The sequence below is a fragment of the Pedobacter sp. HMWF019 genome (genome assembly GCF_003061025.1).
Classification (GTDB): domain Bacteria; phylum Bacteroidota; class Bacteroidia; order Sphingobacteriales; family Sphingobacteriaceae; genus Pedobacter.
Window position 1 is genome coordinate 1 of sequence record NZ_QAIL01000258.1, and the last position, 45119, is coordinate 45119.

Annotated in this window: 36 protein-coding genes; 19 read left to right on the forward strand and 17 right to left on the reverse strand. The window is 41.0% G+C overall.

Going from position 1 to position 45119, the window contains the following annotated elements; all coding sequences use genetic code 11:
- Nucleotides 1–69: 69 nt before the first annotated feature.
- Nucleotides 70–1185, reverse strand: coding sequence for a PLP-dependent aspartate aminotransferase family protein (locus tag DBR11_RS14970; RefSeq protein ID WP_108553467.1), 1116 nt, complete (start codon nt 1183–1185; stop codon nt 70–72).
- A gap of 111 nt (nt 1186–1296) precedes the next feature.
- Between DBR11_RS14970 and DBR11_RS14975 the strand changes: the two genes are divergently transcribed.
- On the forward strand, nt 1297–1791 hold the full coding sequence (locus tag DBR11_RS14975) for a lipocalin family protein (RefSeq protein WP_108553468.1): 495 nt from the start codon (nt 1297–1299) through the stop codon (nt 1789–1791).
- 87 nt (nt 1792–1878) lie between these two features.
- Entirely contained in the window at nt 1879–2145 is a 267-nt protein-coding gene (locus DBR11_RS14980) for a hypothetical protein (protein ID WP_108553469.1), read from the forward strand.
- Nucleotides 2146–2209: 64 nt separating this feature from the next.
- Here DBR11_RS14980 and purL read toward each other — a convergent pair whose 3' ends face one another.
- The 4 genes from purL to DBR11_RS15000 form a co-directional block, all read right to left on the reverse strand.
- Entirely contained in the window at nt 2210–5875 is a 3666-nt protein-coding gene (purL, locus tag DBR11_RS14985; protein WP_108553470.1) for a phosphoribosylformylglycinamidine synthase, read from the reverse strand.
- Nucleotides 5876–5941: 66 nt separating this feature from the next.
- A complete protein-coding gene (locus DBR11_RS14990) occupies nt 5942–6820 on the reverse strand; it encodes a glycine betaine ABC transporter substrate-binding protein (protein ID WP_108553471.1) in 879 nt (292 codons plus the stop codon).
- 28 nt (nt 6821–6848) lie between these two features.
- Nucleotides 6849–7682 carry a proline/glycine betaine ABC transporter permease gene (locus DBR11_RS14995; protein WP_108553472.1) on the reverse strand — a complete coding sequence of 278 codons (834 nt, stop codon included), beginning with the start codon at nt 7680–7682 and terminating at the stop codon, nt 6849–6851.
- Nucleotides 7679–8917: a glycine betaine/L-proline ABC transporter ATP-binding protein gene (locus DBR11_RS15000; protein ID WP_108553473.1), complete on the reverse strand. Its 1239-nt coding sequence runs from the start codon at nt 8915–8917 to the stop codon at nt 7679–7681. The genes DBR11_RS14995 and DBR11_RS15000 overlap by 4 nt, the downstream gene beginning before the upstream one ends.
- Nucleotides 8918–9292: 375 nt before the next feature.
- Between DBR11_RS15000 and mqnE the strand changes: the two genes are divergently transcribed.
- The 5 genes from mqnE (at nt 9293) to DBR11_RS15025 (ending at nt 15032) form a co-directional block, all read left to right on the forward strand.
- The gene (gene mqnE / locus DBR11_RS15005) at nt 9293–10486 is read left to right on the forward strand and encodes an aminofutalosine synthase MqnE (protein ID WP_108553474.1); all 1194 of its coding nucleotides are present in this window, start codon (nt 9293–9295) and stop codon (nt 10484–10486) included.
- Nucleotides 10486–11121, forward strand: coding sequence for a histidine phosphatase family protein (locus DBR11_RS15010; protein WP_108553475.1), 636 nt, complete (start codon nt 10486–10488; stop codon nt 11119–11121). Before mqnE ends, DBR11_RS15010 begins: the two co-directional genes overlap by 1 nt.
- A complete protein-coding gene (locus tag DBR11_RS15015; RefSeq protein WP_108553476.1) occupies nt 11108–11836 on the forward strand; it encodes a menaquinone biosynthetic enzyme MqnA/MqnD family protein in 729 nt (242 codons plus the stop codon). Before DBR11_RS15010 ends, DBR11_RS15015 begins: the two co-directional genes overlap by 14 nt.
- Nucleotides 11837–11927: 91 nt before the next feature.
- Entirely contained in the window at nt 11928–14537 is a 2610-nt protein-coding gene (gene mutS, locus DBR11_RS15020) for a DNA mismatch repair protein MutS (RefSeq protein WP_108553477.1), read from the forward strand.
- The gene (locus DBR11_RS15025; RefSeq protein WP_108553478.1) at nt 14538–15032 is read left to right on the forward strand and encodes a C40 family peptidase; all 495 of its coding nucleotides are present in this window, start codon (nt 14538–14540) and stop codon (nt 15030–15032) included.
- Nucleotides 15033–15166: 134 nt separating this feature from the next.
- Here DBR11_RS15025 and DBR11_RS15030 read toward each other — a convergent pair whose 3' ends face one another.
- Both DBR11_RS15030 and DBR11_RS15035 read right to left on the reverse strand, forming a co-directional pair.
- Entirely contained in the window at nt 15167–17068 is a 1902-nt protein-coding gene (locus tag DBR11_RS15030) for a DUF3857 domain-containing transglutaminase family protein (protein WP_108553479.1), read from the reverse strand.
- 1 nt (nt 17069) lies between these two features.
- Nucleotides 17070–19052: a DUF3857 domain-containing protein gene (locus DBR11_RS15035; RefSeq protein ID WP_108553480.1), complete on the reverse strand. Its 1983-nt coding sequence runs from the start codon at nt 19050–19052 to the stop codon at nt 17070–17072.
- Nucleotides 19053–19203: 151 nt separating this feature from the next.
- Between DBR11_RS15035 and DBR11_RS15040 the strand changes: the two genes are divergently transcribed.
- Both DBR11_RS15040 and DBR11_RS15045 read left to right on the forward strand, forming a co-directional pair.
- The gene (locus DBR11_RS15040) at nt 19204–20175 is read left to right on the forward strand and encodes a 3'-5' exonuclease (protein WP_108553481.1); all 972 of its coding nucleotides are present in this window, start codon (nt 19204–19206) and stop codon (nt 20173–20175) included.
- A 6-nt stretch (nt 20176–20181) separates the two neighbouring features.
- Nucleotides 20182–22056, forward strand: a complete 1875-nt coding sequence (locus tag DBR11_RS15045; protein WP_108553482.1) for a M1 family metallopeptidase — start codon at nt 20182–20184, stop codon at nt 22054–22056.
- Nucleotides 22057–22069: 13 nt separating this feature from the next.
- Here DBR11_RS15045 and queG read toward each other — a convergent pair whose 3' ends face one another.
- Entirely contained in the window at nt 22070–23008 is a 939-nt protein-coding gene (queG, locus tag DBR11_RS15050; protein ID WP_108553483.1) for a tRNA epoxyqueuosine(34) reductase QueG, read from the reverse strand.
- Between the two features lie 80 nt (nt 23009–23088).
- Between queG and DBR11_RS15055 the strand changes: the two genes are divergently transcribed.
- Complete coding sequence (locus DBR11_RS15055; RefSeq protein WP_108553484.1) at nt 23089–23295, forward strand: hypothetical protein; 207 nt, start codon at nt 23089–23091, stop codon at nt 23293–23295.
- Between the two features lie 4 nt (nt 23296–23299).
- On the opposite strand, the gene DBR11_RS15060 is transcribed toward DBR11_RS15055, so the two are convergent.
- The 4 genes from DBR11_RS15060 to pdxH are packed head-to-tail and all read right to left on the reverse strand — an operon-like array spanning nt 23300 to nt 27440.
- Nucleotides 23300–24808 carry a carbon-nitrogen hydrolase family protein gene (locus tag DBR11_RS15060; RefSeq protein WP_108553485.1) on the reverse strand — a complete coding sequence of 503 codons (1509 nt, stop codon included), beginning with the start codon at nt 24806–24808 and terminating at the stop codon, nt 23300–23302.
- A 12-nt stretch (nt 24809–24820) separates the two neighbouring features.
- The gene (gene ruvB, locus DBR11_RS15065) at nt 24821–25843 is read right to left on the reverse strand and encodes a Holliday junction branch migration DNA helicase RuvB (RefSeq protein WP_108553486.1); all 1023 of its coding nucleotides are present in this window, start codon (nt 25841–25843) and stop codon (nt 24821–24823) included.
- A 30-nt stretch (nt 25844–25873) separates the two neighbouring features.
- Nucleotides 25874–26764: a 3-hydroxybutyryl-CoA dehydrogenase gene (locus tag DBR11_RS15070; RefSeq protein WP_108553487.1), complete on the reverse strand. Its 891-nt coding sequence runs from the start codon at nt 26762–26764 to the stop codon at nt 25874–25876.
- Between the two features lie 25 nt (nt 26765–26789).
- Complete coding sequence (pdxH, locus tag DBR11_RS15075; RefSeq protein WP_108553488.1) at nt 26790–27440, reverse strand: pyridoxamine 5'-phosphate oxidase; 651 nt, start codon at nt 27438–27440, stop codon at nt 26790–26792.
- Nucleotides 27441–27490: 50 nt separating this feature from the next.
- On the opposite strand from pdxH, the gene DBR11_RS15080 reads away from it, so the two are divergent.
- Nucleotides 27491–28054 (forward strand): YqgE/AlgH family protein, encoded by a 564-nt coding sequence (locus DBR11_RS15080; RefSeq protein ID WP_108553489.1) that lies wholly within the window; start codon nt 27491–27493, stop codon nt 28052–28054.
- 9 nt (nt 28055–28063) lie between these two features.
- Here the strand turns inward: DBR11_RS15080 and purE are convergent, their stop codons facing one another.
- Nucleotides 28064–28552: a 5-(carboxyamino)imidazole ribonucleotide mutase gene (purE, locus tag DBR11_RS15085; RefSeq protein ID WP_108553490.1), complete on the reverse strand. Its 489-nt coding sequence runs from the start codon at nt 28550–28552 to the stop codon at nt 28064–28066.
- The gene (locus tag DBR11_RS15090; RefSeq protein ID WP_108553491.1) at nt 28552–29691 is read right to left on the reverse strand and encodes a 5-(carboxyamino)imidazole ribonucleotide synthase; all 1140 of its coding nucleotides are present in this window, start codon (nt 29689–29691) and stop codon (nt 28552–28554) included. Before DBR11_RS15090 ends, purE begins: the two co-directional genes overlap by 1 nt.
- Before the next feature lie 17 nt (nt 29692–29708).
- Here DBR11_RS15090 and DBR11_RS15095 point away from each other — a divergent pair, with 17 nt between their 5' ends.
- The 6 genes from DBR11_RS15095 to DBR11_RS15120 all read left to right on the forward strand — a co-directional run bounded on the left by DBR11_RS15095 (nt 29709) and on the right by DBR11_RS15120 (nt 39014).
- Nucleotides 29709–30938 (forward strand): NAD(P)/FAD-dependent oxidoreductase, encoded by a 1230-nt coding sequence (locus DBR11_RS15095; protein ID WP_233260768.1) that lies wholly within the window; start codon nt 29709–29711, stop codon nt 30936–30938.
- A 57-nt stretch (nt 30939–30995) separates the two neighbouring features.
- Nucleotides 30996–31550 (forward strand): RNA polymerase sigma factor, encoded by a 555-nt coding sequence (locus DBR11_RS15100; RefSeq protein ID WP_108553492.1) that lies wholly within the window; start codon nt 30996–30998, stop codon nt 31548–31550.
- A gap of 93 nt (nt 31551–31643) precedes the next feature.
- Nucleotides 31644–32663, forward strand: coding sequence for a FecR family protein (locus tag DBR11_RS15105; RefSeq protein ID WP_108553493.1), 1020 nt, complete (start codon nt 31644–31646; stop codon nt 32661–32663).
- 132 nt (nt 32664–32795) lie between these two features.
- The gene (locus tag DBR11_RS15110; RefSeq protein WP_199233849.1) at nt 32796–36248 is read left to right on the forward strand and encodes a SusC/RagA family TonB-linked outer membrane protein; all 3453 of its coding nucleotides are present in this window, start codon (nt 32796–32798) and stop codon (nt 36246–36248) included.
- 12 nt (nt 36249–36260) lie between these two features.
- Nucleotides 36261–37733, forward strand: coding sequence for a SusD/RagB family nutrient-binding outer membrane lipoprotein (locus tag DBR11_RS15115; protein ID WP_108553495.1), 1473 nt, complete (start codon nt 36261–36263; stop codon nt 37731–37733).
- A 6-nt stretch (nt 37734–37739) separates the two neighbouring features.
- Nucleotides 37740–39014, forward strand: coding sequence for a metallophosphoesterase family protein (locus DBR11_RS15120; protein WP_108553496.1), 1275 nt, complete (start codon nt 37740–37742; stop codon nt 39012–39014).
- A 167-nt stretch (nt 39015–39181) separates the two neighbouring features.
- On the opposite strand, the gene DBR11_RS15125 is transcribed toward DBR11_RS15120, so the two are convergent.
- A complete protein-coding gene (locus DBR11_RS15125) occupies nt 39182–40300 on the reverse strand; it encodes an AI-2E family transporter (RefSeq protein WP_108553497.1) in 1119 nt (372 codons plus the stop codon).
- 87 nt (nt 40301–40387) lie between these two features.
- Here DBR11_RS15125 and mnmE point away from each other — a divergent pair, with 87 nt between their 5' ends.
- A complete protein-coding gene (gene mnmE, locus DBR11_RS15130; RefSeq protein WP_108553498.1) occupies nt 40388–41758 on the forward strand; it encodes a tRNA uridine-5-carboxymethylaminomethyl(34) synthesis GTPase MnmE in 1371 nt (456 codons plus the stop codon).
- Nucleotides 41759–41787: 29 nt separating this feature from the next.
- On the opposite strand, the gene DBR11_RS15135 is transcribed toward mnmE, so the two are convergent.
- On the reverse strand, nt 41788–42705 hold the full coding sequence (locus DBR11_RS15135) for an AraC family transcriptional regulator (RefSeq protein WP_108553499.1): 918 nt from the start codon (nt 42703–42705) through the stop codon (nt 41788–41790).
- A gap of 96 nt (nt 42706–42801) precedes the next feature.
- Here DBR11_RS15135 and DBR11_RS15140 point away from each other — a divergent pair, with 96 nt between their 5' ends.
- Nucleotides 42802–43167 carry a nuclear transport factor 2 family protein gene (locus DBR11_RS15140; RefSeq protein ID WP_108553500.1) on the forward strand — a complete coding sequence of 122 codons (366 nt, stop codon included), beginning with the start codon at nt 42802–42804 and terminating at the stop codon, nt 43165–43167.
- Between the two features lie 109 nt (nt 43168–43276).
- Here DBR11_RS15140 and DBR11_RS15145 read toward each other — a convergent pair whose 3' ends face one another.
- The gene (locus DBR11_RS15145) at nt 43277–44485 is read right to left on the reverse strand and encodes a hypothetical protein (RefSeq protein WP_199233850.1); all 1209 of its coding nucleotides are present in this window, start codon (nt 44483–44485) and stop codon (nt 43277–43279) included.
- Between the last annotated feature and the right edge of the window lie 634 nt (nt 44486–45119).

The following is a 45119-nucleotide window of genomic DNA, read 5'->3' on the forward strand; positions in this document are numbered from 1 at the left end:
TTTTATAAATAATGCTGGTCTGAGCAATTAAATTAGGTTAATATTAATTAGGCAACTTAATATTATTTCTTAAGCCAGTGCCTGTTCTAAATCTGCGATTAGATCATCAATGTGTTCAAGCCCCGCAGAGATGCGTACAAGGTTCTGCGGCGTTTTGGTATCCGGACCTTCTACAGACGCGCGGTGTTCAATTAAGCTCTCTACGCCACCTAAACTTGTGGCCTGAGCAAATAACCGGACTTTGTTGACCAGGGCTTTTGCTTGTTCTGCCCCTCCTTTTACAAGGATAGATAGCATTCCTCCAAAAGCACTCATTTGTTTGCTTGCAATCTTGTGATCCGGATGCGAAGAAAGACCAGGATAATAAACTGCTTCAACATTTTGATGTTTCTCCAGAAATCTGGCCAATGCCAGGCCGTTGGATGAATGACCCTGCATCCGATATGCCAGAGTTTTAAGACTTCTGAGTAGGAGGAAGCAATCAAATGGCGAGGGAACCGCACCACCTATTTGCTGAATATTTCTGATCTTTTCCCAAAATGCATCTTTTTTTGCAGTGATTAGGGCCCCGCCCAAAACATCACTGTGTCCGCCAATATATTTTGTAGTGGAATGCATCACCAGATCAGCGCCAAGCAACAGTGGATTTTGCAGGGAAGGAGATGCAAAGGTACTGTCGCAGGCAAAAATTAGCCCATGCTTTGTTGAAATCTCAGCAAGGACCGCAATATCTGTAATTTTTAGCAGGGGATTAGAAGGTGTTTCTGCCCAGATCAGCACAGTATTTGATCTTATATAAGTTTCAATTTGCGCTGTGTCTGTCAGATCGATAAAATCAAAGGTCAGAGTGTCTGCAAAAATGGACTGTAATTGTTTCTTAAAACCCCAATACATGTCATCAGGTGCAATAATGTGGCTTCCAGGCTTTAATGCCTGAAAAACGGCCATCCCAGCGGTATTTCCTGAAGAAAATGTACATGCATCCTGACCTTTTTCCAATTCAGTAAGCACTTTTTCCAGGGCATTTCTGTTAGGATTACTGACACGACTGTACATATGGCCACCAGGATAATTGCCATGTTCATCCCGAAGAAAGGTTGTAGATAAGCTGATTGGAGAAGTAACATCGCCAGTTGCGCTTTTTATGAGGTTTCCACTATGTATAGCCAGGGTTTCAGGTTTCATTGTATGCAGAATTTAGGTTGATTCATATAGATACCACAAATTTATAGGATAAAATGAGAACTGCAGTTTTTTTGGCAAGATTTATGCATTGTTTCAATCAAAATAAAGAACATGAAAAGAATATTAGTTATAGCAGCCATTTTATGCAGTTCATTAATGGTTTTGCAAAGTTGCTCAACCACTAAAAACAGTTCCGCTTCAGCTAATCTGAAAAGAGGAAACGTAACTGGTAACTGGGTATTAAATGATATAACTTTCGAAGGTATTCCATCTATTGCGGTAAGGTCTCTGTTTGATGAGCCTTCTTATAAATGCTTTATAGGAAGTACGTGGCGTTTAACAAACAGCGGTAATGGGAGTTATTCTTTGCCTGGAGGAAATGAATGTGCAGCTAAGACACAAACTATATTCTGGTCAGTAAGTACCGGTGATCAGACTTTTCAATTCAAAAAATTATATGAAGGCGATAAAGCAAAAAATGTGACTTCAGGTTACAGACTGGTACTGGCTTCGACATCAGATAATAATTTAGTAATAAAATCACCTATAGAGTATGGAAATACCACAGCTTACGTGGTCATGAATTTCTCTAAGGCAGCAAAATAATTTGGTTAGTATATTTGGTTTAGGTTGAAAAGGGGCTCTGGTTAAGCCCCTTTTTTTGTACCCGTAAATTTGTCTTACTTTTACCGTATGGAAAACGAGGATAAAAACCCTTACGTGCTTTTTACGGCTCAAATACTAAAAGACTGGAAGGATAATGACGTGAATTATGTAAAAATAGTAGAACTGGATGCAGGAATGGCAGTTAAATTTTTTGAACTTATTCCCAATTCAGAAATACCAGATGCAGCAGAAACAATTTATAGCATTCATTCAGAAGATGTTAATGAGCTTCTTGAACCGAGCAATAAGGTTAAGTTCCTTGTGCATGAAATTTATCTGGAGGAAGAAGATTAAAAATCAAAAAAGGGGTTTATGAAAATTATTCATAAACCCCTTTGGTCTAAATTTAATAGGTTTCTTAAGCCTGATTCTCTTCCACCCACTTCCGGGCATTAACAAAGGCCTCCATCCATGGAGATACTTCGTCTTTACGACCTGCAGGATAGTTTGCCCAGTGCCACTGGAATAATGAACGTTCAATATGTGGCATCATCACCAGGTGTCTTCCTGTATTGTCGCACATCATTGCCGTATTGTAATCAGATCCATTCGGGTTTGCCGGATAAGTTTGATAAGCATATTTCGCCACAATTGTATACTGATCTTCAGCATAAGGTAAATGGAATTTACCTTCACCATGTGAAACCCATACACCTAAGGTGCTGCCTGCCAGACTAGAAAGCATTACCGAGTGGTTTTCCTGTATAGTAAGCGACGTAAAAATGCTCTCATGTTTATGACTTTCGTTGTGAAGCATTTTAGGTTTGTCAGTATGATCCGGATTGATCAGGCCAAGTTCTACAAACAACTGGCAACCGTTACAGATTCCAACAGATAAAGTATCCGGGCGTTTGAAGAAATTCTCAAGAGCTATTTTCGCTTTTTCATTGTACATAAATGCACCAGCCCAGCCTTTAGCAGATCCAAGAACATCTGAATTGGAGAAACCACCTACAGCACCAATGAACTGAATATCTTCTAAAGTTTCTCTTCCTGAAATTAGGTCAGTCATGTGTACATCCTTTACATCAAAACCAGCAAGATACATTGCATTGGCTAATTCACGCTCCGAGTTACTCCCTTTTTCGCGGATCACTGCAGCTTTAGGCCTTGGTTTAGAAGCATCAATTGTTGGCTTTTTTCCATCAAACTGTAATGGAAAAGTATAGTTTAAGACGTGGTTTTTATAATTGTCAAAGCGTTCTTGTGCTTTAACCGGACCACTTTGTTTCTTATCCAGTAAATATGAAGTTTTAAACCATACGTCCCGAAGATGATCAATGTCAAGACTCAGTTTTTCACCATGGTTGGTCACCTCAAGCGTTGCCGAAGAGGTTACTGTACCTATTTTATGGAAAGCAATATTGTTCGCTGCAAGAATGGCTTCCACATCACTGTTTGCCTGGAATACTACGCCAATATTTTCTGCAAAAAGAACTTTAATGCTGTCTTTCTCTTTCAAAGGGGAAAGATCTATTGATGCACCAAGGTTACGGTCTGCAAAACAAAGTTCTAATAAAGTAGTAATTAAGCCACCACTGCCAATATCATGTCCAGCCTGGATTTTTTCTGTTTTGATGAGTTCCTGTAAAGTATCGAAAGCGATTTTAAATTGTGCAGCCTCTTTTACGTCTGGCGTTTCGTTACCTATCCGGTTCATAATCTGCGCAAAAGAAGAACCACCCAATTTGTACTCATCATTAGACAAATTAATATAATAAATATCGCCTCCATCTTTTTGAAGTACAGGTTCCACTACCTGGGTAATGTCACTGCAATTTCCAGCTGCCGAAATGATGACTGTACCCGGGGCAATCACCTCATCATTTTTATATTTTTGTTTCATTGACAGGGAATCCTTACCCGTTGGGATATTGATTCCAAGTTCAATTGCAAAGTCAGAACAAGCTTTAACAGCTGCATATAACCTGGCGTCCTCACCTTCATTTTTACAAGCCCACATCCAGTTTGCAGAAAGTGAAACACTTTTTAAGCCATCTTTTAGAGGTGCCCAGAGAATATTGGACAGCGATTCTGCAATTGCGATGCGGCTTCCTGCTGCGGGGTCGATTAAAGCAGATAGGGGAGCATGTCCAACAGAAGTTGCAATACCTTCTTTACCTTGGAAATCCAGTGCCATAACACCGCAGTTGTTCAAAGGCAATTGTAAAGGACCTGCACATTGCTGTTTGGCAACACGACCACCCACACAGCGGTCAACCTTGTTGGTTAGCCAGTCTTTGGATGCTACTGCCTCCAGTTGAAGAACCTGTTCCAGGTAAGTGTTGAAATCTGCTGCATTATAAGTTACCGGCTGGTATTTTCGATCTACAGTTTTATCTTCCATCACGACTTTTGGCGAACTGCCAAACATGTCCTTTAGTTCAAGATCCATCGGTTTGGCACCGGTGGTTGCAGATTCAAAGGTGAAACGATGATCGCCGGTAACTGTACCAACAGTATACATGGGTGAGCGCTCCCGGTCTGCAATTTTCTGCAGTGTAGAAATATGCTCCTGACCAATAACCAAACCCATACGTTCCTGAGATTCATTGCCAATGATTTCTTTAGCCGAGAGGGTAGGATCGCCAACTGGTAATTTATCCAGGTCAATTTTGCCGCCGGTTTCTTCCACCAATTCAGAAAGACAGTTCAGGTGGCCACCTGCTCCGTGGTCATGTATGGAGACAATTGTATTATGTTCACTTTCTACCATACCACGAACGGCATTGGCTGCTCTTTTCTGCATTTCAGGGTTAGAGCGTTGGATCGCATTTAGTTCTATACCAGAACCTAAAGCACCAGTATCTGCTGAGGATACAGCGGCACCCCCCATACCAATTCTATAGTTTTCACCACCAAGGATGACAATTTTATCACCTGTTTCCGGTTTGTGTTTTTGACTTTGGCTTGCTTTACCATAACCCACACCGCCTGCAAGCATAATCACTTTGTCGAATCCAAGTTTACGGTCTTCTTCTTCGTGTTCAAAAGTAAGAACAGATCCTGTAATCAATGGCTGGCCAAATTTATTTCCAAAATCAGAAGCCCCGTTGGAAGCCTTGATCAGAATATCCATTGGTGTCTGATACAGCCATTGTCTCTCTTCTACGCCTTTTTCCCACGGACGGTTTTCTTCCAGTCTGGAAAGCGCAGTCATATATACTGCTGTACCTGCCAGTGGAAGAGAGCCCTGTCCACCAGCCAGCCTGTCTCTGATTTCACCACCAGATCCTGTTGCTGCACCGTTAAATGGCTCAACAGTGGTTGGGAAATTGTGAGTTTCGGCTTTGATAGAGATGACCGATTCAAAATCACTTATTTTATAATAATCAGGTTCATCTGCACGTTTCGGTGCAAATTGCTGAACTTTTGGCCCTTTAATAAAGGCTACATTATCTTTGTAGGCTGAAACAATATCGTTTGGATTTTCTTCAGATGTCTTGCGAATCAATTTAAAAAGTGACGACGGCTGCTCTACTCCATCAATCACAAATTTACCGTTAAAAATTTTATGGCGGCAATGCTCTGAATTGACCTGCGAAAAACCAAAAACTTCAGAATCTGTCAAGGCCCTGCCAAGTCTTTGTGATAATTCGTTCAAATAATTTACTTCTTCGTCACTTAAAGATAGTCCTTCTTGTTTGTTGTAAGCGGCAATGTCCTTGATTTCCAAAATTGGTTCAGGCTGAACATTGATGCTGAATAAATACTGATTAAGCTCACTGAACTTTTGCGAAAGCATTGGGTCAAAATCAATAAAATTGCTTTCTACCCGTTGAAATTCCTCAATTCTAACAATATCCTTAATATCCATATTCTGGGTAATCTCTACGGCATTGGTACTCCAGGGGGTCACCATCGCTGCACGCGGTCCAACAAAATAATCTGTCAGGACGTTTTCTTTGCAGATTTGTGCGCCGCCAAAGAGCCATTGTAATTTCGTAATATCATCAGGGGAAAGGTTTCGTTCTATTTGTAAAGCGAAAACCGTTTTGGATTGGCTTGAGAAGAAATAAATCATGCTTTTTTTTTGAAGATGCAAATTTAGGTTAAAAAAACAGGATAAGCCATTTTTTGCGACTTGTTTTTAAATATCTTCTTTGGAAGAGCTGGTTTTTAGAAAAGAACTCATGTTCCGGCTAAAATCCTGATGTTGGTTTAACCATTTTTCAACTGCAGTTCTTTCTTCATTGGTACCTTCTAAAGCTGCCATTAATGAGCCAAGTTGTTCTTCATCGAGCAGGAAGTTTCTAAAGAAGGAAGCTACCGCAGGGTTTGAGGCTACAAATTTTTTGTTGCTTATGGTTTGTATCGTTTCTGTACTTCCAAAAGCAGCTTTCGGATCTTTCAGAAATTTCAGCTTAAAATTGCTGAACATATAATGTGGCGACCAGCCTGTTACTACGACAGCCTGCTTTTTGTCTATGCTTTTCTTTAATATGGCGAGCATTGCTGCCTCACTTGAGGATTGAAGTTCCAGTTTTAAATTGTAATTTTTCACCGCAAGTTCAGCTTTGTTCATAATTCCAGCTCCAGCATCAATCCCGATGATTTTATGACCAAATAAAGAAGCGTTAGTGTTCAGTTCATCTATGTTATTAATGTTCACATAATCGGGAACTACGAAGCCAATTTGAGCAAGATTAAAATTGGTTCCTAAAACTTCAAGATCTGAACCGTATTTTTCCATATAGTCTTTGTGTGTTACAGGCATCCAGGTATCTAAAAAAACATCAGCATCTCCACGGGCCACTGCCGCAAAAACAGGCGCAACATCTGCATTTTTCAATTCTACAGTGTAGCCTTCTCTTTCCAGCAGTACTTTAGACAGTTGAGTCATAGCATTGCCTTCTGCCCAATTGACATAAGCAATGGTCACTTTCTTTTTTGTACTGGGATTGTTGCAGGAAAAGAGGATTCCCGCCACAATGACCAATAATAATCTATTGATGAATTTATATATCATATCTTTTTAATTTAAATATTTTTCATTTTTATGAATGGAGCGCCTTCTTTCGGTTTGTTCCAAAAGATTGGGTGATGCGGTCCAGAATAATGGCCAGAATAACCACAGAAATGCCACCTTCAAAGCCGAGCCCTATTTTTAGTTGGGTAATGCCTTTAAGTACGGTTTCTCCCAGCCCACCCGCTGCAATCATTGCAGAGATGACTACCATAGAGAGCGCCATCATAATGGTTTGATTTACTCCAGTCAATATTGTAGGTAGGGCGAGAGGCAATTCTACTTTGAACAACAATTGTTTGGGGGTTGCTCCAAAGGAACGGGTCGCTTCAACAACGTCTTCAGGTACCTGACTAATGCCTAGTGTTGTTAAACGAACGGCTGGAGGCATAGCAAATATAATGGTTGCAAAAGCACCAGGTACTTTTCCCAGTCCGAAAAATAATACAGCGGGAATCAGATAAACAAATGCAGGCATAGTTTGCATAAAGTCAAGAACTGGCCGGATAATCTTCTTCGCCAATGGCTTTTTTGCTGCCCAAATGCCCAGAGGGATGCCCATTAATAAAGCCATAAAGGCCGAGGACAGAATCAGAGCCAATGTAGCCATTGTTTGCTCCCAGTAGCCCATTGCCCAGATCAGCGTCAAGCCGGCTAGCGTTAGAATTGTTATACCCAGGCCAGTCCTTTTCCAGGCCAGAAATGCAATGAGCATTATAACCACGAAAAACGGAGGGAACATCAGTATCCATTCTACAGAATTTACTACAGACTCTACCACTACCTTGATCATATCAAATAAGGGCGCAAAATGCTTGGTTAGCCAGTTTATAAAATCTTCTATATAATTTCCTATATGTATCATATGATTTCGTTTTGAAGGTGATCGATGGCGTTTCCGGTTATATTCTCCCAGGAGGTTCCGGTTGTTTCAATGAGCAGTGAGGTTTGTGCAACAATGCCTAGTAATTTGTTGTTATTCTTATTTACCACGGGTACTGCACGGCCATTCTCTGCAATAAAGGGAAGCATTTGTTCAACTGTTGTTTCGGGGTAGGCCACAGGGATATCTCTCCGAATGGCTTTTGCAATTACATGGTGGCCTTGGGATTTGATTTCCAACAGGTCTCTTAGATAAACAAACCCAAGAAATTCTTTGTCAATTGAAACTGCAGGCAATGTTGTGAGGCCGGAAACACGCATTTTTCTCAAACTTCCCTCAACGCCGTCTTTGCCTGCTATGGCCACTGTTGGTTTCTCAAACATCAAACTGGCCGCGGTGATGATCGATTTTCGATCTACCTTTTCTACAAAAGAAGATACATAATCAGTTGCCGGATTGGTTAAAATCTCTTCGGGTGTGCCAATCTGTATAATTTCTCCATCTTTCATTATGGCAATACGGTCGCCAAGTCGTATGGCTTCATCCAGATCATGCGTAATAAAAACGATGGTTTTATGCATGGTTTTCTGCAGGTCGATCAGTTCTTCCTGCATTTGTGTACGGATCAGAGGATCCAAAGCAGAAAAAGCTTCATCCATTAATAATATCTCCGGCTCATTGGCCAGCGCACGGGCTAAGCCTACCCGCTGTTGCATACCTCCTGATAGCGCATCTGTAGGTTGGTTTTCGTAGCCATTAAGTCCTACAAGCTCAATTACAGTTTTGGCTTTCTCTTCCCGTTCTGTTTCTGGTACTTGCTGAAGTTCCAGGCCAAAGGCTACATTTTCGAGAACCGAACGATGGGGCAGGAGGCCGAATTTCTGAAATACCATAGCCATTTCTTTGCGCCGAACTTCCTGAAGCTCTTTGTCTGTTAGACTGGTGATGTTCAGGCGGTCAAGGATTACTTTCCCTGATGTAGGTTCTATAAGTCTGTTCAGACAGCGGAGTAAACTGGATTTACCACTTCCTGATAAGCCCATTATGACAAAGAATTCGCCTTTTTCGATTTGAAAACTAGCTTCTTTAACCGCAATAGTGCATCCGGTCTGTTCAAGGATTTCTGCCTTGGATTTTCCCTCTTTTAAAAGTGAAAGTGCCTCTTCCTTTTCTTTTCCGAAAATTAGTGTGAGGTCTTCTATTTTAAGTTTGGACATATTTAAAAAATTTACATATGATGGCTTAATGGCCACATATCTTAAATGCTTTAAAAAACATTAGTATTGAAAAATAAGGGTGAAATACCCAATGATATTTAAGCAGCTGTTACTTTACGAATAGACGCACGAAGGGCGTATTTAACGAGGCTGTTTAAATTAAAAACATTGCAAAGGTAAGAAAAAAATAACGAATAGTCAAATTGTTATCTCAAAAGGATGGATTTATGAAGAGCGTTTTAGTTGAAAATTGTTGTGTTTTACTCCAAGGCTGCTCACCTCTTTTACACTTCACTGACACCTTAAAACTGTTAAATAAACACCATTTTCTCAATTTTATGTTACTTTTGCCTCTATCAGATCAGAGATCAAAATATGGATACCACTGCAAAACTAACTTTACTTTTGAACGATCCGGATTTGGCGCAGCCCTTAAAGGCTATCGCACAGAAAGTTCAGAACAAAGAAAGAATCACTTTTGACGAAGGCGTTTATTTATACGAACATGCCGAACTGGGTTATCTTGGTGTACTTGCCAACCAAATCAGAGAGGAAAAACACGGGGACAAAACTTTTTTTAACCGCAATTTTCATATAGAACCCACTAACGTTTGTGTGTACGACTGTAAATTCTGTTCCTATTCCCGCTTAATTAAACAGCGAGAAGAAGGTTGGGAAATGAGCGTAGACGGAATGATAGACATTCTGAAAAAGTATGATAACGAGCCCGTAACAGAAGTACACGTTACCGGAGGTGTAGTACCAAAACAGAACCTTGAATTTTATGCCAATTTTTTCAAAAGAACAAAGGCACATCGTCCCGATCTCCATATCAAAGCCCTGACACCCGTAGAATACTATTATATATTCAAAAAGGCTAAATTAAGTCATTATGATGGGATGAAATACCTCAAAGAAGCTGGCTTGGATTCCATGCCAGGCGGAGGTGCAGAAATCTTTCATCCTGAAGTCAGAGAAAAAATCGCGCATGATAAATGCAACGCCGAACAATGGCTGGACATTCATGAGCAGGCCCATAAATTGGGTATGCGCAGCAATGCAACTATGTTATACGGACATATTGAGGAATTCTGGCACCGTGTAGACCACATGGAACGTCTTCGTGTGTTGCAGGACAAAACCGGAGGTTTTCAAGCCTTCATTCCATTGAAATTCAGGAATCAGAACAACCAGATGGATCATGTTCCTGAAGTTTCTGTGATTGAAGATCTGAGAAATTATGCCATTGCAAGAATCTACATGGATAACTTTGATCATATTAAAGCTTATTGGGCAATGATCAGCCGTCAAACTGCACAGTTGTCGCTTAATTTCGGTGTTGATGACATTGATGGCACGCTCGACGATACGACCAAGATTTACTCTATGGCCGGAGCAGAAGAACAGACTCCAGGAATGAGTACACAAGAACTGGTTAACCTGATTAAACAGGTAGGCAGACAACCTATAGAAAGAGATACTTTATATAATGTCGTAACCGATTATACAGATTTTGTATTTGAGGACGAAGTCAAACCTCAATATTATAAATTGCCAGTAATTAATTAATGGATAAAGAGTTATATATTATAAGGCACGGAGAAACAGAGTTAAATAAACATGGGATTGTACAAGGGCGCGGCATCAATAGCGACCTGAATGATACAGGCAGAGCCCAGGCTGAAGCCTTTTATCAAATGTATAAAAACATTCCATTTGATAAGATTTATACTTCAAGCTTAAAGAGGACCCATCAAACCGTTCATAAATTCATCGCGTCTGGACTGCCCTGGGAGCAGCTGAGCGGATTGGATGAATTGGCTTGGGGAGAATGGGAAGGAAAGCCCAGCTCAGAGCATGCACTTGCCGTATTTCGGGACATTGTAGAAAAATGGCAGAACGGAGATTACGACGCCAAATTTGAAGGTGGAGAAAGCCCGGCCGAAGTTGCAGTAAGGTTAACAGAAGCCGTTGATCATATCAAAGGCCAGGCCAAAGAAAAACTGGTGCTGGTTTGTATGCATGGCAGGGCAATGCGTTTGCTATTGTGTTTGCTTACAGGTAAGCCGATGTCAGATATGGGAGAATTTCCACATCAAAATACCACACTCTATAAGGTTGCCCTTACAGGGAATACTTTTGAGATTACAGACTTTAACAATACAGATCATTTAAAGGAATTAAATAACCTTGGACAAGATTAAAATATCAGCAGTAGCTTATACCAATACTAAACCGTTCATTTACGGAATCGAACATTCAGACGTTAAAAACAAGATAGACCTTAGTTTAGATATTCCTTCAGACTGTGCCGCTAAATTAATAGATGGACAGGTAGATATTGGCCTGATACCAATAGCTGCTTTCCCCCATGTACCCAATGCGAACATTGTAGCAGATTATTGTATAGGCTCTATAGGAGCTGTGAATTCAGTTTTTATTTTTAGTGATGTTCCAGCCAAAGAAATCAAAAGCTTAAAGTTGGACAGCCACTCCAGAACATCCAATAACCTGGCAAAAGTACTCTTGAAATTCTACTGGAAACTGGATGTTGAGTTCACTACAGATCCAACTGTAAAAACAGATGCCATTGTTTTAATTGGCGACCGGACCTTTGGTAAAAAGGGCGATTACGCCTATGCTTATGATATGGGAGAGGAATGGATGAATTTTACCGGACTGCCATTTATGTACGCCGCCTGGGTAGCCAACAAGGAAATTTCAAAGGAATTTATACAAGAATTCAATGTTGCTCTGAAATCCGGACTTGACCATAGAAAGGAACTGCTCAAAGAACTTCCTGAAAATCCAGCCTTTGATCTGGACGACTATCTGATGCATAAGCTTGATTTTGAGCTGACCATACAAAAGAGAGAAGCGATGACCTTATTTCTTTCCTACATCAAGGAACTGGGATAAAAGCGATATATTCACATTATTTAAATTTTCAACAAAACGTAAAGGCTAAATTTCAAGATAGTATATTTACGATTTTGTAAATAGAATCATTTTGGCCAAAGATAAGACTAAAGAAACACCATTAATGCAGCAGTATAATGCGATTAAAGCAAAGTACCCAGGCGCGTTATTATTGTTTAGAGTAGGAGATTTTTACGAGACATTTGGAGAAGATGCAGTAAAGACTGCACAGATATTAGGGATCGTACTCACCAGGAGAGGTAACGGGCCTGGAGGCCATATAGAGCTTGCTGGTTTTCCACATCATTCCCTGGAAAACTATTTATCCAAGCTGGTTAGAGCCGGACAGCGTGTAGCTATATGTGACCAGCTGGAAGATCCGAAGACAACCAAAACCATTGTAAAACGTGGAGTTACAGAACTGGTTACACCAGGAGTGGCTTACAACGACAATATTTTAAGTCAGAAATCCAACAATTATCTAGCTGCCATCTATTTTGATAAAAACCAGATAGGCGTATCGCTGCTGGACATTTCTACAGGAGAATTCCTGGTGGCACAAGGCAATGCAGAATATATTGATAAAGTGATGCAGGGCTTTAAACCCACTGAAGTTGTTTTTCAAAAAAACAGAAGACTGGACTTTCTGGAGTTATTTGGCGATAAATTCTACACCTACACACTGGACGACTGGGCTTTTACAACCGATTATGCAAATGAAACCTTAACCAAGCATTTTGAAGTGGCTTCACTGAAAGGCTTTGGTGTAGATAAATTGCAAACTGGTATCGTAGCAGCAGGGGTTATCCTCCATTATCTGAATGAAACAGAACACCGCAACCTCAAACATATCACCTCCATTTCCAGGCTGGAAGAAGATCGCTTTATGTGGCTGGACCGTTTCACTGTCAGAAATCTGGAACTGGTTAGCTCTGCCAATGACAATGCAGTAACCTTATTTGATGTGCTGGATGAGACCAGTACGCCGATGGGGGCACGATTGCTCCACAAGTGGATCATAATGCCACTGAAGGAATTGAAACCTATACAGGAGCGTTTAGGGATGGTAGAGTATCTGGTTGGAAATGAAGAGCTTTCTGCAGAGTTGCTTTCGCACATTAAACAAATAGGAGACCTGGAAAGATTAATTTCTAAAGTGGGCCTGCTGAAGGTAGGACCGCGTGAACTTTGTCAATTGAAACGGGCTTTACACCATATAGAAGAAGTTAAGAAATTGACAGAAGCATCTGGAAATCCATTTCTAGGACTTATTGCTGAACAATTGAATCCATGCCTGTCCATCCGGGAAAAACTGGAAAGAGAACTTTTTCCAGACCCACCCGCATTGCTGGTTAAAGGAAATGTAATTGCCGACGGTATAGATGATGAGTTGGACAGGTTGAGAAAGATCTCTTATGGAGGTAAAGATTACCTGATTGAAATACAGAAAAGAGAGGCCGCAGCAACGGGCATTCCTTCACTCAAAATAGCCTTTAACAATGTATTCGGCTATTATCTGGAAGTTACGCATACGCACAAGGATAAAGTGCCTTCGGAGTGGCTGCGCAAACAAACCTTAGTTAACGCAGAGCGTTATATTACTCCTGAACTGAAAGAATATGAAGAACAGATCCTGGGGGCAGAAGAAAAAATTCAGGAAATAGAAGTACGCTTGTACAATGAACTGATGTTTCAGGTCAGTACTTATATTAAACCTATCCAGCTTAATGCTTATATGATTGCACAGTTGGATGTGATGCTGTGTTTCGCACAACTGGCTGTGAAGAACCATTATGTTAAGCCGGTGCTGAACACCAAGAAAGTTCTGGATATCAAGGGAGGTCGTCATCCTGTCATAGAAAAACGTCTTGCAGTAGGAGAGGAATATATTACTAACGATGTTTTACTCGATAACAACACACAGCAGATCATCATTATAACCGGTCCCAATATGTCGGGTAAATCTGCTATTCTGAGACAAACCGGATTAATTGTTCTGATGGCCCAAATGGGCTGCTTTGTTCCCGCCAAAGCTGCCACTATCGGATTGGTAGATAAAATCTTCACGCGTGTTGGTGCTTCAGACAATTTATCGTCGGGCGAAAGTACCTTTATGGTGGAAATGAATGAGACCGCCAGCATTCTGAACAATATTTCAGACAACAGCCTCATTCTCCTGGACGAAATAGGGCGGGGAACAAGTACTTACGATGGAATCTCTATTGCCTGGGCAATTGCAGAGTTTCTGCATACGCATCCAAGTGCCAAACCAAAAACCTTATTTGCTACACACTATCATGAACTGAATGAACTGGCCAATACTATGGCCCGCATCAAAAATTTTAATGTGTCTGTAAAGGAAATAGGAAACAAGGTCATATTTTTAAGGAAACTGGTGCCGGGTGGAAGTGAACATAGTTTTGGTATTCATGTAGCTAAAATGGCAGGAATGCCCCCTAAATTGATTGCCAGAGCTAATGAAATCCTGAAAAAACTTGAAATTGACCGCACTGAAGGCCAAAGTATAAAAGACAGTATTAAAAAAGTACAAAACCAGGCTTACCAGTTGCATATGTTTGCTGTAGATGATCCTATCCTTGTAAAAATAAGGGATATGCTCAATAACCTGGATGTGAATGTGTTAACCCCCGTTGAAGCCTTACTTAAACTGGATGAGATTCAACGCCTAATTAAGCAGTAAATGAAAAGGAATTTAGGATTGCTCGTCATTTTAATGGTGTTTCTAACAGCTTGTGGCTCCAGAAGACATACCGTAACGAATAGCAATGCCGCAAACGCTGCCGCTGCTGCAAATGCGATGTCCAATCTTAAAAATAGATCTCTTTACCGGTTCATTACTGATTGGACAGGGGTGCGGTATCGTTTAGGAGGACTTGACAAGAATGGGATAGATTGTTCCGGTTTCGCTTTCCTGCTGGAAAAGGAAATTTATGGCATACAACTTCCACGGAGATCCAGGGACCAGGCACAGACAGTCAAAAATAAAAACCTTGGCCAGTTGAAAGAAGGGGACCTCATTTTCTTTTCTTTTGGCGGAAACGAAGTAGACCATGTTGGTGTCTATCTCAATGATGATTATTTTGTACACGCCTCTACTACCAGAGGTGTTGTTGTAGACAACATTTCCCTGCCAGCTTATCAGAAAGCATTTGTTAAGGCTGGGCCAGTAAAATAACTTAAAGTATAATAAAGGAATGTCAGACCCGAAACACGACTATTCATTCTGGACAAAATACAAAAGGTTCGCCACTACAGAGATCATCATGTATTTGATTATGATCATTGGTATAGGCCTTGGAATTATTATTCTTAGTTGAGCCTGAATATAGCTTTTGACTGGTCATAACGCCGTACCCTGCTGATAAAATCAACCAGATCCTTATATCGTTCAGGAGGATAATTACCTTCTTTCAATAAGAAATACCGGATGTAGGTAAGAAGCTTTCCAGTTAAAGTTGTTTTAACAACAAAAGAACCAAAATCATTCTTGATTTGGATATTCTCCATTTCTGACTCTATTTTGAAGTTTTCAGGCAGTGTGTACTGTATGGTGTCCAACTCTGTAAACCCCCTGTTAATCACTACAGGTCTGATACGATTGGTGACTTCGTTGATGTTTTTTACTTTATTAAAAGCATTTAAAACCAAATAAGCACGGCTTTGAGTTTGAGGAACATAACTTTTGATACTCAGGTCCAGACACTCCGTCGTGGCAGGTTTGCTCGTCTTTATCTGATTGAATGTTATCTTTTCAAACTCAATATTGTCCAGATCATATTTCGATTTCAATGATTTGACCCGTTCTTCTGGCGAATCGCTGATCAAACCTTCACAATTATCATACTCAGCTCCTTCAAACCGGGTTAGCATATTGCCTTTTATATTGCCCTCATTGTCTATGTTCAGCGAGGCCATCCGAATGGTTTTATTCTCGGTCGCAGGCAAAACAGGAGTATGAAGCAACTTTCCACCCCTTTCAGTACATGCCAAGACAGTTCTGTCATCGGTAAAGTCCCCTAAAAAGCCAAAAGGCACGGTCTGACTTGTACATTCCAGCCAGGTGGTGTCCCTTTCAAAGGGAACACAAAGGATGATATGATTGGCCTGGTTCATGCTGGCAAAGTCCGGATCCAGGCCTCTTTTTTGATTCCCGGCATAAACAATACAATATTCAGAATAGATATCAGCTGCCTTTAAAAGGCTTTGCATATAGTTTACAAGACCTTTACAATCTCCATAGCCCATACGGTCTACTTCTGTAGCTGAAATAGGTTGAAACCCGCCAATACCAATCTGAACACTCACATAACGGGTCTTTTCCTGCATGTAGGCGTATATCTTTTTAGCCTTTTCCTTAGGATCATTTACTCCGTCTACCAATGACTTCACCATCTGTACCGTTTCAGGCGTCAGATTCTGCCGTTTCGAAAGAAGATCGGTATAGATCCATTTGCCCAAATCATTCCAGTTATTGTAATTTCCGGAAAAAGCATAATAGCTAAATTTTTCTGGCGCGATTTTAACCCTTGTCAGGTAATTTTCAGGCGAAGGCGCATAAGGCTCTGTCTGGAAAGAAGGAATATTGGTCATCTCCCAGCTGTAACTCAGTAATTTTTCTTCCTTTGTTTCTTTCGTTTCTCCCGGATAGTTGTATGTCTTTATATGTAATTTGTCGCCAGGCAAACATAGGAATCTGTAGCTGTTCTTTTCTACTGAAACATCCGGAGAAGGTGAAGCATACCAGTCTGGAATAATCAGGTTTTGTTTGTTTTTTAATTCGTATTCATAAACTATCGTATAAGGATATTCGGTAACCGCAGGCTTAAAATGCTTTACACGGTCGTCTTCAAAGAGAGAAAAATCGCTGATTGCACTTTCATCTGTAAAATTGCTTTGGTTGAATTTACTAATCGGTTTACCCTGAGTGTCATAGATTATGCCTTTTATACTTTTTATACTGTTGTTTTTATTATAAAACAGGACCAGTTCCGCACGCGAGTCACCATTCTTATTCAGTACAGTAACCGCTTGCCTCACCTTAATGGATACATTGTCTGGCGCCCTCATATCCACAACTGTTTCCATATCGCGAATCACCGCATTTGATCGGTTTTTCAGTGCCGAAGGAATATCATCAGCCTTATAGGTGTTTTGTGCAGCAGCGGGAATGACAATGGGAATCAATAAAAGAAAAAGAAACCTCCGAAACATATTATTTAGCTTTTTTTAAGATAAGATCTGTTTTTTGCTGTTGTATGATTCTGCTAAAGAATTCTTTCAAAGACAAATATTCTTCAGGCGTATAGATGGCCTTATTGAGCTGGAAGACCTGGCTAAAATTAATCGTATCATTCATAAATGAAATCTGACTGAGGTATTTTCCTCCTCCATCTGGAAGAGCGATATTCATGTCTTTTGGCTGGTCATTCAATGTATAGCCTGATGGCAGCCTGAGTAATATATTTACGCGCTTTTCATTTGCTGCCGCCAAATCCACCGGATAATTCCTTTCACTTAAATTGAAAGGGTTTTTTGTCGTATGGTCTATAAAGAAAGGGTTAAAATAAAACTGCTGTGCATTCATACGATCAAAAACCTTCATCTCAATATCATAGTCTTCAATTAAAGGAAGATCAAGACTATCCAGGTTGGAGATCTTATGTTTAAGAATGCTGATCTCAGGCATTTGTTCATCCAGTTTCTCTACATACTGATCTATAGAAGAAGCCTTCAGAATTTTATTTCTTTTATTCAGTGCACTGTATCCGTTGGAATAGGTGATGAGTTTACCTTTAATCTTTCCGTCCTCAGCGAGTGCTCCGTCAAACGTGTATCTGGAGATGTCCTTTTGGCTCGCCTTTAAATCATACCAGTAAGATTCCTTTTTAAGGTTAACTACCCGGCCCCTGTCATTAATACAACGCATTGGAAGCAGGCCAAAAGGGAGTAGGGGATCTGAAGCATCCAAAAGATAACTTTGACCAGCTATATTGACCTTAGCGACCACATAGTCGAAATCACTGATGACTGGATATAAGTTATTGACGATTCCATTTTCCCGGGTGGAAAGCATTACCGCCTCCGCATCTAGATTAGCAGCAGAAAGTGCAGCTACCAAAGCCAGGTTAATGTCACCTATATTGCCACTATGCGTGTCAAGTGCTTTTTTGATAGAGTTTTCACTATACTTCCCTCTGTAACCGTTCCATACTATGGATTTCTTTATATAAGCATAAATAGCTTTTGCCTTATTTAGGTCGTCATTAGAATTCTTAAGCACAACAGGAAGAAGATCTTTAAAAACATCCTTTCTTTTCATCTGGCCACCAAAAGACTTATCGCCGGTCAATTCGTAATCTACATCCTTCCAGGTCTTTGTGATGTTGTTTTTGTAACCGTTGAGGTGCTGGACATCAGAAAGTTCAAAATAAATGGCCGATTTGAAATTAGAAGCAGCGGTCATATAGCTTTCTTCTATAAAAGGAGGGATATCCTTCATAATATAGGTCATCTTAGAACAATCAATGTTCTGTCCCTGGATCCTTAGACAGTCCTTACTAATGTCTCCCTTTTGAGAGCTTAACTTAAGATAGCCCCTGATCGAAGCATTAAAATTATAAATGGCAGGAATAAAGCCAATAAACTCACTGTATAGTTTTGGTATGGCAGATTGATACTCCCAGGTCACGAAATTAAAAATGTTTCGTCGGTTGATTCTGTAAGTAAATTCAATAATACTGCCTTCTTTGATATTGGGAAGGGTAAATTTTTTGATTTTCAGATATTTGCTCCTATTGTCTGTAAATACCTGCTTTTTGTCCAGATCTGTTCTTACAAATTGGCCGTTGATAAAATTAAAGGTGGCGGCAGTCAGGTCTGTCATCTCATCTTCTTTATCATTATTATAGACCCAGAGGGGGATCTCTATGTTCGACTGATTAAATCCTAGCTTATTCAATATTTTAATCTTGACATGGTATTTATAGTCCACATAGCTGTGGCCATCATTGTCATCTATTTGAATTGAAGCTGTGCCAAATTCTCTAATTACAACTGCATTGGCATTGCTGTCTATGGCCGTTTTTTTCAGGTTGAGGTCATCTCCGTTGGGTTTACCGAAATCAAAATCCTGGGCAAAAGCGGCAGGGAGACCAAATACTGTATAGATTAGAAGGACTAAGAAAGGTGTTTTCATTGCTGAGCGTGGAATAAAGCTGCAATTTATAATTTTCTTGAAGATCCACGCTAAATAAAGTAGAAATTACTGAATGATTTTTACGACTTTTGGGAACTACTAAAACTGATCATCAAATGATCATATCTTTAAAATTGCAGTATTAATACCCATGAAATTAAATTTAAAACGCCCACTTGCTTTTTTTGACCTGGAAACTACAGGTGTAAATGTTGGATCAGACCGTATAGTGGAAATAGCTATATTGAAAGCAATGCCGGATGGTACCGAGGAGATCAAAACGTTAAGAGTCAATCCAGAGATGCCCATTCCACTTCAGTCTTCCCTTATTCATGGTATATACGATGAACATATTGCCCAGGAACGCACTTTTAAAGAAGTAGCACAGGAGCTGGCGGATTTTATTGGAGATGCAGACCTTGCCGGTTATAATTCCAATCGTTTTGATATTCCGGTGTTGCTGGAGGAGTTTCTAAAGGCCGGAATAGATTTTGATATGACAGACAGAAAGTTTGTAGATGTTCAGAACATCTTTCATCAGATGGAACAGCGTACTCTGCGTGCCGCCTACAAATTCTATTGCGACAAAGATATTGTCAATGCACATTCAGCAGAAGCAGATATTACTGCAACATATCATGTACTTCTTGCTCAAATAGAGCGTTACAAAGACGCGGATTTTGAAGACAAACAAGGGAACATCAGTAAGCCCGTCCAAAATGATGTCGAAGCGCTGCATACTTTCACTAATATGAATAAACCTGTAGATTTTGCCGGAAGAATGGTTTTCAATGAAGAAGGACAGGAAACGTTTAACTTCGGAAAACACAAAGGCAAAACCGTAGAACAGGTGTTTGATATTGAACCAAGTTATTATGCCTGGATGAAACAAGGAGACTTTCCTTTATATACCAAGAAAAAACTTGAGGAAATCTGGGTAAGATGGAATAAAAAGAAAGAACAGAATAAGGCGCCAAAGCCATCCGTTGCTCCAAAAACACCAGTAGCTCCAAGGCCTAATTTTATCAATAGCAATCCTCAGCCAGCAGCCAAAAAAGATAAGCCGGCAGCAGAGGTGACCAACGATATGCTGGAACAATTAAAAATGAAGTTCGGAAAATAAGGAGTTATGAATAAACTTTCTTTTTCTGCATTTCTGTTCGTTCTGGCCTCTTTTAGCGCATTTGCTCAGCAAGGACTTCCTTTAAGACCGGAAATTCAGGCGGCTTATACCAAAGGCACCCGTTCGTCAACAGGTAAACCAGGCCCCCTGTATTGGCAAAATACGGCAGGGTATGATCTTAAAGTCAATTTTGATCCGCAGAGCCGTTTGATCAAAGGAACAGAAGAGATTACTTATGTAAATAACAGTCCTGATACCTTAAAGCAGATCTGGTTTAAGCTCTATCCCAATTTGTATAAAAAAGGAGTTGAACGCAAAACAAAGTTTAACGAGTCTGATTTAGGCGAGGGAGTACAGATAGGAGCGTTGAAGATTGGAAACCAGGTAATCGATAAAAAAGCCATGGTAGAACAGGGAACCAATATGTACACAGCTATTGCAGCACTCGAACCAGGCAAAAGCATCAAGGTCAACATAAGCTATAGTTATGTGTTGAACAAAGGATCGCATATGCGTACCGGTCAGGTAGATGAAGGTTCCTATTTCGTGGCTTATTTCTTTCCAAGAATTGCAGTATATGATGACATTGACGGCTGGAATAAATATCCTTATACAGGCGAAGAAGAATTTTATAATGATTTTTGCAATTTTAAAGCAGAGGTGACCGTTCCAAAGGATTTTGTAGTTTGGGCTACAGGTGATCTGATCAATTCTGCAAATGTTCTCCAACCTGAGATTGCCGAAAGGCTGAAAAAGGCTGAGCAATCAGACAGTGTGGTAGATGTGATTACCAAAGAAAACCTGGATGCAAAAAATGTAACCAAAGATAAGGCGCTGAATACCTGGAAATTTGAGGCTAAAAATGTAACAGATTTTGTATTTGCGACCAGTGATCATTATTTATGGAAATCTTCCAGTTTGGTGGTTGATCCCAAAACCTCGAGGAGGACCAGGGTAGACGCAGCTTTCAATCCTTCACACAAGGATTATTATGAGGTCATTGATTTTGCACGTAAGACCGTGCATGCCATGTGCTATGATTTTCCTAAATGGCCGTTTCCATATTCGCACGAAACGATATTTGATGGATTGGATCAAATGGAGTATCCTATGATGGTGAACGATAACCCCTTGGAAAACAGGGAAAATTCAATCACGCTAACGGTTCATGAAATCTTTCATACGATGTTTCCATTTTATATGGGTATTAACGAAACCAAGTATGGATGGATGGACGAAGGCTGGGCAACCATAGGAGAGTGGCTGATCTCGCCAAGCATAGAGCCCACTATGGTAGATGAGTACGGCATAGCACAAACTGGTGCCACTTCAGGATCCAAAGATGACTCGCCAGTAATGACGCTTACACCAGATCTCAAAGGATCCGGAAGTTTTACAAATTCTTATCCTAAACCAGGTCTTGGTTATTTATTTGTAAAAGACTATCTGGGTGACGAACTGTTTACCAAAGCGCTACACCACTATATCTCAGAATGGAATGGTAAACATCCAATGCCCTATGATTTTTTCTATAGTATGAACGAGGGCTCAGGTAAAAATCTGGATTGGTTCTGGAACCGATGGTTCTTTAGTGAAGGCGTAACAGACATGGCGATCAAAGATGTTGAGCTGACCAATATGGGTTATCTGATCAAAATTGAAAATAAAAGTGCCAAACCGCTTCCGGTAGATCTGAACCTGGAATATGAAGATGGTTCTCAAGAAAAAGTTCATAAAACCATCGGTATTTGGGAAAAGGGGGATACCATAGTAGAAATTGATATTCCTACTTCAAAAGTTTTGAAGAAGGTAGTAATGGGGAGCGCACATGTTCCTGATAGAGATGGAAGTGACAATACCTTTCATGTAAAAGTAAAATAATAAAAAAAACCTCTTAAGAGGTTTTTTTTATGAAATCAATATTCCTCGTAAGCCCCTTGAATTTGGTTCTTTTCACTGCAGAATTTTTAAATATAGTTTTAAAGACGTCTTCAGTGATGTCCATCCAGTCTTCCTTTTTCATTTGCAGCAGGTTTTCCTTGGGTTGGAACTGAGGTTCGGAATGAGGAACCGCAAACCGGTTCCAAGGGCATACATCCTGGCAAACATCACAACCAAACATCCAGTTGTCCATTTTGTTGCTGAAGCTCGCGGGAATTTCATCTTTCAGTTCAATGGTCAGATAAGAAATACACTTTTTTGCGTCGATAATGTAGGGCGACAGAATGGCCTCTGTTGGGCAAGCGTCGATGCATTTTGTACATGTACCACAATGATCTGCTGAAAAAGGCATATCCTGCTCCAGTTCCAGATCTATGATCAGTTCTGCAAGAAAAAAGAACGAACCGCTCTTTTTACTGATGATATTACTATTTTTACCCACCCAGCCAATGCCTGATTTTTTAGCCCAGGCACGATCAAGCACAGGAGCAGAATCTACAAAAGCTCTTCCACTCACTTCTCCAATCTGCTCCCGGATAAATTCCAGCAACTGAAAAAGTTTTTCTTTGATCACCTCGTGGTAATCGTTTCCAAATGCATATTTAGAGATCTTGGGAGCTTCCGGGTCCGTCTGACCTTGTTCCGGGAAATAATTCAAGGTAAGAGAAATGACCGATTTGGCATCTTCCACCAATAGTCTTGGATCCAGACGCTTGTCAAAATGGTTCTCCATATAGGCCATTTTTCCATGGTGATTTTGGTTGAGCCATTTTTCCAGCCTCGGTGCTTCTTCTTCCAGAAATCCAGCCCTGGAAATACCACATTGCATAAAGCCCAGGCGCAAAGCCTCTTCTTTAATCAATCTGCTGTACCGGGAAGAATTATTCAACATCACAAAGCAAAGATAAGGTTTAGCCAGAAACCTTTTAGAACTTGGTTTGTTCTATATAAGAATCATTAAAAAATAAAGTTATGGAACCCAACGAAACAAAATTGAGTGAGGGCCAAAACCTTCCTCATAAACCTGTAGAAACCAATTATGCAAAACATCAGGAAGACCCGGGGCCTTCGCCCCAGGCCGTCAATGAATATGATAAAAATGGCGCTGGCCCTATTTTGAAATGGATCATCCCAATACTGGTCATCGCCTTATTGATCTACTGGTTAATATTCAGGTAAAACACTATTTTAACAACTTCACCTGATAAAGATCGTTGCGGCGGTCTTTTAATATCTTCACTGTACCGAAGTGGTGCAGTTCATCTAGAAGATGTAAATCTACGTCTACAACAAGCATCATTTCGGTATTAGGAGTTGTTTCCGCTTTTACGGCATTGGTTGGAAAAGCAAAATCAGACGGGGTAAATACTGCCGATTGAGCAAATTGAATATCCATATTGTTCACCTTGGGCAAATTACCTACACAACCTGCAATGGCCACATAACATTCATTTTCTATGGCCCTGGCTTGTGCGCATCTGCGTACCCGGGTGTAACCATTCTGTGTATCTGTTAAGAAAGGCACAAACAGGATTTGCATACCCTGGTCGGCATAGATCCGGCTTAATTCCGGGAACTCTACATCATAACAAATCAGGATCCCGATCTTACCACAGTCTGTATCAAATACCTTGATCTTATCTCCACCCACCATTCCATAATATTTGAGTTCATTGGGTGTAATGTGTATTTTCCTGTATTCTTCTGTTTTACCACTTCTATGACATAAATAAGTAGCATTATAAAGCTTATTGTTTTCCAGAATCGGCATACTTCCGGAAATCACATTGACATTATACGAAACTGCATATTCCTGGATCTTGGCTACAATTTCTTCCGTCAATTCCGCCAATTTGCGCATAGCCTCCATCTCTGGTAAATGGTTATAAGGCTGTAGAAGGGGAGTATTGAACAATTCAGGAAACATAATAAAGTCGGATTTATAACCGCTCACCGCATCCACAAAGAACTCAACCTGTTCATAAAAGCTTTCCATGGTAGGAAACAAACGCATTTGCCATTGTACCAAACCGATACGAATCGTTTTGGCAGAGCGTGCAGAAGCGTCAACCCCCTGGTAATAAATATTATTCCATTCAATTAAAGTCGCAAACTCCTTAGATTCGTGGTCGCCGGGAAGGTAGTTTTTCAATACTTTCCTAACGTGAAAATCATTGGAAAGCTGGAAGGTAAGGGTCGGATCGTAAAGTTCCTTTGATTTCACCTTATCAATATATTGTCTGGGGCTCAGTTTATCAGCGTGCTCGTGATAGCCCGGTATGCGGCCTCCCGCGATGATGCTTTTCAGGTTCAGGCTTTCGCAAAGTTCTTTCCTTGCTTCATACAGTCTCCTTCCTAAGCGCAGACCACGGTATTCCGGAGAAACGAAAATCTCTATACCATATAGTGTATCCCCATTAGGATCATGTGTAGAGAAAGTATAAGAACCAGTGATCATTTCATAGGTATGTTTATCACCGTATTCGTCATAATCTACTATAATGGAAAGAGAACAAGCGACTACCTTATCATCTACCGCAATACACAATTGTCCTTCAGGAAACAATTTCAGCAGTTTAGCTATCGTCTGTTTGCCCCAGATCTGGCCGCCGAGGGTATCGTAGGCCTGTAACATGGATTCTTTAAGGTCGTCATAGTCCTCTAAAGTAAGTTTTCTGAGTTGTATATTCATATATGTTTGTAACTAAAATAGCCTTCCTGTTTGGGCCTGATATTGTCTTTTTAAATGAATATAGGCAGCTTCAGTCACTTCTCTTCCTCTTGAGGTGCGCATAAGATAACCTTCCTGGATCAGAAACGGCTCATATACCTCTTCAATCGTGCCTTCGTCTTCGCCAACTGCTGTCGCAATGGTTTTTAAACCAACAGGACCACCTTTAAATTTATCAATAATGGTCAGCAGGATCTTGTTATCCATTTCATCCAGCCCGTGTTCATCCACATTCAGAGCGGTCAATGCAAAACGAGCAATTTCTGTGTCAATTTCACCATTTCCTTTGATCTGAGCAAAATCCCTGGTACGGCGCAGTAAAGCATTGGCAATACGCGGTGTACCTCTGCTCCGGCGTGCAATTTCATAGGCACCTTCATCAGTAATCGGTGTTTTTAAGATTTCTGAAGAACGCTGAACAATGGTGGTGAGCAATTTGGCATCGTAATAAGCCAAACGGGCATTAATGCCAAACCTGGCTCTTAAAGGTGCTGTAAGCAAACCAGAGCGGGTGGTGGCGCCAACCAGTGTAAAAGGGTTCAGTCCGATCTGTACTGACCGGGCATTGGGCCCACTCTCCAGCATAATATCAATCTTAAAATCCTCCATGGCAGAATAGAGATATTCTTCAACCAGAGGACTTAAACGGTGGATTTCATCAATAAAAAGAATGTCACCGGTTTCCAGGTTAGTCAATAAGCCTGCAAGATCCCCGGGTTTATCCAATACCGGTCCGGAAGTAACTTTGATCCCGGTATTCATTTCATTGGCAATAATATGCGACAATGTGGTTTTTCCAAGGCCTGGAGGACCGTGTAAAAGGACATGGTCCAAAGATTCACCCCGTAGTTTTGCTGCTTTTACAAAGATCTTCAGGTTTTCCATGATCTTGTCCTGGCCTGTAAAATCATCAAAAGCCTGCGGTCGCAATACTTTTTCTATATCACGTTCAATGGGCGTCAGATTTTCAGAAGAGGCATCAAGATTTTCATTCATGTTGTAAAGTTAATAAAATAATAGAGCGGATTAACTGCAGAACTTGGCTGCAACTTTAGCTTCCTTTATGCCATTGGAATAATCATAGAAACCTTCTCCGGATTTTACCCCTTTTTTTCCAGCCATGACCATATTAACAAGTAGAGGACAAGGGGCATATTTAGGATTTCCAAAACCATCATGCAATACCTTTAAAATGGCCAGACAAACATCCAGACCAATAAAGTCGGCCAGCTGGAGCGGACCCATTGGGTGAGCCATGCCGAGCTTCATCACGGTATCAATTTCTTCTACGCCGGCCACGCCTTCAAATAAAGTTTCAATGGCCTCATTGATCATCGGCATCAGGATCCTGTTGGCAACAAAGCCCGGATAGTCATTTACCTCAACAGGAACCTTCTCCAGTTTTGCAGAAAGTTCCATTACCTGAGCTGTGGTTTCGTCACTGGTCGCATATCCGCGAATCACCTCTACGAGTTTCATCACCGGTACAGGATTCATAAAATGCATGCCGATCACTTTGTCACCCCGGTTGGTCACCGATGCGATCTGCGTAATAGAGATAGAAGAAGTATTACTAGCTAAAATAGCATCTGGTTTAGCAAAGGCAGCTAAATCTTTAAATATTTTTAGTTTCAACTCCAGGTTTTCCGTCGCTGCCTCTACAATCAGATCAGCCTCACTGACACCTGTCTTCACGTCCGTAGAACGGGTAATGTTATGGATGGTTGCTTGTTTTTGCGCATCAGTCAGCGTGCCTTTCACTACCTGCCTGTCCAGATTTTTGTTGATGGTAGCCAGTGCTCTGTCCAGAGCCTCGTTATTGATATCAATCAAAGTGACTGCATACCCGAATTGAGCAAAAGTATGGGCAATACCATTACCCATGGTACCGGAGCCAATTACTGCAATGTTCTTCATAGAATGAATATATATGGTTGTTTTTTTATGGTGCTAATCTGTTAATTGTCCAGTTTCCGTCTACCAGTTCATAACTGATCCGGTCGTGTAAACGGCTTGGTCTACCTTGCCAAAATTCTATATGACTTGGCTCTACGATATATCCGCCCCAATGTTCAGGCCTTGGTATCTCGATATCTTTATATTTTTGAGTCAGCTCCTTAACTTTTTCTTCCAGTAATTCACGGCTTTCAATCACAGTACTTTGAGGAGAAGCAGAAGCTCCGATCTGGCTTCCTGTTGGCCTGGAATGGAAATACTGATCAGAAACTTCAGCAGATACCTTAGAAACCCTTCCTTCAATCCGAACCTGTCTTTCCAGTTCAGCCCAGAAAAATACCAGGCAGGCCTGCGGATTTTCTTCCATTTCTTTACCTTTTGCACTGTTGTAATTTGTATAAAAGGTAAAACCCTTCTGGTCAAATCCTTTAAGCAATACAATTCTGGCAGAAGGCCGCCCTGAATGATCCGCTGTGGCCAAAGTCATTACATTAGGTTCATAAAGTTTTGCATTCAAAGCGTCTTTAAACCATTTAGCAAACTGTTCAATTGGATCCCTGTCCACATCACTTGCCGAAAGTTCGGCGGAGCGGTAATCCTGTCTTAAATTCTGTAAAGTTTCTGTGCTCAAATCCATAGTACAAAAATAGGTTTTAGTTTAATCAAAATTATCCCTATTTTTCCGAAATGTTAAGCCCTTTAAAGCCATCTTCCGGTAAATTATTAATTTCAGAGCCATTTTTAAATGACCCTAATTTCCGACGTTCCGTAGTTCTTATTGCAGAACATGCAGAAACTGGAACCTTAGGTTTTGTATTGAATCACAAGAGCGATCTGCTGGTCAGTGATTTGATTGCTGAAATGGAAAGTGCAGATTTTCCAGTTTACTATGGTGGCCCTGTAGCCACAGATACCATACATTTCATTCACCGCTGCTATGACAAGCTGAATGACGGTGAAGAAATCGCACCAGGAATTTATTGGGGTGGTAATTTTGAAGCCCTGACCATTCTGATGAACAACAATAGCATCAGTCAGGACGAGATCAAATTTTTCATAGGATATTCGGGCTGGGGAGCAGAACAGCTGAAGAATGAGCTGGAAGAAAACACCTGGATCGTATCCGATCAATACCATCCAGATGTTGTATTTTCTTCTAATGAGGAAGAAGTATGGCGAGAAGCCATTATTAACCTTGGGCCTAAGTATGCTCATGTGAGCAATTTTCCTCAAAACCCCAATTTAAATTAGTTTTTGACGTTAATCCTCTAGTTCAGCTGCAGTTTCTTCTACCTTTCTTCTCAGTTCGTCCTTGTATTCCTGCATTTTGACTGCAAGTGCTTCATCTGCGGTCGAAAGAATCTGTGCGGCCAGCAATCCTGCATTTTTTGCCGCATTTAAAGCTACTGTTGCTACCGGAATGCCATTAGGCATCTGCAGAATAGACAAAATAGAATCCCATCCATCAATAGAGTTTGATGACTTAACCGGCACGCCGATCACCGGTAAAACCGTGATAGACGCAACCATTCCAGGTAAATGCGCTGCACCACCTGCGCCAGCAATGATTACTTTTAGGCCTCTTGAAGCAGCTTCTTTTGCATAATTGAACATTCTTTCAGGTGTGCGATGAGCAGAAACGACAGTCATTTCGAACTCCACACCAAAATCTTTTAAAATGTCGGCTGCATCCTGCATGATGTGTAAATCAGATTTGCTGCCCATTATTATGCCTACTTTTATGCTCATTATGAAATTACTTTTAAAGTTTGTTTAATGTAGTTTGCTTTTTCGATTGCTTTCTCGCGGTTCTGGTCTATAATGGTCACATGGCCCATTTTGCGAAAAGGTTTTGTGTATTTTTTGCCGTATAAGTGTACATATACACCATCAATAGCCATGATCTTTTCCAATCCCTGGTATTTAGCCACGCCTTCATGCCCCTTTTCTCCCAGTAAATTGATCATCACCGCATTGGTAATAGAACGTGTATCTCCTAAAGGTAAATTGCAGATTGCTCTTAAATGTTGCTCAAACTGAGATACATAATTGCCTTCTATAGTCTGATGACCACTGTTGTGCGGCCTTGGAGCCAGTTCGTTCACCAGGATTTCCCCATCTTTAGTAATGAACATTTCCACAGCCAGAAGTCCTGTGATGTTTAAAGCAGAAGCAATATTCTTTGCAATCGTTTCTGCCCGCTGTTGTATGTTTTCCGGATAGGTAGAAGGGCTGATCAGAAATTCGACAAGGTTGGCTTCACTATTAAATTCCATTTCTACCATCGGGAAGGTCTTTACATCACCGTTCGGGTTTCTGGAAACGATTACCGCAATTTCCTTTTCAAAATCGATCAGCTCCTCAATCAAACAAGGTCCTTCAAAGGCATTGTCTATATCATGCTGACTTGAAATTTTCATTACACCTTTACCATCATATCCATCTTTACGCTGTTTTAGAATATAAGGATAACCAAAGCTGGTGTTGAACATGTCGTCTTTTCCGTTCACAAGTTGGAAAGGAGCTGTTGGAATATCGTTTTCTTTAAAGAACTGTTTTTGCACCCCTTTGTCCTGGATTAGTCGGATCACCCTGGATTGAGGGTAAACCATTTTGCCTTCTTTTTCCAGCTGTTCCAGAGCTTCAATATTTACTTTCTCAATTTCGATAGTCAGCAGGTCGGCTTTTTTTCCAAAATTATAAACGGTATCAAAATCTGTAATGGAACCGCATTCGAAGTAGTTTGAAATGTGTTTGCAGGGAGCATCAGGATCAGGATCCAAGACCAGGCTGGTAACGTTGTAATTAATGGCTTCCTGTATCAGCATTCGCCCTAATTGTCCGCCGCCCAATATACCCAGTTTTAAATCACTTATTTGTTTTGCCATATCAATATGAAAAAGTTATGCTTATTTTGCACAAAAATAACAATATAAACGGATTGATGGATGCTGATGCTATAATTATTGGGGCCGGTGCCTGCGGATTGATGTGTGCAGTGCAGGCGGGCTTCCTGGGGAAAAAGGTGATTTTGTTGGAGAAGGGGGCACAGCCAGGCGCTAAAATCCTGATCTCAGGAGGAGGGCGGTGTAATTATACCAACCTGTTTGCCAGCGATGAACAATTCATTTCGGGCAATAAACATTTTATGAAATCAGCTTTCACTCAGTGGACGGTAGAAGATACCATCAACTTTTTTGAAACGTATGGAATTACCGGAAAAGAAAAAACACTTGGGCAACTTTTTCCAGACGATAAAAATGCAAAAGATGTCGTAGAAGTTTTTACCGGCCTTTGCCGGGATATGGACCAGCAGATCAGGTGCGGGGCAGAAGTTACAGACATCAGTGCAAATGGGGAAGGTTATGTTGTAAGTTATACCAAAGGAGGAAAAAGTATTCAATTGCAATCCAATAAAGTTGTAATAACTACCGGAGGCTTACCTATCCCTAAAATGGGCGCTACGGATTTTGCCCTCCGTCTGGCCCGGAAACTGGGCCTCAAATTGGTAGAAACAGCTCCGGCATTGGTACCACTCACCATTACAGGAAAAGATGAGGAATGGTATGCACGACTTTCCGGAAATACGGTTTTCTGTGAGGTCAGTAACGATCAGATCTCTTTTGAGGAGAATCTACTTTTTACCCATTGGGGATTAAGTGGCCCATCTATCCTGCAGATCTCTTCCTACTGGAGAAAAGGAGAAACGATCAATATTGATCTGTTACCTGGTCAAAATATTTCTGAACTTGTGGAGCAGGAGCGCAGCCATCAGGGTAAAAACCTGCTTTCAACCCTGTTCAATCGTTTCTATACTCGTAAATTCACCGAAGCGATGTCTAAATTTTTGCCTGTTGACAAACCTGTAGCTGATCTAACCAAAGCAGAAATGGAACTGATCCATAATACGATACACCTTTTTAAAGTGAAACCTGCAGGAGATAAAGGCTACGATAAAGCAGAGGTGATGAGGGGAGGGATTGATACCAATGAACTGTCCTCTAAAACGATGGAATGCAAAAAAATGCCGGGACTTTATTTTGGCGGAGAGTGCGTAGACGTGACCGGATGGCTGGGTGGTTATAATTTTCAATGGGCCTGGGCAAGTGGTTATGTTATAGCACAAGTATTATAATTTAATATCCGCTTAATGTGAGGCTCACTTTACAGGCCTAATTTCGCCCTATATTTTATGGGGAATCACAGTACAGCCGGATCAGCAGAACATCATACCCCGGTGTATGACCTGAAGACATTCGAAGATCTTTACCGGCGTATGTACCCCACGCTGATCAAATATGCCGTGTACCTGGTCAAAGATGCTGAAGAAGCACAACTCCTTTTGAATGATGTTTTTATTGGCATATGGAAAAACAAGGTGCAAATTTCCGAAGAAAAAGCCTATCTGTTCCGTTCAGTTAAAAATGCGGCCCTTACGTACCTTAAAAATTCCAGAGTGCAGTTCAGTATTCTGGAAGATGAACAGATACCACTGATTCCAGATCAAAATCCAGACCCCTCACAAGCCTACCAGGAAAAGGACCGGAACCGGGCACTTTATAAGCTGATCGATCAATTACCAGAAAGACGAAGACTTGTTTTTTACCTTTATAGAATTGACGGCTTTAGTTATAAGGAAATTGCAAACTTTCTGGATATTTCGGTAAGAACTGTTGAAGACCACCTGGTCAAAGGGTTTCAGTTCCTTCAGGAAAAGGTAACGCGGCACGAAGAAGAATTCAGGTAAAATCACTTAACGTATTGTTAATGGAATCTTAACGTATCCCGGCCCGTAGAAGCACCCGGTTTTATTGTCTTGTCTATAGTAAACAGGATAAGAATGGACCAAGAGATCTGGAAATTAATATTGTCACATGTATCGGGCGAAGACAACAAAGAAAATGAAAAACGCCTAAAACAATGGTTGGATCAGGATCCTGTACATCAGCAGCAATTTGAGCAAGCCTGCAAGCTTTGGAACGATACGGCAGAAATTCCAAAACAAGGTGGATGGGAAGAAAGCTTTGCCCAAATCAAATCTGTGGTTATAAAACTAGATTCGGTTAAAGCGACTGACGAAAAAAGGCTGAAGGTTGTTTTCAAACGTTGGATCGCTGTTGCTGCAATATTGGGTGGGATGATTTTACTCAGTATATTTTTTCAAAATAGAAAACCTGTACCTCAAGGTGATGCTGCAGGCTGGATGATTGAAGCATCAACAGCAGGACAGATCCTGAAAGTACTGCTACCTGATAGTACCGAGGTTTGGCTGAATTCAGGAAGCAGTATCCGTTTTCCTAAAAATCTCCAAACAGCAGCCATCAGAAATGTTCAGTTAAGGGGAGAAGGCTTCTTTAAAGTAAAGCGCGACGTAAAGCACCCATTTATTGTTAAGAGTTTAAATCTTCAAACACGGGTATTGGGCACCAGTTTCAATATTAAAGCCTGGGCAAAATACCAGCCTGAAGTTACGGTAATGACGGGTAAAGTCGCGGTATCCAGGGACTCTGCAGGTACACAATCTGCAGCCATACACCTTCTGCCCAATCAAAAAGCCATTTATAGCCGTATTTCCGGAAAACTTCATCAGGAAAATGTAGAGGAAGCGGCAGATGCAAATGCATGGATCAGCGGAAAACTGATGTTCAATCAAACACCGGTACAAGAAGTTTTTGAAGCTATTGAGCGCAGGTACCAGGTGCGCATACAGTCAGAACATGATTTTAAAGACTGCAAGCTTACAGCAAGCTTTAAAAATATAGCGCTTGCTGAAGTTCTTCAAACCCTGAAAATTACGCTGGATATCAATTATACCATCAACAAACAAACGATCTATATAAAAGGAGGAAAATGTAACTAGACAGCTATTAAAAAAATAGCCTCAGATGTTGACGCATCCGAGGCTACGGAATCTTCGCCATCAGGTTGTTGACGCAACCCGGGGGCATTAAAAATTTATTTTAACCCATCAATGATTAAAACACACAAAGTTATGAAAAAGTCCGCAGTGACTCATCAATTAATTTTTAAAGTAATGCGTTTTTTTATCCTCAGCTATGTACTGCTCTCTATGATGTTCGTTGCAGGACAGGCATCCCCTGTACATGCGCAGGGCTTAACAGAAAGAGTGAGCTTCAACTTTAAACACGGCACCCTCACCGAACTGTTCAAAAGCCTGGAGAAAAAAACAGAACTCACCTTTATTTATACCAATAAAGAGGTTCTTTTGACTAAAGAGATCAATAATCTAAAAGCAGAAAATGAGCCTGTCGGCGAGCTGCTGAACCGAGTATTGCTGCCTTTACAATTAACTTACACCATTCAGAACAAACAGATCATCATTAAAAAGGCTTTTCGGGTCAAAGGAAAAGTTAGTGATGAAAAAGGATTGCCTGTACCGGGGGTAAGTATTTTGGAAAAAGGAAGCTCCAATGGTACAACAACCAACCTAAGCGGAGATTACAGTTTAAACGTACAGCATCCAAATGCCCGTATCATTTTTAAGATGATGGGCTATCAAACTAAAGAACTGGATGTCAATGGAGAAAGCAGTTTAAATGTAAGCTTAGTTCCTGATGAAACCGCATTATCAGAAGTGGTAGTGACGGCACTGGGCATCAAACGTTCAGAAAAAGCACTTGGTTATTCCATTGCTACCGTAAAAGGAAGCGATGTCAATACCGTAAAAGAAGTCAATGTGGTCAACTCGCTTGCAGGGAAGGTGGCCGGCGTGAATATTGTGAGTACCGGATCAGATCCAGGCTCTACTGCATTGATCACGATCAGAGGACAGTCTTCTATTGCTACAGACAATCAACCTTTATTTGTGGTTGATGGAGTTCCTGTAGCGCATTCTCTGCGTACGCCAGCCAGTGTCGGACGCTCTTCTGTAGATTATGGAAGTCCTGTAGCCGACATCAGCCCGGATGATGTAGAAAGCATTACGATCCTGAAAGGGGCCAGTGCAGCTGCCTTGTATGGCAGCCGGGCCGGAAGTGGGGTAGTGCTGATCACCACAAAAAGCGGATCAGCAGGAAAAAAAGGACTTGGAGTAAGTTTTAATAGCAATGCTATGTTTGATAAGGCCTGGATGTTTCCTCATTTTCAGAACCAGTTCGGCGCGGGTGAGTATACCGATGACCCGGCCGTTTCAACTTCAGACGCATGGGGCCCAAGACTGGATGTAGGAACCAAACACCTGCAATGGAACAGTCCTTTAGATGCAAGTGGAAAACCAGTGCCTACAGATTGGGTATCCCATCCCAACAATGCCAAAGATTTTTACAGGACCGGCTCAACGTATACCAATAATATCGCTATTACAGGTAAAAATGCAGACGGTAATTACAGACTATCTTATACCAATCTGGTCAATAAAGGTATAGTGCCCAATACAGATCTGAGCAGAAATACCCTGAACCTGGCCGCTACTTATGTATTGCATCCTAAAGTTAAGATCAGCACCAATATTGGCTATGTGAAGAACAAAAGTGATAACCGGCCTTCCGCTTACAGAGAAAGCGTAACGCAAATGATTTATTCCATGCCTTCTAATATGAACATCAACGACCTGAAGAACTATTGGAAACCAGGGCGTGAGAATATCGAACAGTTCTCTCCGGATGATTCCGATAATCCGTATTTTGTGGCGAATGAGCATATTAATGGTTATGACAGAAATCGTTTAACCGGAAATGTACAAGCCATGATAGATCTGAACAAAGACCTGAGTTTTATGGTGCGCACAGGCTTGGATATGTACAATGAGCAGCATGAAACTAAACGCCCGTTCAGTTCCAAGCGTTTTAAGTTCGGCGGCTATAGTGTAGACAACAGCTATTTTAGCGAGCAGAATTCAGACTTTTTATTGAGCTATAAGAAAAACCTGAATCAGGATTGGTTCTTTGGCGTATCTGTTGGAGGTAACCAAATGAACCAAACGGCCAGAGGTACCGCCCAAGGTACAGAAAGCCTGAGTATTCCGGGTATTTATAACATCAGCAATGCCCAGGCAGGAACCATCAGCAATAGTTCCTACAAATCCAGAAAACGGATCAACAGTTTATATGGTGTGGGGCAGGCCTCTTTTAAAGATATGGTCTTTTTAGATGTCACCGGCCGAAATGACTGGTCCAGTACATTGCCTGCACAAAACAATTCTTATTTCTATCCTTCCGTTTCCCTGAGCACCATTGTAACCGATGTTTTTAAGATCAAATCCGACATCCTATCCTTTGCCAAAATCAGGGCAAACTGGGCACAAGTAGGAAGTGATACCGATCCTTACCAATTGTACAATACCATTCCTTTTAATCAGGACTGGGGCGATGTGAAAAGAGCGACGATTGAATTTAACCTGAAGAATAACTTTTTAAAGCCCGAAATTGCGAGTTCCTATGAGTTTGGTACAGATTTACGCTTTTTATCTAACAGGATTGGCCTGGACGTCACCTGGTATAAAACCAATAAACGCAACCAGATCATTAATATACCCACTACCATTGCCTCGGGTGCTTCAAACCGTTTGATCAATGCTGGAAATATTCAGAACAGCGGATGGGAAATCGGTTTAAATGCCACACCAGTTCAAGGAGCCTTCAAATGGGAGTTCAGCGCCAATTTTACCAAAAATGAAAACAAAGTAATTTCATTGATGGATGGCCTGTCAGAATATTCTATGGGTAGCGCCGACGGGGATAATATCCGTTACCTCATTAAAGAAGGAACCAAGATTGGTGATTTCTATACGCCAAGCTATACCAAAGTGCCTAATGGCCCTAATGCAGGTGCAGCTTTGCTCGATAAAAATGGGCACTATATCCGCAATTCAGCTGAGTATATTAAGGTGGGCAATTACAACCCGGATTTCACTGTTGGTTTGAACAATACCTTTACCTATAAAAATTTTACCCTGAACTTTTTACTCGACTGGCGTAAGGGCGGTAACTTCTATTCTTACGTGGTTAAAAGTTTGCTTACTGCTGGTTTAACAGACAATACCCTGGTGGGAAGAGACGCTCAGACCGGAGGTTTGCCATGGACTGACTCTCAGGGATTAAAGCGTAATGATGGAATGATCATACCAGGTTATATTGCCAACGGTGATGGAACCTACAAAGAAAATAATGTAATCATTGCGGCCTCAGATTTTTACGACAATACGTATAATAAATTTTATGAGCGTTTAACCTATACCGCAACTTTTATTAAACTTCGGGAAGCCTCTCTAACCTATGTGTTTAGTAAAAACCTGCTGCACAAACTACCCATCAGCAATTTATCTGTTTCTCTGATTGGCAGGAATTTATACACCTGGGCCTCTAACGGATTAGGTTATGATCCGGAAACCACAATGAGCATCAGTGATGGCTTTAAACAAGGTGTTGGCCATTGGACCTTGCCAGGTACCCGCTCTTATGGTCTTAAATTCAGCTGTAATTTTTAATTTGTATACCCCATGAAACTTAAATATAAAACAATACTGGTCCTGTTAATGACCGTTTTAGGTGCCTGCACCAAGGATTTTGAAGAGATTAATACCAATCCCAATTCTCCGGAAACCACCAATACCGAATTCTTAATGTCAGAAGTGGTTTTGTCCACCGCCTATGCCTATCAGGAAAACGCAGTCGACAGAAGGCCGGCTTCTGCAGCCAGGTACCTAACCTTGGTGCGTAATACTGGGTATGATCTGTTAGATTGGGGTCCTGTAGACTGGAATGATATTTATTCCCGTTTATCGGTGAATAAAACCTTTCTGGAAACAGCTCAAAAACGTTCGGAGAACCAATATGTGGCCATCAGTAAAATCATGAAAGCCTTTAATTTTGGTTACCTGACCGATTTATACGGAGATGTCCCTTATTCGCAAGCGCTGAAATCAAAGGAAAGCAATATCATTTACCCGGAGTATGACCAGCAGCAAAGTATCTATCCTGACCTTTTGAGAGAGCTCCGGGAAGCCAATGATCTGTTGAAAGGTGCCAATCCGGAAATTAATGCAAAAGGCGATGTGCTTTTTAAAGGCAAAGCCCTTCAATGGCGTAAATTCGCAAATACCCTGCGTCTAAGAATGCTGTTGCGCATTTCCAAGGTTTATGGGCCCGCATTTACAGAAATGCAGGCCATTATTAATGATAAATCTTCTTTCCCGATTTTTGAAAGCAGTGCAGACAATGCGGAGATGGTCTATCTGGGTACTACAGCGGGTTACAGTTGGCCTGCAGGTCCTTTGGCTATGATCGATTTCGATTACCAAAAAACCAAGGTGAGCAAGGAACTGGTTGACCGCTTAACCCAACGCAATGACCCAAGACTGGCCATTTGGGTAGAACCAGTTAAAAGTACAGCAGGATCAACAGTAGATCAGAACAAATATGTTGGTGTGCCCAATGCTATAGATGCACCTTCAGCTTATAATGGGGGTGAAGACCATGTTTCTGTTTTCTCTAACTCATTTTTTAGAAAAAACGGCGGTGCATCAAATCCCGCACTTAAAGCCAGCTTAATGACCTATACTGAAATGTGTTTTATTCTTGCCGAAGCCATGCAAAAAGGAAAGCTTAGCATGCCGGGAGAAACAGCAGAATCTATGTATTACAAAGGAATAAAAGAGTCCATGAGCAGTTATGGAGCAGTGGCGCCGGCTGGATATTTTGATCAGACACTGGTTAAATATGATGGCAGTTTGGAGCAACTGATCACCCAGAAATGGATGGCTATGCTGTTTAAAGGGGCAGAAGGCTGGTTTGATCAGCGCCGTACCGGACTCCCTGCATTTGTAACAGGTCCGTTGGCTGCTGGCCGTGGTATCCCTAAGCGTTATATCTATCCAGATTCAGAAAGTGCCAAAAACAAAGTCAACTATCAGAAAGCTGTTTCTGTTTTCGGTGCAGATAATCAATATACCTTAATGTGGTATTTAAAATAAAACAAAATGAACAAAATCAAGATATATATATGTCTGCTGCTGATGGCTACCTCTTGGAAGGCTACAGCACAGGACTTTTCTCCAAAAGTTTTTCCAGACCGGGTTATTTTAACCTGGTCCGGAAATCCATCCACTAGCCAAACCGTAACCTGGCGGACAGATACCACCATTAAAGCCGCCAAAGCCCAGATTAAAGCTGAGGATTCCAGCCCTGAGCTGGAGACTGCAGTAGCTACACTGGATGCAGGTACCCAGACCCTATCCGGAGGACAGAATTATGCCACTGCAAATTACCATCATGTAACATTTAAAGATCTGAAGCCCAATACTGTTTATGCCTACAGAGTAGGAGCAGGAGAGTATTGGAGTGAGTGGTTCCAGTTTACTACAGCCCCGGCCCAGCCTGCACCTTTTTCTTTTATCTATCTGGGCGATGCACAAAATGACATCAGGTCTAAATGGTCGAGGGTTATCCGAAAGGCATTCTCCCATCAGCCGGATGCCCGCTTCATCATTCACACCGGAGACCTGATCAACCGTTCCAATAATGACAAAGAATGGGGAGAATGGCATTACGGAGGAGGCTTTATCAATGGTATGATTCCAAGTATTCCTTCACCAGGCAACCACGAATATATTCGTAATGATCAAAAACAATTGATATTGGATCCGCATTGGGGGGTACAATACACCCTGCCAGACAACGGACCTAAAGGTCTGGAAAAATCTGTCTTTTATATAGATTATCAGGACTTACGTGTCATTTCACTGGATTCCCAGTTGATTACTTTGGATGAAACGGCCGAAAAATTGCAGTACGAATGGCTGGAAAAGGTACTCAAAGAAAATAAAAACTTATGGACTGTGGTTACGTTTCACCATCCCATTTATTCGACCTCCAAAAGCCGGGACAATAAAGAGTTCAGAGAAAGATTCAAACCTCTTTTTGACCGGTACCATGTAGATCTGGTACTGCAGGGGCATGATCATACCTATAGCAGAGGGCAGAATTTACCACGAGGGCTGTCGGGCAGAGATGTAAGTGGCCCTGTATACCTGGTATCAGTATCGGGTCCTAAGATGTACAAAGTAGACGGTAAAAAATGGATGAATGTATCTCTGGAGAACACGCAGTTGTTCCAGTTGATTCATATCGATGGACAGGACCTGAAATTTGAGGCTTATAAAGCATCGGGAGAATTGTTTGATGCTTTTTCATTGAAAAAGACAAACCGGGATCAGGCTGCGGCTTTTAAAGACTTAAATCCGGCAGAAAAGTAAAATTTGTGGTGAAAATATGTTTTCTGATCTCTCTGGACCTTTCGCGAAGAGCTTCAGGCCCTGAGGTTCGATCATGAAAACATATTTTCTTGAGTGCAGACCAGGTAGGATGCAGACCGGTATGGTTCAGAGTTGGATAGCGCAGCAATCAATTGTGGATGTCTTTTTCATTTTTCAGTTCCGGATTTCATGGGCACAGTCTTCTTTTTACGGAAAGCGGGAAAGGTCATTGGGCTCTTGGTTGGTCTTTCATCACCTAATAAAACACCCCATTGTTTAAACATGTCAGTACGGTCAAAGATCACTTTTAATACTGCAATCAGAGGCATAGACAAGAACATGCCAGGCACTCCGGCGATGCTGCCACCAACAACAACGCCAAGGATCGCGACGAGCGCATTGATCTTTATTTTTGAGCCTACGATTCTAGGCATCAGGATGTTATTGTCCAGGAACTGAACTACTGCTATAACTATAAGTACGGTAAGAACGGGCCATAACTCAGTAGAAGAAGTCAGTGTAAGCATAACCCCAATAATATTGCCGATTAGTGCGCCGACATAAGGGATCAGATTAAGGATGGCAAAGATAACCCCAATCAGCAAAGCATGTTTAATTCCAAGGAGCAACAATCCGCCACCTAGCAATACAGTCATATAGGTGATTTGGATAAGCAATCCAACCAGATAGTTTTTAATGATGGATTCTGTTTCATAAATAGCGTCTTTAACCCTGGGATGATGATCGGTTTTAAACCACATAAAGATGAAACGGAGCAGGATGTCCTTGTAGAAAAGCATCAGATAGATATAGATAGGCAATAGTCCCACAAAGATAAATACAGAGCTTAAGGTAACGGCAGCCCCGCTTGCAGCTGTACCGGCATAAGACATCAGGTCATCACTTTTTTTGTTGATGAATGCAACTTGTTCTTTAGTTGAATAGTCGCTGATGCTACTGATCCAGCTACTTAAAGCATGAAGGTGCTGTGATACATTCTTTTTGATCTGGGGAAAATCCGAAACCAGAATACTGATCTGGGAGGAGAAAAACCAGCCGATTAGGCCCACAAATACAATCAGCAGTAAAATGGGGATAATGATAGCTATGGCTTCCGGAATTTTCCATTTTCTTAAAAACCGGTAAACAGGAACCAGAAGTATACTGATAAAAAATGCCATAAGGACAGGCATGATGATGTTGCTGCCAATGACCAAAATGGTTCCAATGAGCACAATTCCTAATAATTCAATAGACCTTCTTACGGTGAGAGGGAGTTCCTGCATAGATAATGGTTAAATTTACAAAACTAACACCTTAAGCTACGAAATGTTTGGTTAGTTTTGTGCTTTGAGCACAACAAACACATTGAGATGATCACAAACGACACTATAGTTGCCCTATCAACACCTCCGGGAATCGGTGCCATCGGCGTTATCCGTCTTTCAGGAAACGAAGCTATATCCATCACCAATTCTGTATTTAGCGGTAAAGACCTCTTAAAACAGAAATCGCACACCATACATTTTGGATTGATTAAAGATGGGGAACAGGTGATCGATGAGGTACTGGTGAGTTTGTTTATTGCACCAAAGTCTTATACCAAAGAAAATGTGGTGGAAATTTCCTGTCATGGTTCTAATTATATCATTCAGCAGATTATCTCTTTACTCATCAGAAAGGGTGCCAGCGCGGCTAAACCAGGTGAATATACATTGAGAGCCTTTCTTAATGGAGGTCTTGACCTTTCTCAGGCTGAGGCTGTTGCTGATCTTATCTCTTCTGATTCTGCAGCTGCGCATCAGGTGGCAATGAACCAGCTTCGCGGTGGTTTTAGTTCGGAACTCAACTTGTTGAGAGAGCAATTGATCCATTTTGCGTCTATGATAGAACTGGAGCTCGATTTTGCAGAAGAGGATGTAGAGTTTGCTAATAGAGACCAGTTACAGGAGCTGATTAACAAAATAACATTGGTATTAAACCAGCTGATCCGTTCTTTCGAACTGGGAAATGTGATTAAACAAGGTATCAATACCGTAATAGCCGGACGCCCTAACGCGGGCAAGTCCACGTTACTGAATGCGTTACTGAATGAAGAACGTGCCATTGTAAGCGAAATTGCGGGGACAACCAGGGATACGATTGAGGAGCTTTTGAATATTAACGGAATTAATTTCCGGTTAATTGATACCGCTGGAATTCGCGAGGCCACAGATACAATTGAAGCAATTGGAGTAGAGAAAACCATGCAGAAAATCAATCAGTCTGCTTTGCTGGTCTATGTATTTGATGTGGTGAACCTGACTGTTCAGGAAATCAGGGAAGATATTGCGAAATTATACCGTCCCGGTATGGCTTTTATTGCGGTTGCCAACAAGATTGATCTTTCTTACAACAATAAGCTCAAAGAACTTCAGTTGCCTTCTGATATTCAATTTATCTCGATTTCTGCCAAACAGAACCAGCAAATTGAGGAACTGAAAGAGTTGCTGTATAGCACTGCAGTAGGAGATCAGCTTTCAGATAACCATACCATGGTAACCAATATTCGTCACGTAGAAGCCTTAAGAAGGACGCAGACAGCTTTGGAGAGTGTGGGTAATGGATTGACTAATCCAGTTACTTCCGACTTCCTGTCGATGGATATAAAGCAAGCTTTGTATTACCTGGGAGAAATTACAGGACAAGTAACAACTGATGATTTGCTGGAAAACATTTTCAGCAAATTCTGTATCGGGAAATAAGCCGTCAAAATCAGGCAAACTCAACTTTCTTAACCACCAAAGGGTTTAACTCTTCTGTATACTGCGGGAGTCTGCCCGGTTTTTGATTTAAAGATCCGGTTAAAAGCAGCTTCCGACTGGTAGCCGCTTTTTGCTGCTATTTCGGAGATTTTGCTGTTGTCTGTCATCAAAAGCTTTTGGGCCATCCTGATGCGCCAGTTAGTGAGGTAGCTCAAGGGTGTTTCGCGCACTAATTTTTTAAACTGGTTAAAGAAAACAGAGCGTGACATGCCGATCTCCGAAGCCAGCGATTCCAGTGTCCAATCGTTTTCAGGGGAGTCTTGCATTAGTTTCAATGCCTTGCTGACCCTGGGGTCATTTAACGCAGATAGGTAGCCGCTTTCAGGTGCAGCTTGTTCCAAATAGGCCCGGATGATATGGACAAACATCATTTCCGACAAACATTTCAGCATTACGCTACTACCAGGCCTTTCGTTATTAAGTTCTTCCAGCATGAGCTGGGCAACTTGTCGGACCAATAATTGGTTTTCTGTTACATATTGCCTAATATGAATAATCGGTGGAAGATCCTTTAAAAAAGGATGAAGTGGCTGGTAATCAAATTCAAAATGGCCCGCAATCAGGATAGTTTTCTCACCATCACCATTAAAAACCGGAACTCCTGCCCTAAGGGCTTTCACAAACTCAGGAGAGGGCATACGCAGGCTCGTCGGTTTATCCGCTATCCAGTGGGCGCTCCCGTGAGGTACGAATATGAGGTCGCCCTCTTTCATTTCGATAACACGGCCGTCGGGTGAACCAACCGTACAGCTGCCGCTCACCAGCCGCCAGAACTGCGAGTTTTCGTCCTTGACAATATCCAATCCCCAGGGAGCAGCCAAAGGGATTTTGTTATAGACAATGCTTTTCAGCCGCGTTGCCTCCAATACAGTGCTTAATGCGTCCATTGTTGTAAATCGATACGTTTAAGCAAATATATGATACTTATTAGTGCTTTTAGTATTTGTAGCCGCGTTACCTTTGTACTATAAATCAAAAAGAAAATGAATACACAGGAATTAGCCGATCGTTACTATGAACTTTTTAAAGCGAGACAGGTACCGGAAATCTACCAGCAGTTATACAGTGCAGATATTGTTTGTACCGAACCGGAACATGCCCTGGTCATGGGTGTGCCCACTGTAACTAAGGGTATTGAAGCGGTTTTAGCGAAGTCGAAAGCCAGGCAGGAAACTATAGAAGAAGTACACAGCTTTTTCAGCAGCGAACCCGTGGTTGGGGGCGATTATTTCAGCCTGGCAATGGGCAGGGATATGACCCTGAAAAACGGACAGCGATTACAATTAGCGGAAATCGCGGTCTTTGGGGTAAAAGATGATAAGATCATCACTGAGACCTTTTTCTATTAATCCAATTACCTTTACAAGTATCCGGCTGCGGGAATTGGCCCACAGCCGCAATGGTCTATTTTGGAACAATTCCTGTTCCGCTATGATTAGTTTAGATTTTGATGGAATCTCACTGATTTATCGTGTCAGGCTTTGACTGTTTCGATTTTCGTATAAAAGTAGCAAGCACAAAAATTGCAAATCCAAAAAGCCAGGTTGAAAATAGCACGATAAAGAAAATCTTTCTGATGGATGAATGAAAGTATCCAGGGTGATAAAACAATCGGTTCAAGGTGTTGATTTTTTCAATTAATGCATGTCGATCGAAGCTGTTCCTGATCTGGTCTAGCTGGTCCTGATTTTTATCCCGAAAATGAAAGACATCCTGGGTGAGGGCTACCGGGTTGATGGAAGATTCTATGTTGTATTTTTTCAATAGCGTATCCAGCTTTTTAAAAGAGTTAAGTAGAGAATCTTTGTTTAATTTATAAAGTAGCTTATATCTTTCTATCGCATTTTGCCGCTGTTGTTTTGCCACAGTTTGACCGTTAACAGGACTGATCAATGTCTTGTTTTCGAGAAAAACGCAAATGCTATCGTCATATTGCGGACTGACTGCAGATCCTTTAAATATAATTTCAGTACTGTCCTTGCTGGTGCTTTTTGATATGATTCTTTTCTGTAATTCTTTCTGATCAAAGCCGAACAGTTCATAAGCAGAGTTGGTGGCGCTTTTTAGCTTTTCATAAGCTGAGGTGAGCATTTTTAAGGTGTCAATGCTGTAATATGCAGATTGTAAACTAAAAGATTCCTTATTTCCCAAATCGTAGAAAACAGTGTCCTTTACCTCGATTACCGGATAGGGCTTTGGATATAGGATATTGGTCACATTAAATAATGTTTCTGAATTGTAGGAGGTATTAGGGTATAAAAACGGATTTAAAACATTTAATAACGTTTTATCAGTATTGAAGTTTTTCTCAGATAATTCTTGCTTAAGTTTAGCGTTCAACCCGAAACTATAACTCATAAAAAAGGTTAACGATAAAAAGACTATCGGAAGTAGGATAGCCCCAATTTTAATCAGATTTTGAGCATTGTACTGTTGTCTGGAATGATTCCGTATCAGTAGAATAAGAACGGTCAGTAAAAACAAACCTGTTACAAAGAAGTGGGAAATAGATACGTCGTCGTAAAACTTAAAACGATAAAACTCAGTGTAAATATTTATTTTTCCTATACCTGTAAACTTAAAATAACCGTATATAAAGTAAGCCAAGTGTATTAACGCAAGTACGATGACAGATTTTAAGAGAAACTTTTTTAGATTATGGTTCATATTGTTTAATGCTGATTATAGTGGCTAAAGTTTTTCGGTTTGATAAGATGAAACTTTGTCTAAACTTAATTTGGAACACTTCCCTGCTGTCTTTTTAATCGCTGTTGTTATGGCCGGTGCTTTTTCTTGTGCTATGGTAAAGTTGTTCAATTAAATTTATTTATGCTAAAGTAGTTTTTTATTTTGTTAACTATAGTTATGCCAGTACTTTGATTAATGAAAGGTCTTATATTACTGTAAAGGGGAATATTATAGCTTTAAACAAGATGATTCGGCTGTAGAATATACCCACTATCTCAAAAGATAGGTGCTTATTGGTTGAGATTATCTTATTCAAGATATTACTTTTTTAAAGCGTATAATGCCTAATCATTCGCTTTTCTCATTTCTTAATTTCAAGCATTCATTCCCAAAGATCGATACTTAATCGATCTATAAATATTGCATAAGTGGAAATTAGGTGGGTACGGAAGGGCAGGTGAGGGGGTGCATTTTCAGGTGGATCTTCAAAGGGCAGACCTGAAAATTAGGTGGTAAAGAAATAGAAACAAGCTTTTTAAACTTTAAATATCGGGTAACCCTTGGTACTCAACTATGGTAATTTTGTGCACTATAGCATATAAAGATATATATG

Excerpts from the sequence above, each read along its gene's own strand:
- DBR11_RS14970 (WP_108553467.1), bottom strand. The coding sequence starts at position 1,185 with ATGAAACCTGAAACCCTGGCTATACATAGTGGAAACCTCATAAAAAGC.
- DBR11_RS14975 (WP_108553468.1), top strand. The coding sequence starts at position 1,297 with ATGAAAAGAATATTAGTTATAGCAGCCATTTTATGCAGTTCATTAATG.
- DBR11_RS14980 (WP_108553469.1), top strand. The coding sequence starts at position 1,879 with ATGGAAAACGAGGATAAAAACCCTTACGTGCTTTTTACGGCTCAAATA.
- purL (WP_108553470.1), bottom strand. The coding sequence starts at position 5,875 with ATGATTTATTTCTTCTCAAGCCAATCCAAAACGGTTTTCGCTTTACAA.
- DBR11_RS14990 (WP_108553471.1), bottom strand. The coding sequence starts at position 6,820 with ATGATATATAAATTCATCAATAGATTATTATTGGTCATTGTGGCGGGA.
- DBR11_RS14995 (WP_108553472.1), bottom strand. The coding sequence starts at position 7,682 with ATGATACATATAGGAAATTATATAGAAGATTTTATAAACTGGCTAACC.
- DBR11_RS15000 (WP_108553473.1), bottom strand. The coding sequence starts at position 8,917 with ATGTCCAAACTTAAAATAGAAGACCTCACACTAATTTTCGGAAAAGAA.
- mqnE (WP_108553474.1), top strand. The coding sequence starts at position 9,293 with ATGGATACCACTGCAAAACTAACTTTACTTTTGAACGATCCGGATTTG.
- DBR11_RS15010 (WP_108553475.1), top strand. The coding sequence starts at position 10,486 with ATGGATAAAGAGTTATATATTATAAGGCACGGAGAAACAGAGTTAAAT.
- DBR11_RS15025 (WP_108553478.1), top strand. The coding sequence starts at position 14,538 with ATGAAAAGGAATTTAGGATTGCTCGTCATTTTAATGGTGTTTCTAACA.
- DBR11_RS15030 (WP_108553479.1), bottom strand. The coding sequence starts at position 17,068 with ATGTTTCGGAGGTTTCTTTTTCTTTTATTGATTCCCATTGTCATTCCC.
- DBR11_RS15035 (WP_108553480.1), bottom strand. The coding sequence starts at position 19,052 with ATGAAAACACCTTTCTTAGTCCTTCTAATCTATACAGTATTTGGTCTC.
- DBR11_RS15040 (WP_108553481.1), top strand. The coding sequence starts at position 19,204 with ATGAAATTAAATTTAAAACGCCCACTTGCTTTTTTTGACCTGGAAACT.
- DBR11_RS15045 (WP_108553482.1), top strand. The coding sequence starts at position 20,182 with ATGAATAAACTTTCTTTTTCTGCATTTCTGTTCGTTCTGGCCTCTTTT.
- queG (WP_108553483.1), bottom strand. The coding sequence starts at position 23,008 with ATGTTGAATAATTCTTCCCGGTACAGCAGATTGATTAAAGAAGAGGCT.
- DBR11_RS15055 (WP_108553484.1), top strand. The coding sequence starts at position 23,089 with ATGGAACCCAACGAAACAAAATTGAGTGAGGGCCAAAACCTTCCTCAT.
- DBR11_RS15060 (WP_108553485.1), bottom strand. The coding sequence starts at position 24,808 with ATGAATATACAACTCAGAAAACTTACTTTAGAGGACTATGACGACCTT.
- ruvB (WP_108553486.1), bottom strand. The coding sequence starts at position 25,843 with ATGAATGAAAATCTTGATGCCTCTTCTGAAAATCTGACGCCCATTGAA.
- DBR11_RS15070 (WP_108553487.1), bottom strand. The coding sequence starts at position 26,764 with ATGAAGAACATTGCAGTAATTGGCTCCGGTACCATGGGTAATGGTATT.
- pdxH (WP_108553488.1), bottom strand. The coding sequence starts at position 27,440 with ATGGATTTGAGCACAGAAACTTTACAGAATTTAAGACAGGATTACCGC.
- DBR11_RS15080 (WP_108553489.1), top strand. The coding sequence starts at position 27,491 with ATGTTAAGCCCTTTAAAGCCATCTTCCGGTAAATTATTAATTTCAGAG.
- purE (WP_108553490.1), bottom strand. The coding sequence starts at position 28,552 with ATGAGCATAAAAGTAGGCATAATAATGGGCAGCAAATCTGATTTACAC.
- DBR11_RS15090 (WP_108553491.1), bottom strand. The coding sequence starts at position 29,691 with ATGGCAAAACAAATAAGTGATTTAAAACTGGGTATATTGGGCGGCGGA.
- DBR11_RS15095 (WP_233260768.1), top strand. The coding sequence starts at position 29,709 with ATGCTTATTTTGCACAAAAATAACAATATAAACGGATTGATGGATGCT.
- DBR11_RS15100 (WP_108553492.1), top strand. The coding sequence starts at position 30,996 with ATGGGGAATCACAGTACAGCCGGATCAGCAGAACATCATACCCCGGTG.
- DBR11_RS15105 (WP_108553493.1), top strand. The coding sequence starts at position 31,644 with ATGGACCAAGAGATCTGGAAATTAATATTGTCACATGTATCGGGCGAA.
- DBR11_RS15110 (WP_199233849.1), top strand. The coding sequence starts at position 32,796 with ATGAAAAAGTCCGCAGTGACTCATCAATTAATTTTTAAAGTAATGCGT.
- DBR11_RS15115 (WP_108553495.1), top strand. The coding sequence starts at position 36,261 with ATGAAACTTAAATATAAAACAATACTGGTCCTGTTAATGACCGTTTTA.
- DBR11_RS15120 (WP_108553496.1), top strand. The coding sequence starts at position 37,740 with ATGAACAAAATCAAGATATATATATGTCTGCTGCTGATGGCTACCTCT.
- DBR11_RS15125 (WP_108553497.1), bottom strand. The coding sequence starts at position 40,300 with ATGCAGGAACTCCCTCTCACCGTAAGAAGGTCTATTGAATTATTAGGA.
- mnmE (WP_108553498.1), top strand. The coding sequence starts at position 40,388 with ATGATCACAAACGACACTATAGTTGCCCTATCAACACCTCCGGGAATC.
- DBR11_RS15135 (WP_108553499.1), bottom strand. The coding sequence starts at position 42,705 with ATGGACGCATTAAGCACTGTATTGGAGGCAACGCGGCTGAAAAGCATT.
- DBR11_RS15140 (WP_108553500.1), top strand. The coding sequence starts at position 42,802 with ATGAATACACAGGAATTAGCCGATCGTTACTATGAACTTTTTAAAGCG.
- DBR11_RS15145 (WP_199233850.1), bottom strand. The coding sequence starts at position 44,485 with ATGAACCATAATCTAAAAAAGTTTCTCTTAAAATCTGTCATCGTACTT.